This is a genomic window from Oerskovia douganii (assembly GCF_015142735.1).
GTDB lineage: Bacteria > Actinomycetota > Actinomycetes > Actinomycetales > Cellulomonadaceae > Oerskovia > Oerskovia douganii.
Map to the genome: position 1 here is coordinate 1 of NZ_JACSPN010000016.1, position 56,695 is coordinate 56,695.

Annotated in this window: 54 protein-coding genes, 3 tRNA genes and 1 pseudogene (1 of these 58 cut by a window edge); 19 read left to right on the forward strand and 39 right to left on the reverse strand. The window is 71.8% G+C overall.

What is annotated here, in order from left to right:
* Positions 1-152: 152 nt before the first annotated feature.
* The 4 genes and pseudogenes from H9623_RS12475 to H9623_RS12490 form a co-directional block, all read right to left on the reverse strand.
* Positions 153-365: pseudogene (locus H9623_RS12475) on the reverse strand (PDDEXK nuclease domain-containing protein); the annotation flags it as partial.
* A 131-nt stretch (positions 366-496) separates the two neighbouring features.
* The gene (locus H9623_RS12480) at positions 497-961 is read right to left on the reverse strand and encodes a hypothetical protein (RefSeq protein ID WP_193720375.1); all 465 of its coding nucleotides are present in this window, start codon (positions 959-961) and stop codon (positions 497-499) included.
* Between the two features lie 685 nt (positions 962-1,646).
* Positions 1,647-2,324 carry a PAS and ANTAR domain-containing protein gene (locus H9623_RS12485; protein WP_193720376.1) on the reverse strand — a complete coding sequence of 226 codons (678 nt, stop codon included), beginning with the start codon at positions 2,322-2,324 and terminating at the stop codon, positions 1,647-1,649.
* A 335-nt stretch (positions 2,325-2,659) separates the two neighbouring features.
* Positions 2,660-4,546 carry an alkyl/aryl-sulfatase gene (locus H9623_RS12490; protein WP_193720377.1) on the reverse strand — a complete coding sequence of 629 codons (1,887 nt, stop codon included), beginning with the start codon at positions 4,544-4,546 and terminating at the stop codon, positions 2,660-2,662.
* A gap of 370 nt (positions 4,547-4,916) precedes the next feature.
* Between H9623_RS12490 and H9623_RS12495 the strand changes: the two genes are divergently transcribed.
* Both H9623_RS12495 and H9623_RS12500 read left to right on the forward strand, forming a co-directional pair.
* Positions 4,917-5,084 carry a hypothetical protein gene (locus tag H9623_RS12495; RefSeq protein ID WP_193720378.1) on the forward strand — a complete coding sequence of 56 codons (168 nt, stop codon included), beginning with the start codon at positions 4,917-4,919 and terminating at the stop codon, positions 5,082-5,084.
* A gap of 60 nt (positions 5,085-5,144) precedes the next feature.
* Entirely contained in the window at positions 5,145-5,906 is a 762-nt protein-coding gene (locus H9623_RS12500) for a class I SAM-dependent methyltransferase (RefSeq protein WP_193720379.1), read from the forward strand.
* 121 nt (positions 5,907-6,027) lie between these two features.
* On the opposite strand, the gene H9623_RS12505 is transcribed toward H9623_RS12500, so the two are convergent.
* Complete coding sequence (locus H9623_RS12505) at positions 6,028-6,261, reverse strand: hypothetical protein (RefSeq protein WP_193720380.1); 234 nt, start codon at positions 6,259-6,261, stop codon at positions 6,028-6,030.
* A 157-nt stretch (positions 6,262-6,418) separates the two neighbouring features.
* On the opposite strand from H9623_RS12505, the gene H9623_RS12510 reads away from it, so the two are divergent.
* Both H9623_RS12510 and H9623_RS12515 read left to right on the forward strand, forming a co-directional pair.
* A complete protein-coding gene (locus tag H9623_RS12510) occupies positions 6,419-7,399 on the forward strand; it encodes a DUF2804 domain-containing protein (protein WP_193720381.1) in 981 nt (326 codons plus the stop codon).
* A 91-nt stretch (positions 7,400-7,490) separates the two neighbouring features.
* Positions 7,491-8,057: a pyridoxamine 5'-phosphate oxidase family protein gene (locus tag H9623_RS12515; RefSeq protein WP_193720382.1), complete on the forward strand. Its 567-nt coding sequence runs from the start codon at positions 7,491-7,493 to the stop codon at positions 8,055-8,057.
* A gap of 66 nt (positions 8,058-8,123) precedes the next feature.
* Here the strand turns inward: H9623_RS12515 and H9623_RS12520 are convergent, their stop codons facing one another.
* The 4 genes from H9623_RS12520 to H9623_RS12535 all read right to left on the reverse strand — a co-directional run bounded on the left by H9623_RS12520 (position 8,124) and on the right by H9623_RS12535 (position 12,901).
* Entirely contained in the window at positions 8,124-8,741 is a 618-nt protein-coding gene (locus H9623_RS12520; protein ID WP_193720383.1) for an NAD(P)-dependent oxidoreductase, read from the reverse strand.
* A gap of 45 nt (positions 8,742-8,786) precedes the next feature.
* Positions 8,787-9,380, reverse strand: coding sequence for a hypothetical protein (locus H9623_RS12525; RefSeq protein WP_193720384.1), 594 nt, complete (start codon positions 9,378-9,380; stop codon positions 8,787-8,789).
* Positions 9,381-9,449: 69 nt separating this feature from the next.
* Entirely contained in the window at positions 9,450-11,279 is a 1,830-nt protein-coding gene (locus H9623_RS12530) for a glycoside hydrolase family 2 protein (protein WP_193720464.1), read from the reverse strand.
* Complete coding sequence (locus H9623_RS12535; RefSeq protein ID WP_193720385.1) at positions 11,276-12,901, reverse strand: methyltransferase domain-containing protein; 1,626 nt, start codon at positions 12,899-12,901, stop codon at positions 11,276-11,278. The genes H9623_RS12530 and H9623_RS12535 overlap by 4 nt, the downstream gene beginning before the upstream one ends.
* Before the next feature lie 154 nt (positions 12,902-13,055).
* Between H9623_RS12535 and H9623_RS12540 the strand changes: the two genes are divergently transcribed.
* Positions 13,056-13,448 carry a VOC family protein gene (locus H9623_RS12540; protein WP_321575428.1) on the forward strand — a complete coding sequence of 131 codons (393 nt, stop codon included), beginning with the start codon at positions 13,056-13,058 and terminating at the stop codon, positions 13,446-13,448.
* The gene (locus H9623_RS12545; protein ID WP_321575429.1) at positions 13,445-14,032 is read left to right on the forward strand and encodes a TIGR03086 family metal-binding protein; all 588 of its coding nucleotides are present in this window, start codon (positions 13,445-13,447) and stop codon (positions 14,030-14,032) included. The genes H9623_RS12540 and H9623_RS12545 overlap by 4 nt, the downstream gene beginning before the upstream one ends.
* A 96-nt stretch (positions 14,033-14,128) precedes the next feature.
* Here the strand turns inward: H9623_RS12545 and H9623_RS12550 are convergent, their stop codons facing one another.
* Both H9623_RS12550 and H9623_RS12555 read right to left on the reverse strand, forming a co-directional pair.
* Complete coding sequence (locus tag H9623_RS12550) at positions 14,129-15,568, reverse strand: FAD-dependent oxidoreductase (protein WP_193720455.1); 1,440 nt, start codon at positions 15,566-15,568, stop codon at positions 14,129-14,131.
* Positions 15,569-15,733: 165 nt separating this feature from the next.
* Complete coding sequence (locus tag H9623_RS12555; RefSeq protein ID WP_193720387.1) at positions 15,734-16,498, reverse strand: hypothetical protein; 765 nt, start codon at positions 16,496-16,498, stop codon at positions 15,734-15,736.
* A 223-nt stretch (positions 16,499-16,721) separates the two neighbouring features.
* Between H9623_RS12555 and H9623_RS12560 the strand changes: the two genes are divergently transcribed.
* From H9623_RS12560 to H9623_RS12575, 4 genes are all read left to right on the forward strand, one after another.
* Positions 16,722-17,699, forward strand: coding sequence for a carbohydrate ABC transporter permease (locus H9623_RS12560; RefSeq protein ID WP_193720388.1), 978 nt, complete (start codon positions 16,722-16,724; stop codon positions 17,697-17,699).
* Entirely contained in the window at positions 17,696-18,691 is a 996-nt protein-coding gene (locus tag H9623_RS12565) for a carbohydrate ABC transporter permease (protein ID WP_193720389.1), read from the forward strand. Before H9623_RS12560 ends, H9623_RS12565 begins: the two co-directional genes overlap by 4 nt.
* Positions 18,692-18,758: 67 nt before the next feature.
* Positions 18,759-20,126, forward strand: a complete 1,368-nt coding sequence (locus H9623_RS12570; protein WP_193720390.1) for an ABC transporter substrate-binding protein — start codon at positions 18,759-18,761, stop codon at positions 20,124-20,126.
* The gene (locus H9623_RS12575; RefSeq protein WP_193720391.1) at positions 20,123-20,860 is read left to right on the forward strand and encodes a glycerophosphodiester phosphodiesterase; all 738 of its coding nucleotides are present in this window, start codon (positions 20,123-20,125) and stop codon (positions 20,858-20,860) included. Before H9623_RS12570 ends, H9623_RS12575 begins: the two co-directional genes overlap by 4 nt.
* A gap of 98 nt (positions 20,861-20,958) precedes the next feature.
* On the opposite strand, the gene H9623_RS12580 is transcribed toward H9623_RS12575, so the two are convergent.
* From H9623_RS12580 to H9623_RS12605, 6 genes are all read right to left on the reverse strand, one after another.
* Positions 20,959-21,267, reverse strand: coding sequence for a transcriptional regulator (locus H9623_RS12580; protein ID WP_193720392.1), 309 nt, complete (start codon positions 21,265-21,267; stop codon positions 20,959-20,961).
* Positions 21,264-21,779 (reverse strand): hypothetical protein, encoded by a 516-nt coding sequence (locus tag H9623_RS12585; protein WP_193720393.1) that lies wholly within the window; start codon positions 21,777-21,779, stop codon positions 21,264-21,266. Before H9623_RS12585 ends, H9623_RS12580 begins: the two co-directional genes overlap by 4 nt.
* 87 nt (positions 21,780-21,866) lie before the next feature.
* Entirely contained in the window at positions 21,867-23,006 is a 1,140-nt protein-coding gene (locus tag H9623_RS12590; protein ID WP_227748624.1) for a VanZ family protein, read from the reverse strand.
* A 135-nt stretch (positions 23,007-23,141) separates the two neighbouring features.
* A complete protein-coding gene (locus H9623_RS12595; protein ID WP_193720395.1) occupies positions 23,142-24,842 on the reverse strand; it encodes a mechanosensitive ion channel domain-containing protein in 1,701 nt (566 codons plus the stop codon).
* An 80-nt stretch (positions 24,843-24,922) separates the two neighbouring features.
* A complete protein-coding gene (locus tag H9623_RS12600) occupies positions 24,923-25,519 on the reverse strand; it encodes an antibiotic biosynthesis monooxygenase (RefSeq protein ID WP_193720396.1) in 597 nt (198 codons plus the stop codon).
* 111 nt (positions 25,520-25,630) lie between these two features.
* Positions 25,631-25,990: an iron chaperone gene (locus H9623_RS12605; RefSeq protein ID WP_193720397.1), complete on the reverse strand. Its 360-nt coding sequence runs from the start codon at positions 25,988-25,990 to the stop codon at positions 25,631-25,633.
* A 166-nt stretch (positions 25,991-26,156) separates the two neighbouring features.
* Between H9623_RS12605 and H9623_RS12610 the strand changes: the two genes are divergently transcribed.
* The 3 genes from H9623_RS12610 to H9623_RS19525 all read left to right on the forward strand — a co-directional run bounded on the left by H9623_RS12610 (position 26,157) and on the right by H9623_RS19525 (position 29,870).
* Entirely contained in the window at positions 26,157-26,621 is a 465-nt protein-coding gene (locus tag H9623_RS12610) for a hypothetical protein (RefSeq protein ID WP_193720398.1), read from the forward strand.
* 62 nt (positions 26,622-26,683) lie between these two features.
* Positions 26,684-28,132 carry a threonine/serine exporter family protein gene (locus tag H9623_RS12615; protein ID WP_193720399.1) on the forward strand — a complete coding sequence of 483 codons (1,449 nt, stop codon included), beginning with the start codon at positions 26,684-26,686 and terminating at the stop codon, positions 28,130-28,132.
* Between the two features lie 424 nt (positions 28,133-28,556).
* Entirely contained in the window at positions 28,557-29,870 is a 1,314-nt protein-coding gene (locus H9623_RS19525; RefSeq protein ID WP_227748614.1) for a M15 family metallopeptidase, read from the forward strand.
* A gap of 95 nt (positions 29,871-29,965) precedes the next feature.
* Here H9623_RS19525 and H9623_RS12625 read toward each other — a convergent pair whose 3' ends face one another.
* From H9623_RS12625 to H9623_RS12670, 10 genes are all read right to left on the reverse strand, one after another.
* Positions 29,966-30,886, reverse strand: a complete 921-nt coding sequence (locus tag H9623_RS12625; RefSeq protein WP_321575430.1) for a prenyltransferase — start codon at positions 30,884-30,886, stop codon at positions 29,966-29,968.
* A complete protein-coding gene (locus H9623_RS12630; protein ID WP_193720400.1) occupies positions 30,883-31,197 on the reverse strand; it encodes a lycopene cyclase domain-containing protein in 315 nt (104 codons plus the stop codon). Before H9623_RS12630 ends, H9623_RS12625 begins: the two co-directional genes overlap by 4 nt.
* A complete protein-coding gene (locus H9623_RS12635; protein ID WP_407671910.1) occupies positions 31,194-31,571 on the reverse strand; it encodes a lycopene cyclase domain-containing protein in 378 nt (125 codons plus the stop codon). The genes H9623_RS12630 and H9623_RS12635 overlap by 4 nt, the downstream gene beginning before the upstream one ends.
* On the reverse strand, positions 31,568-33,319 hold the full coding sequence (gene crtI / locus H9623_RS12640) for a phytoene desaturase family protein (protein WP_321575431.1): 1,752 nt from the start codon (positions 33,317-33,319) through the stop codon (positions 31,568-31,570). Before crtI ends, H9623_RS12635 begins: the two co-directional genes overlap by 4 nt.
* Complete coding sequence (locus tag H9623_RS12645; protein WP_193720401.1) at positions 33,316-34,269, reverse strand: phytoene/squalene synthase family protein; 954 nt, start codon at positions 34,267-34,269, stop codon at positions 33,316-33,318. The genes crtI and H9623_RS12645 overlap by 4 nt, the downstream gene beginning before the upstream one ends.
* A gap of 1 nt (position 34,270) precedes the next feature.
* On the reverse strand, positions 34,271-35,437 hold the full coding sequence (locus tag H9623_RS12650; protein ID WP_193720402.1) for a polyprenyl synthetase family protein: 1,167 nt from the start codon (positions 35,435-35,437) through the stop codon (positions 34,271-34,273).
* A 167-nt stretch (positions 35,438-35,604) separates the two neighbouring features.
* Positions 35,605-36,588 carry a UDP-glucose 4-epimerase GalE gene (gene galE, locus H9623_RS12655; protein WP_193720403.1) on the reverse strand — a complete coding sequence of 328 codons (984 nt, stop codon included), beginning with the start codon at positions 36,586-36,588 and terminating at the stop codon, positions 35,605-35,607.
* A 64-nt stretch (positions 36,589-36,652) separates the two neighbouring features.
* Positions 36,653-37,579: a cation diffusion facilitator family transporter gene (locus tag H9623_RS12660; RefSeq protein ID WP_193720404.1), complete on the reverse strand. Its 927-nt coding sequence runs from the start codon at positions 37,577-37,579 to the stop codon at positions 36,653-36,655.
* On the reverse strand, positions 37,576-37,989 hold the full coding sequence (locus H9623_RS19825) for an ArsR/SmtB family transcription factor (protein WP_321575432.1): 414 nt from the start codon (positions 37,987-37,989) through the stop codon (positions 37,576-37,578). The genes H9623_RS12660 and H9623_RS19825 overlap by 4 nt, the downstream gene beginning before the upstream one ends.
* Before the next feature lie 32 nt (positions 37,990-38,021).
* On the reverse strand, positions 38,022-38,366 hold the full coding sequence (locus H9623_RS12670) for a metallopeptidase family protein (RefSeq protein ID WP_193720461.1): 345 nt from the start codon (positions 38,364-38,366) through the stop codon (positions 38,022-38,024).
* A gap of 247 nt (positions 38,367-38,613) precedes the next feature.
* Here H9623_RS12670 and H9623_RS12675 point away from each other — a divergent pair.
* The 5 genes from H9623_RS12675 to H9623_RS12695 all read left to right on the forward strand — a co-directional run bounded on the left by H9623_RS12675 (position 38,614) and on the right by H9623_RS12695 (position 39,985).
* Positions 38,614-38,686: transfer RNA gene (locus H9623_RS12675), tRNA-Glu, on the forward strand.
* Positions 38,687-38,774: 88 nt separating this feature from the next.
* Positions 38,775-38,848: transfer RNA gene (locus tag H9623_RS12680), tRNA-Asp, on the forward strand.
* Between the two features lie 45 nt (positions 38,849-38,893).
* Positions 38,894-38,966 (forward strand) — tRNA-Phe (locus tag H9623_RS12685).
* A gap of 282 nt (positions 38,967-39,248) precedes the next feature.
* Positions 39,249-39,671 (forward strand): phage holin family protein, encoded by a 423-nt coding sequence (locus H9623_RS12690; RefSeq protein ID WP_193720405.1) that lies wholly within the window; start codon positions 39,249-39,251, stop codon positions 39,669-39,671.
* Entirely contained in the window at positions 39,668-39,985 is a 318-nt protein-coding gene (locus tag H9623_RS12695) for a DUF3618 domain-containing protein (RefSeq protein WP_193720406.1), read from the forward strand. The genes H9623_RS12690 and H9623_RS12695 overlap by 4 nt, the downstream gene beginning before the upstream one ends.
* Positions 39,986-40,197: 212 nt before the next feature.
* Here H9623_RS12695 and H9623_RS12700 read toward each other — a convergent pair whose 3' ends face one another.
* Entirely contained in the window at positions 40,198-40,410 is a 213-nt protein-coding gene (locus tag H9623_RS12700; RefSeq protein WP_030151000.1) for a BldC family transcriptional regulator, read from the reverse strand.
* Positions 40,411-40,848: 438 nt separating this feature from the next.
* Here H9623_RS12700 and H9623_RS12705 point away from each other — a divergent pair, with 438 nt between their 5' ends.
* A complete protein-coding gene (locus H9623_RS12705; protein WP_193720407.1) occupies positions 40,849-41,061 on the forward strand; it encodes a DUF3073 domain-containing protein in 213 nt (70 codons plus the stop codon).
* Between the two features lie 164 nt (positions 41,062-41,225).
* Here the strand turns inward: H9623_RS12705 and purM are convergent, their stop codons facing one another.
* The 11 genes from purM to H9623_RS12760 all read right to left on the reverse strand — a co-directional run.
* On the reverse strand, positions 41,226-42,341 hold the full coding sequence (gene purM / locus H9623_RS12710; RefSeq protein ID WP_193720408.1) for a phosphoribosylformylglycinamidine cyclo-ligase: 1,116 nt from the start codon (positions 42,339-42,341) through the stop codon (positions 41,226-41,228).
* 54 nt (positions 42,342-42,395) lie between these two features.
* Positions 42,396-43,943, reverse strand: coding sequence for an amidophosphoribosyltransferase (purF, locus tag H9623_RS12715; protein ID WP_193720409.1), 1,548 nt, complete (start codon positions 43,941-43,943; stop codon positions 42,396-42,398).
* Between the two features lie 126 nt (positions 43,944-44,069).
* Positions 44,070-44,474 (reverse strand): hypothetical protein, encoded by a 405-nt coding sequence (locus H9623_RS12720; RefSeq protein ID WP_193720410.1) that lies wholly within the window; start codon positions 44,472-44,474, stop codon positions 44,070-44,072.
* A 189-nt stretch (positions 44,475-44,663) separates the two neighbouring features.
* Positions 44,664-49,367 carry an ExeM/NucH family extracellular endonuclease gene (locus H9623_RS12725; RefSeq protein ID WP_193720411.1) on the reverse strand — a complete coding sequence of 1,568 codons (4,704 nt, stop codon included), beginning with the start codon at positions 49,365-49,367 and terminating at the stop codon, positions 44,664-44,666.
* A gap of 315 nt (positions 49,368-49,682) precedes the next feature.
* Positions 49,683-50,060: a sterol carrier family protein gene (locus H9623_RS12730; protein ID WP_193720412.1), complete on the reverse strand. Its 378-nt coding sequence runs from the start codon at positions 50,058-50,060 to the stop codon at positions 49,683-49,685.
* Positions 50,061-50,138: 78 nt separating this feature from the next.
* Positions 50,139-51,692, reverse strand: a complete 1,554-nt coding sequence (locus tag H9623_RS12735; protein ID WP_193720413.1) for an RNB domain-containing ribonuclease — start codon at positions 51,690-51,692, stop codon at positions 50,139-50,141.
* 159 nt (positions 51,693-51,851) lie between these two features.
* The gene (locus tag H9623_RS12740) at positions 51,852-52,739 is read right to left on the reverse strand and encodes an ABC transporter ATP-binding protein (protein ID WP_193720414.1); all 888 of its coding nucleotides are present in this window, start codon (positions 52,737-52,739) and stop codon (positions 51,852-51,854) included.
* On the reverse strand, positions 52,739-53,656 hold the full coding sequence (locus H9623_RS12745; protein WP_193720415.1) for an ABC transporter ATP-binding protein: 918 nt from the start codon (positions 53,654-53,656) through the stop codon (positions 52,739-52,741). The genes H9623_RS12740 and H9623_RS12745 overlap by 1 nt, the downstream gene beginning before the upstream one ends.
* Entirely contained in the window at positions 53,653-54,795 is a 1,143-nt protein-coding gene (locus H9623_RS12750) for an ABC transporter permease (protein ID WP_193720416.1), read from the reverse strand. The genes H9623_RS12745 and H9623_RS12750 overlap by 4 nt, the downstream gene beginning before the upstream one ends.
* Entirely contained in the window at positions 54,788-55,783 is a 996-nt protein-coding gene (locus H9623_RS12755) for an ABC transporter permease (RefSeq protein WP_193720417.1), read from the reverse strand. The genes H9623_RS12750 and H9623_RS12755 overlap by 8 nt, the downstream gene beginning before the upstream one ends.
* Positions 55,784-55,829: 46 nt before the next feature.
* A protein-coding gene (locus H9623_RS12760; protein WP_227748615.1) for an ABC transporter substrate-binding protein crosses the window boundary here: on the reverse strand, positions 55,830-56,695 show its 3' portion. 805 nt of this gene lie beyond the right edge of the window; only the last 866 of its 1,671 coding nucleotides appear in the window; its start codon lies off the right edge, out of view — the gene reads right to left on this strand; the stop codon is at positions 55,830-55,832.

Below are 56,695 nucleotides of genomic sequence, written 5' to 3' on the forward strand. Positions count from 1 at the left end.
CTCGTATTCGATGGGTGTCAGTCGACCGAGGCGGGCTTGCCTGCGGCGGCGGTGGTAGGTCCGTTCGATCCAGGTGAGGATCGCCAGGCGCAGGGGTCTGCTGCACGGATGTACGTTCCGAGCTGGCCCAGGTGGGCGGGCTCAAACGAAGCGATCTTGAGCTCGACCACGACGTAGCGCAGCTGCTCGACGTGGAAGTACAGCAGGTCGACGTAGAAGTCATCCACGCGGTCCGACGAGTCATCCGGCACGCTCAGGCGGACCTGCCGGCCGACGAACGCCATGCCACCGACCTCGAGCATCGTGTATTGCAGCCTGTCCAGGAGTGCGTGCTCGCCATCGCGTCCCGCGACCCGCTCGACCATTGCCAGGTGTTCGGACACGTACGGGTCCTTGACCAGTTGCTGCGCGAGTTCAGAGTCCGGCACCTCGAGCGCGGCCGCGAAGTTCGTCGGTGCCGCACCGAGCGCCGTCTGTGTCCAGCGCGAAGAACGGCCTAGTCCAGGCCCAGCGCTGCTCGCGCTGACTCGTCAACAACTCCCGCCAAGGACTTCTCTCGGAGTTTTTCGCCGAACGCCAATAGGAGCGACTCCGCAGCCGGGTTTACCCAGATCTGCTCCAATCCGCCATGCCAGCTGATGTCTAGCGAGTCAACGCTATACGGCACGCGATGCTGTGCTATGTGCTCGATGTCGTCGAGCTGAAATATGCGCGCTTCGCGCCCCAGGAATACTTTCCTTAGTTCGCCGTCCGAGAGGGCGAGATATGACGTTCTTTCCTGAATGATCAGGTAAATCAGAGCGGCGCCCGCTAGGGCCCAGCCAATCTTTTGCGCAAGACCGTGGAGCGCAACCCAAGACGCGACGGCAACGAGTATCGCCACAGGTGCGGCGAAGTTCGGGCCGCTGTTCCGAAGTCGCACTTCACGACGCTTGTTCAATGAACTCCTCTTCTCCTGCATTCCGAAATCACCTCCGCTGCTGATCGTGCCATCCCATGCTGAGCGTGTTCGACAGGTACCAGTGTGAGACTACTGTCCCCCGGACAGCGCAGGCGCGTCGTTTAGGCAGCTTGCGGGCCGCGCTCCACGCCGTTCCGCTGATTCCGTTCTGCGCATACGAAAGCCCTCTATTGATCGACTGCCTCACCTTGGTGAACTTACACCCCTCTACCGCAAGGCGGAGAGCCTTTCCTCCAACGCTGCCCACGCAACGCTCACGGCAGTGTCCTTGAGGGCGTTGACCGCTGCTTTGCGATTGCCGCCGCGGCGCACGACGCCGCGGACAGTGGACCGAGCTCACGTCCGAGTGCTTCTCCCGCGCCATGCTCCGAGACCTGTACGACCAGGGGCCCTCCCGCCGGACGCATGGAACGGCGGCGACGGGTGGAGGGACTACGACCTCCTGCTGAAGATGTTCGACAAGCGCGACAGGGATGCCATCACGAACGGGCAGAACAGAAGATCGGGGTCCTGCGGAGCAACACCAGGACGCTCGTGCTTGCCGATGAGCGCCTGAACTTGGGCTGACGGGCGGTGGAAATGCCTGACCGCCAGGCGTGTACTGACCGACCACGCGGCGCTACCCGCCTCGGTCTGAGCGGGTTTACTCACGGCAGCGCGGTGGTGGCGAGTCCCCCGGTCCGGTCTACCGTGCCGGCCGCTTCCCCTCGAAGAACCGGTCGAGGTCCGCCCGGCGCAGCGCGCCGTCGACGCCTCCGGCGGTCAGCTCGGCGACGAGTCGCCGCGAGAGGTCGCGGAGGGGTTCGTTGGACACGCTCGAGTGGTGGCACATGAGGTCGAACGCCTCGTTGGCGGGCAGCCCGTAGATCGCCATGACGGCGCCCTTGGCCTGCTCGATCGTCGACCGGCTCGCGGACGACGCCCGGATCGCGGCGGTGGCCTCCCGTTGGGCGAGGTCGCGCTGCGTCGTCGTGAGGTCGATGAAGTACCCGGAGACGTGCGTGGTCTCGCCCGTGCGGCGGTCGATCCGACCGCGTCCGACCACGCCGAGCGTCCGCGTCCTGCCCTGCGCGTCGACGATGCGGTGGACGGAGCTGAAGGGTTCGCCGGTCGCGACGGCGTTCAGCAGGACCTCCTCGACCCGTTCGCGGTCCTCGGGGTGCTTGTGCGCGAGCATGAGCGCGGTCGTGGGCATGACCTCGCCGGGCCGGAAGCCGTGCATGGCGTAGAGCTCGTCGGACCACCACCAGCCGTGGTCGGACAGGTCGAGGATGAACTGCCCCACCGCTTGCGGCGTGCCGCGCAGCAGCGCGTCGGCGAGCTCCGGGTCGAATCGGCGAGACGCGTTGTACGAAGTGGTCAAGTAGGCCCCCAGGGCATGGGAAAGGAGCGGGCCTACTTCCAGACTCCTCGGTGATACTAGCCCGGATCTGCTCCCTCACCTGCGAGGACGGCAGCCCGACGGCGGAGCACCGGCCGGAGGTCACCGCGCCGTCGCGGTCCGTCCGGCACGACGAAGCCCCCGTCGGCCGTGGCCGTACGGGGGCTTCGTGAAACGTTAGGTGGTGGCGCGATGCAGGGGGTACTTCGCGCCACCGAGGAAGAGAATACCTCCTCCTTGCGGGGGTTGACGAACCGCTCTCGGATGGCGGGCGATCGGACACCTTCCTTCCGTTTCACCCGGATCCGGACGGCCCGCTACGGCAGCACGATCTCGAACGACGGGTCGACGTCGTCGAGGAACCCGAGCAGCCGGCCCCACGCCCCGGCGTCGCCCTCGACCTGGAGGGAGCCCGCGTCCACGAGGTCGCCGAGGGCCTGGGGGGCGACGACGGAGTGGAGGAAGACGGGCTTGGCGGCCATGAACGTCGCCTCGGCCGGCGCGGTGTCGTACTCGCTCGGGATCTGGTGGGTGAGCACCCCGTTGGCGAGGCGCACGCGGTGCCGCACGCCGTCGACGACCCAGTCCAGGAGGACGGTCTCAACGCCCGCTCGCGGGCCGTCGATGCGGATCGCGATCGAGTCGAACGCCTGCTCGACCGACAGTGCCGCCAGGATGTCGGGCGCGACGGACGCCGTCGGGGTCCCGAAGTTCCCCTCGCGCAGCTCCAGGGCGCCCGAGAGGTAGAAGTTGCGCCAGGTGCCGTTCTCGCTGCCGTAGCCGAGCTGGGTGTAGGCGGCTGCCTGGAGCTCGCGCGCTCCGGCGTGCGTGGGGTCGGCGAACAGCACGTGGTTGAGGACCGTGACGACCCACCGCAGGTCCCCCGCCTCGAACGACGCGCGCGCCTTGGCGACCGTCGCGTCGGCGCCACCCATGAACTCGACGTAGCGGCGCGCCTCCTCGACCGGCGGGTGCTCCCACAGGTGGGCGGGGTTGCCGTCGAACCACCCCATGTACCGCTGGTAGATCGCCTTGACGTTGTGGCTCACGCTCCCGTAGTAGCCCCGGGCGTTCCACGCCTGCTCGAGCGAGGGGGGCAGGACCATCTGCTCGGCGATCTCCTTGCCGACCAGGCCCTGGTTGATGCCGCGCAGCGTCTGGTCGTGCAGGTAGGCGTAGAGGTCGCGCTGGGTCGAGAGGAACTCGATCAGCTCGTCGCGTCCCCACGTGGGCCAGTGGTGGGAGGCGAACACGACGTCGGCCCGGTGGGCGTAGAGGCTGATCGCCTCGGTCAGGTACTCGGCCCACACGTGCGGGTCGCGCACGAGCGCACCGCGCAGGGTGAGCGTGTTGTGCAGCGTGTGCGTCGCGTTCTCGGCCATGCACAGGGCGGCGTGGTCGGGGAAGAAGAAGTTCATCTCGCTGGGCGCCTCGGTGCCGGGCGTGAGCTGGAAGTCGATCGTGACGCCGTCGAGCACCTCCCGCTGGCCCGTGTCGGTGACGTACAGCGTGGGCAGGACGAGGGAGACCGTCCCCGTGCTCGTCGTCTGCCCCAGACCCGCTCCGACCCCTCCGGCGGGTCCCTTGGGGAGCGCCGCGCCGTACATGTAGCCCGCTCGTCGTGCCATGGCGGTGCCCGCGTAGACGTTCTCCGACACGGCGTGCTCGACGAACCCGGAGGGTGCGAGGACGGGCACGGTCCCGGCGTCGACCTCCTGCTGCGTCGTGACGCCCTTGACCCCGCCGAAGTGGTCGACGTGCGAGTGCGAGTAGATCACCGCGGTCACGGGGCGCTCGCCCCGCTCGCTGCGGTAGAGGGCGAGTGCGGCCGCGGCCGTCTCGGTCGAGATGAGCGGGTCGATCACGATCACGCCGCGCTCCCCCTCGACGAACGTGATGTTCGACAGGTCGAAGCCGCGGACCTGGTAGATGCCGGGGACGACCTCGAACAGACCGGCCTGCGCGACGAGCCCGCTCTGCCGCCACAGGCTGGGGTGGACCGTGCCGGGCGCCGGGCCGTCGAGGAAGCCGTACCCCTCGGTGTCCCACACGACGCCGCCCGCGTCGTCCAGGACCAGGGGCCGGGCAGGTCCGGCCAGCAGGCCGCGCTGTGCCGCGTCCATGTCTCGGGTGTCGCCGAAGGGCAGGGATTCCTGGGCGGCGCGGAAGGACGCCGTGACGCTCTCGACTACCGGGTCGGACATGGAGGCTCCTCTGAACGGGTCGGGCTGCTCGTCGTCGAGCGGCACGTCTCACGCTAGGTGGGCCGCGCGGCGAACGCGCGGGGTGGCTTCCCCGACCGCACCGCCCCGCCCCACACCCACCCCGCACCAGGTCCGCGACCCGACCCCGTGCACGGATGACGACTGACCCGCACGTCCCATGCATAGACGTGGTGTCGTCCCACTCAGTGAGCGCGGTCAGGATTCCCAGGATCGGCACCTAGGGTTCTCAGCGCGCCCGCCCCCTGTGTGGCATAAAACACCACGTTCCGGGAGGTTCTTCGAATTGCGGGCAGCAGCCTCCTATGTGCAGAGTGGAACTATCGTCTGGGTTTGGGTTGGCCTCGTTCTGGTGGTGCTCGGCGTCCTGCTCGCCGGGCGCGCCGCGTGGGCCGTTCGTGCCGGTGAGCAGCGCGGGCGCGCCGGCACCGGCGGTCACGGCATGGGGATCGCCGTCGGCGCGGGCGTCGCGTTCTGGGGCGCCGTGGTGACCGTCATCGCCCTCGTCGTCAACGGCTGACCCCCGGTCCGACCGGTCCGACCGCACGAAGAACCTCCCCCACCTGTCAGGATCGTCAGCATGCAGCGATCCTTCGACGACCTCGTCTCCGAGGCCTCGACCGTCCCGGTCGACGGCTGGGACTTCTCCTGGCTCGACGGGCGGGCGACCGAGCAGCGCCCGTCCTGGGGCTACGCCCGGTCGATGGCCGAGCGCATGGCCACCGCGAGCGCGGCCCTCGACCTCCAGACGGGGGGCGGCGAGGTCCTCGCCTCGGTCCCCCGGTTCCCTCGACTGACCGTCGCGACCGAGGGGTGGCCCCCGAACGTCATCCAGGCGACCCGCCTCCTGCACCCGCTCGGCGTCGCGGTCGTCGCCGACCCGGACGAGCCGCCGCTGCCGTTCGCGGACGAGGCCTTCGACCTCGTGGTCAGCCGGCACCCGGTCCGCCCGTGGTGGCAGGAGATCGCGCGTGTCCTCGCACCGGGCGGCACCTACTTCGCGCAGCACGTCGGGCCGTACAGCGTGTTCGAGCTCGTCGAGCACTTCCTGGGCCCGCAGCCCGAGGACATCCGCAACGGCCGCCACCCCGACGGCGACCGGGCTGCCGCCGAGGCGGCCGGGCTCGAGGTCGTCGACCTGCGGTTCGAGGAGCTGCGCACCGAGTTCTTCGACGTCGGCGCGGTGGTCTACTTCCTGCGCAAGGTGGTGTGGATGGTCCCGGGGTTCACCGTGGAGGAGTACCGCCCGCAGCTCGCCGCGCTGCACGAGAAGATCCAGGAGGAGGGCCCGTTCGTCGCGACGACGACGCGCTTCCTCATCGAGGCGCGCAAACCCGTCTGACCTGCGGCCCGCGACGGTCGGCGGACGGAGCGCTGCCGGGACCGTGGGTGCGGTGTCGCCGTTGACACCACCGGCACCGGTGCCGGCAGGGTCGGCGACTGCGCCGACCCACGTTCGGTGATCAGTCCCGCAGGCCTCGCGTCAGGTCTCCGAGGGCCGCGAGCGCCCGGCGCTTGCGGTCGGCGGGGTCGATGGTGCGCTCGTCTCCCGGGTTGGCGCGGCGCACGGGCTTGCCCGCGCCGCCTGCGGCGTCGACGACGCGGGGCAGGGCGCCCGGGCCGCCCGCCGCCCGGGTCGACCGCGACCGCCGACGCTGGGTGCTCGGGGCGAGGAAGTAGGGGCGTTGCGTGCTCATGGGCTCTCCTCAGGCTCGTCGCTGCCCCGTCGCCGAGGCTGTGGTTCTCGATCCTGGGGCACGGTCGTTTCGGGCGTGTTGCGAGCGCAGGACGACGACGTGTCTTTCGCGGTCTCGTGGGGCGGACCGGCCCCGTACCGGCCAGTAGCCTCCTTGCATGACGCACGAGCGCGAGATCACGGCCCCGGTCGACCTGTGCCTGCCGAACGGGCGCCTGAACCCGGACGCGGTCGGGTGGACCCGCACCCCGCTGCACCGCGCCACCCTGCGCGGGTGGGGCCGGACCAAGCGGTGGGAGTACTGGGGGGTCGTGACGCCCTCGCACGTGATCGGCGTCGTGGCCTCCTCGATCGACTACGCGGGGGTCCACGGCCTGTACGTCCTGGACCGGGCGACGGGCGCGGAGACGGTGAGCGACGTCGTCGTGCCCGTGGCCCGGGGCGTCGTCATGCCGGACCGCAGCGGTACCGGCCGTGTCGAGGCCCGCGCGAAGAAGCTCGCGATCCTCATCGACCAGGACCCGGGCGGTTCCCGGATCCGGGCCGCGTCCCCGGACGTGAGCCTGGACCTGACCGTCCCGCTCCCGCCCGGGCACGAGTCGTTGGGCGTCGTGGTCCCGTGGAGCGACCGGCAGTTCCAGTACACGGTCAAGGACGTGGCCCGCCCGGTCCACGGTTCGCTCACGGTCCACGGCACCCGGCACGAGGTCGGCGCCGAGGACTCGTTCGCGGTGCTCGACCACGGGCGCGGACGCTGGCCCTACGCGATGACGTGGAACTGGGCAGCGGGCAGCGGGCACGGCCGTGGCATCCAGCTCGGTGGCAGGTGGACCGCGGGCACGGGCAGCACGGAGAACGCGCTCCTGGTCGAGGGGCGCCTGCACAAGATCGGTGAGGAGCTCACCTGGGAATACGACCGCGCCGACCGGCTCGCCCCGTGGCGCATCACGGGCGAGCGCGTCGAGGCCCTGTTCACGCCGTTCCACGAGCGGGTCGCGCGCACCGAGCTGCTCGTCGTGGGCAGCGAGACGCACCAGTGCTTCGGGACGTGGTCGGGCCGCGCCCGCACCGACGACGGGACGTGGGTGGACCTGGACGGGCTGGTCGGCTGGGCCGAGGAGGCGCGGCAGCGCTGGTAGCCTCACGGTCCCGGTGCTGCCCGACGGCGTCACGCACCTGCGGGATGGACGGCGCCTCCGCGCGGCGCGCCCCGGTGCCACACTGGGCACCATGGCGACCGTCCACGACGAGATCACTCCCCGGCTCTCCCGCTTCGCGCTGTCCCAGCCCGTGTTCTTCGTGGGCACGGCCCCTCTCGCGGGGGACGGGCACGTCAACGTCTCGCCCAAGGGCATGGGCGGCACGTTCGTGGTGCTCGACCCGCACCGGGTCGCGTACCTGGACTACACGGGGTCGGGCGCGGAGTCCGCGGCGCACCTGCAGGAGAACGGACGCATCGTCGTCATGTTCTGCGCGTTCGAGGGACCGCCCAACATCGTGCGCTTCCACGGCCGTGGCCGGTACGTGCTCGCCCGGACGCCCGAGTTCGACGAGCTGCGCCCCTCGTTCTCCAAGGAGCGCGAGATCGGCCAGCGCGGCATCGTCGTGGTCGACGTGGACCGGGTCTCGGACTCGTGCGGGTACTCGGTGCCGTTCATGGACTTCGTGGGCGACCGCGACGTGCTGGACCGCGCGCACGAGCGGCGGGAGCCGGAGTACTTCGACGCGTACTGGCAGCAGAAGAACGCGACCAGCATCGACGGGCTCCCCGGGGTGGACATCACCCCGCTGTCCTAGGGGCACGGGCGCCCGGGCCCGGCGGTCCGGCAGGCCCGGGAGCACCCCGGCGACGCCGGACCGCGGTCAGCACCTGCTGACCCCGAGGGCCCTGCCGACGGTCGAGCCGTCCTCCAGGACGCCGAGCAGACAGGCTGCGAGATCACCGCGAGGGATCGACCCGAAGCCCTTCGCGCCCTTGGTCACCTCGGTCGCCCGCCAGCCACCCGTGGGCTGCCCGTTCGTCAGGCCTGCGGGGCGGACGATCGTCCAGTCGAGACCCGAGCCCACCACGGCCGACTCCTGCTCGTCGTGGTCGGCGAGGGCACCGGCGAGCATGACGCGGGTCAGGACCCGCACGACCACCGGCATCTCCCGCGCGGAGTCCCCTGCCCCGAGCGAGGACTGCACGACCAGCCGACGAACCCCCGCCTGCTGCATCGCCGCGACGACGCTCCGTGTCACGGCAGCACGCTGGCGGGCGACCCCCTTGGCTCCACCGACCGTGACCACCACGGCGTCCGCCCCGGCGACCGCGCGGGCCGCGACGCCCGGGTCCGCGGCATCTCCGGCCTCGGTCCGGACCCCCGGGGCGGGGGCGGCGCCGGTCCGGGACAGGACCGTCACGTCGTGGCCTGCCTCGTGCGCGAGCACGGCCAGGCGCGCCCCGGTCCCTCGCGAGCCACCGACGATGACGATCTTCACAGGCTTCTCTTCTCGTCGCGCAGCACTTCCGATGGCCCCGGAAGCCTAGTCCCCTCCCGTCGCGCCGAGGTACGCCCGCCCCCGCGGAGAGATGCGGTACCCCACGGGCAGGCTCTCGGTGAGGCCGAGCTCCTTGAGCCGGCGGACGCGGATCTTGAAGTAGTCGCGCTCGACGCCGAGCGACGCGGCGAGCTCGCGCGCCACGACCTCGGGCCGCGCGACGATCAGCTCCAGGTAGGGCCGGGTCCACGGCTCGGGCGCCGCGCGGTCCATGCGCGCGAGCCGCGCACGCAACCCCTCGACCTCCTCGGGCGACAGGTCGGCGTCCTGGCGCAGCGCGATGCGCGGGTCCTCCCCCACGCGCCGCAGCCCGATCCGGTACAGGTCGCCCTCGCCCTTGGCGGCGACCCAGGCGAGCGCCGCGTCGGCCGAGCGGAACCCCGCGGCGCGCGCGTCGTCGTCGGGCACGTCAGGCATCCCGTCCACGTCCGGGACCCGGTCGATCGACGTGACCTCCACGACCCCGATCCGCGTCCGCATCCGCCCGCCCACGCGCACGCGCGGCGCGAGCCAGCGACGGTACGCGAGGGTGACCGTGCCGTCCTCGAGCCCGCTGAGCGTCTGCCGGGTCAGCAGCATGCCCCCAGCGTACGGAGCCACGGACCGGGCGGCACCAGGACAAGAACCCGCCACGCGCACCCGGCGTCCTCACCCCAGCCGCAGCTCCGCGTTGACCGCCCGCACCAGCCCGGCCGGCAGCTTGGCGACCTCCCGGTCGTAGGTGAGCAACCCGTTGGTCTCGTCCTCGACGTCCGAGAGCTGGGTGTAGACCGTCGCCGACAGGCCGCGGGCGACGGCGGGCACGATCTGCTCGCGGTGCAGGGCCTCGAAGGCCTGCCCCAGCGCCTCGGCGTCGGCGTACGTCTTGTAGCCGAAGTCCTTCTCGCCCGCGGAGTGCCCCTCGACCCGCAGGTTGTAGCCGCCGTACTCCGACAGGACGAGCGCACGGCGGTCGCGCCCGCGCCGCGGCACCCGGAACGGCTTGAAGTACACGTGCAGGCTCCGAAAGTTCCCCGCGCCCTGGTCGTGCCAGCCGCTCGCGTGGTCCACCGACCGCGTCGGGTCGAGCGCCTTGACGCGGGCCGCGACCTCGGCCGCGTCGAACTGCCCCCAGCCCTCGTTGAACGGCACCCAGACGGCGAGGCTCACGACGTCGCGCAGGTGCTCGACGGTCGCATCGACCTCGCGGAGGAACTCGGCCCGCCCGGCCGGGTCCTTGCGGGAGAACAGGCCGTGGTGCCGGTCGGAGAACCACAGCGGGACGACCGCGTGGGGGACGGTCACGATCGGCCGGTAACGGTCACCGCCGTTGACCATGTCCTGCCACACCAGCATGCCGAGCCGGTCGCAGTGGTGGTACCAGCGCAGCGGCTCGATCTTGATGTGCTTGCGCAGCATCGTGAACCCGAGGTCCTTCATGGTCGCGATGTCGTGCACCATGGCCTCGTCCGACGGTGGGGTGAGCAGACCGTCCGACCAGTACCCCTGGTCCAGGACGCCGACGTGGAAGTGCGGTTCGCCGTTGAGCAGGAGCCGCGGCACCCCCTGGGCGGCGGGCCCGACGCCGAACGACCGCATCCCGGCGTAGCTGCGCACCTCGTCGTCGCCGAGGGTCACGGTCACGTCGTACAGGTGCGGGTCCTCAGGGCTCCACGGGCGCGCGTCCGGGACCGGGACCCGGGCGACCACGCCGACGGGCGTGTCGACCTGCGCGACGATCGCTGCGCCGTCGTGCACCTGGATGCGCGCCACGGGCGCGTCCTGCCCGACGGCGCCACCCGCCACCGCGGCCCCCTCGCCGAGGTGGACGGTCACCTCGAGACAGCCGCCCGGGAGGTCGGGCACGAGGGTCAGGCGCCCGACGTGCAGGGCCGGGACGGCCTCGACCCACACGGTCTGCCAGATGCCCGACTGCGCGGTGTACCAGATCCCGCCGCGGTCGAGCTTCTGCTTGCCGCGCGCGTGGTACCCGGTGTCGCTCAGGTCGGTGACCTCGACGAGCAGCTCGTGCGTCGCACCCGGGTCGCCCGCGAGGGCGTCCGTGACGTCGCACGCGAACGGCAGGAAGCCGCCGACGTGGCGCCCGACCTCGACGCCGTCCAGCAGGACGCGGCACGCCTGGTCGACCGCACCGAGGTGCAGCAGGACCCGCCCGCCCGGCGGCACGAACCCCTCGGGCAGCGTCAGGTCGCGGCGGTACCAGAGCGCCTCGTCGGGCTGGAGCTGGCGGCCCACGCCGGACAGCGGCGACTCGGGCGAGAACGGCACGACGATCTCGCCGTCGAACACCGCGGGCGCGGGCCCGCCCAGCGAACCCACCGGCCCCGGGCCCTGCGCCGTGAACGCGTGCTCCCACACCCCGTTGAGGTTGAGATAGCTGTCCCGGACGAGCTGCGGGCGCGGGTACTCGGGCAGCGGCGCGTCACGGTCGAGCGTCGCGGTCCACCGCGTGGGCAGGCTGGGCAGGTCGGCGCTCACGCGCGGTTCCTCGATCCGCCGGCCGAGACCGGGTCGAGCTCGGGTCGGCGCGCGACCGTCAGGACGTGCGTGTCGGGCCAGTCGACGGTCTCCCCCGTGACCGCGTCCGTCAGGGACGCGACGGGCGCGAACGAGTGCTCGACGAGCCACTCGTTCCGCCATGCCCCGCTCTCGGGGCCGAGCTCGAACCCCGCGTCGCCCAGCAGGTCGGCCCACGCTTCCCCGTCGAGGTCGCAGAACCGTTCGTGGCACTCGGACAGCCAGTTGTCGGCGTAGTCCTTGGTCGTGAGGAACTCCATGGCGTCGCGCAGCGTGACCCGGAACGTCCCCGGGGCGACCTCGTCGACGTCGAGCTTCGCGCCCGACAGCCGCGGGAAGTCGTACGCGAACTGGCGCAGGCGCGCGGCCGTCGACAGACCGCGGACGTGCGCGGCGACGTCGGGCCGTGCCCACGTGTCGAGGTCCGTCACGACCCCGGGGCGCGCCCCGTCGTCGTCGCGGAGCGTGAGGTGCACCGTCCGGTCGCCGTCCGCGGGGCCGCACACGTCGCTGTTGATCCACACGCCGCCGGGGCGGGTGTGGGCGAGCACGCGGCGCGCGAACCGCTCGACGTCGACCACGCCGTCGCCGTACGACGAGATCTCGTGCGTGAGCGCGATCGTGACCGTGGTGTCGACGCTGCGCTCCGGCATGACCGAGCCGCGCAGGATGTTGGCCTGCACGAACCAGACGTTCGGGTTCGCGAACACCCCCTGCGTCTTCTTGTGCTCGGCCTCGGCCACGAGGTGCCGTGCCACGTCGACGCCGAACAGGTCCGACTCGTGCAGGCGCAGCTCGGCCGCGACGAGCTCCAGGAGCCCTCCCGTCGCGCACCCGATGTCGACGATCCGGCCCGGCCGCACGTAGGGCCGCACCTGCTCCCACTTGCGGCGCGACGCGTCCTCGAACGCCGCGGCGTACGTTCGGTAGTCGCGCGTCGCGGTCAGGTCGCCGTCGCCCGAGACGACGGGGTCGGCGAAGACCTGGGCGACCTGCGCCTCGAGCCCGTAGCGCCGGAAGAAGCCCGGCACCGCGGGGTGGGCGACGTCGGTCCACGTCGGGTCGCCGGCGGCGAGGAGCCCGACGGCGTCCCACGGACGGGCCGGCGGCTCACCGTGCGCGTCGGTCGCGTCGAGCTCGACGCCCACGACCCGGAACCCGAGGTCCTGGTAGGCCGCGATGACCTCGGGGGTCGAGCAGGCCACGACCGTGTCGCGCGGGTCGAGGGTCACGGCGTGCCCGGTCGCGGTCTCGACCGTGGTGGTCACCAGGTGCGCGAACCGCGGGTGCGGGGCCACGTCCGGGACCGGGACGACGATGCTCGGCAGGTGCTCGACCGCGGTCACGTGCTCGATGAGCGCCTCGCGCCGGTGCCCCGGGACCGGGTTGCGGCGCGTACCAGCGTGGTTCGCGGACGTCACGGCCCACACCACGACCGCGTCCGGGGAGCAGCGGACGGGGACCCCGTCGAGGTCGGACACGAGCCCGGCGCGCAGCGCCCGCAGGTAGTCGACCTGGAAACGGGTCACGAGGTGGTGGCGCCCCGGGAACAGGACATGGCGGACGAGCAGGTCAGGAGGCACCCGGGTACCTTCGCCTGCCGACGGGGTGCGTCGCAACCGGGAGCAGCCCACCTCGGGGCCGCGTCGACCGGTGGCCCGTCGCTCCCCTCGTCACCGCCCGCGTTCCGTGCCATCGTGGAAGAGGCGCCGACGACGCCGGCCCTGTGGATCTGCCGTGGACAAGGAGTACCCGATGGTCTCGACGAGCAACGTATTCAGCAGCTACTCGGTGAACGACCTGGACGCCGCACAGTCGTTCTACGGCGATGTGGTGGGCCTCGAGGTCGACCGGACCCCGATGGGCCTCGACCTGCACCTCGAGTCGGGCGGCCACGTGTTCCTCTACCCCAAGAAGGCGCACGTCGCCGCGTCGTACACGGTCCTCAACTTCGGGGTCGACGACGTCGAGGCGGCGGTCGACGAGCTCGTCGGGAAGGGCGTGCAGTTCGAGCGCTACGTGGGGTTCGACCAGGACGCCAAGGGGATCTCCCGCAGTCCCGACGGTCCGGCGATCGCCTGGTTCAAGGACCCGGCGCGCAACGTCCTCGCGATCCTGAGCAACCCGTGAGCAGCGCGGTCTCGTCGCACGAGCACGTGCTCGCGGCGCACGGCGACGCCATCGGGGCGTTCGACCACCTGGTCCGGCGGGTGCAGGACGACCAGTGGGGCCTGCCCACTCCCGACGACGAGTGGAGCGTCCACGACCTCGTCAACCACCTGGTCTCCGAGCAGCTCTGGGCTCCGGAGCTGCTCGCGGGCCGGACGGTCGCCGACGTCGGCGACGTGTTCGACGGCGACGTCCTGGGCGACGACCCGATCGACGCGTGGATCGACGCCTCGACCCAGTCCCGCGAGGCGTTCCTCGCCCCGGGTGCCCTGGACCGCGCGGTCCACCTGTCGTACGGCGACGCCCCGGCGACCGAGTACGCGCACCAGATGACGTTCGACCTCACGGTCCACGCGTGGGACCTGGCCCAGGCCCTGGGCGTCGACCCCGACCTGGGACCGGAGCTCGTGTCGTTCGTGCTGGCCTACGCGCAGCGTCGCAAGGGCATGTTCGCGGCGAGCCGGCTCTTCGCGGGTCCGCTCCCCGTGGCCGACGACGCCCCCGAGCTCACCAGGCTCCTCGCCCTCGCGGGGCGTCGGGCCTGAGGTCTGCTGGGCGCCCGTGCGCGGTGTCCCGGGACGACGACGGCGCCCCCACCCGGGGGGGGGGGGGCGCCGTCGTGCCGTGCACGGGTCAGGCGCTCAGAGCGCGTCGTCCCCCGCAGCGGCCTGCGTCTGACGGCGAGCGATGCGGAGCATCTCCTCACGCGGCACGACCTTCACGCGCTCACGCCCGTGCGGCTCGCCCAACGAACGCTCGTGAGCGTCCAGGACCTCCCAGTCCGCCCACTGCACCACGTCCACCCCGCGCTCGGCCAAGAACTCCAGGATCGCCTCGGGTGACCCGTGCGGCGCGATGCGCCCCGCGTCGAGGTCACCCTCGACGGGCTCGCCGCCATCACGCGCCGGGACAGCACCCGTGACGTCCTCGACGAGGTGGCGCACGGTCTCGGACGCGTCGGACTTGGTGTGCCCGATCAACCCGACCGGCCCCCGCTTGATCCACCCCGTGGCATACACCCCCGGGATCTGCTCACCATCGATGTCGATCACCCGACCCTCACGGTTGGGGATCACACCCTTGAGATCATCGAACGGGATCTCCGGCAACGGCGACCCGAAGTACCCCACCGCCCGATACACCGCCTGCACCGGCCACTCGTGGAACTCCCCCGTCCCACTGACCGTCCCGTCCCCGTTCAACCGCGTCCGCTCGGTACGCAACCCCTCGACCCTGCCCTGACCCAGCACCGCGACCGGCGCATGCAAGAAATGCAGGTGCAACCGCCGCGAAGCCGTGAACTGCGACGGATCCTTCAACGTCCAGTCCGTCAACGTCTTGACGACCTGCTTCGTCTGGTTCGACGAGTTGATCGCGGCCATCGACCCCTCGTCGAACTCGAAGTCCTCCGGATACACGATCACGTCCACGTCCGGCACATGCCCCAGCTCACGCAGCTCCAACGGCGAGAACTTCGCCTGCGCCGGCCCACGACGCGCGAACACGTGCACATCCGTGACCGGAGAGTTCTTCAGGCCCTGATAGACGTTGTCCGGGATCTCCGTGGGCAACAAGTCGTCAGCGTGCTTGGCCAGCACCCGCGCCACGTCCAACGCCACGTTCCCCGCCCCCAGCACCGCAACCTGCCGAGCCTCCAACGGCCACGTCCGCGGCACATCCGGATGCCCGTCATACCACGACACGAAATCAGCCGCCCCGAACGACCCCGGCAGATCGATCCCCTCGATCGCCAACGCCGCATCCCGGATCGACCCCGTCGAGAAGATCACCGCGTCATAGAACTGCCGCAGATCATCCAGCTTCAGATCAACCCCGTACTCCACGTTCGCCAACAACCGCACATCACCACGCGCCAACACCTTGTGCAACGCCACGATGATCGCCTTGATCCGCGGATGATCCGGCGCCACCCCATACCGCACCAACCCGAACGGCGCCGGCAACCGCTCGAACAGATCGATACTCACCGCCACATCCGTCTTCGACAGAATGTCCGCCGCATAGATCCCAGCCGGACCAGCACCGACGATAGCCACACGCAAAGGACGAGAGCTGCTCACAAGAAAGAACGCCTTCCGGTCGAGGAGGGAGGGGGCGGTCCACACCGGGGTCGGCAGCCGCACGCTTCGACGGTACGGCCTCAACCGGGGTTGAGGTCAAGGTGCACGGTGGAGACGGCGAGGAGGACCTGAGGACACGCGCTCCGACGGCTTGCGTACCGACCCTCAGGGCTCGTAGCCCTCGACGAAGTCGCGGATCTCCTTGCGCAGCACGTCCTCACCCAGGGGCTGCCGGGGCGAGGTCCCGATCGTGAACCCGTAGCCCTCGATCGGACCGTTCGTCCAGGAGAAGTCGTACACCCCCGGGTCGTGGGGCCTGTCGTTGACCGTGAAGGCCTGACCGTCGACCGTCAGGTGCCACACCTGAGCGGCCGTTCGAGGCGCAGCGCCGACCCGGCTCTGCAGCCGCTCGATCCGCGGCCTCAGGAGCGCGTCCATCGCCGCGGGGTCCTCCCACGTGCGGACGCTCACGAGCAGCCGGTGCGGGCCGAGGTCCCGGTGCCATGCACCGTCCACGGGGACGAGCTCGACGTCGTAGACCACCGGGATGTCCGGGTCGCCGACCGGCTCCAGGACGTAGCCGGCAGGGAGGTCGGCCTCCGAGAAGAAGAAGTTCGGTCGCACCGTCTCCTCCTCCCACGCCCGCGCCTCGTCCACGACGGTGTCGAAGACCGTGGCCAGCCGCTCCGGAGCGGGCCGGACGACGCGCCCGGTGGGCACCTCGGTCAACCGGTTCCACCACTCTCGCCACTCGGCCGCGAGCGCCGCGGCCTCGTCGCCCGGCAGGGCCTCGACGGCGATGCGGGGAGCGAGCGTCGGGACGTCGTCCGCCACGGGGAGCGCGAGGCGGTCGCGGACGTACAGCGCGACCGTGAAGCCGGTGCCGCGCCCCACGTTGATGTTCCGCAGGTCCTGGGGTTCGTGCGTCATCGCTCACCTCGTCGTCGGGCCGGCAGGAGCCGGACCGCCCATGCTAGGCCCGCTCCGCCGACACCCCGGGAGATGGCCTTCCGGAGTCCCCGATGACCTCGCGTCGAGGCGCCGATGAACGCCTCGGGAACGTTCGGGGAACGGAGCCGCCGGGGCCACTTTCCGGTCACTTCGCCCTCCTAGGGTGACGGCGTCCACCCGCTCGTGACTGGAGCCCCACCCCATGACCTCCGTGTCATCCCCCGTGCGCCCCGCGCCACCCGAACGCCGCCGGACGATCCCCGGCCGGGCCCCCGCCGGCCGGGCCCGCTTCACCCGCCCGTCCCCCCGCGCCCTGCGCACCTGGCTCGCGTTCCTGCTGCTCGCGGGCCCGAACGTGGTCCTGCTGCTCGTGTTCGTCTACCGTCCGCTGCTGCAGAGCTTCTACTACTCGACGTTGCAGTGGAACATGGGTTCGCCCACGGCCCGCTCGGTCGGCCTCGGCAACTACGTCGAGTGGTTCCAGGACCCGACGACGGCGGACGTCATGGTCACGACGGGCGTCTTCATGGTCGCGACCGTGGGCGGCTCGCTCGTCCTGGGCCTGGGCCTGGCCCTCCTGCTGAACCGGCGCCTCAAGGGTCGGGGCTTCGCGCGGACCGTGGCGTTCGCGCCGTACGTCCTGTCGGGCGTCGCGGTGGGCATGCTGTGGCTGTTCATCTTCGACCCGCGCTACGGCCTGCTGTCGGCGGGCCTGCGCGCGATCGGCCTGGATTCCCCCGACTGGTACACGACCTCGCCCTGGGCGCTCGTCATGATCATCGTGGTCTACCTGTGGAAGAACGTCGGGTACGTCGCCCTCATCTACCTGGCCGGTCTCCAGGCCGTCCCGCTCGAGCTCAAGCAGGCCGCGGCCCTCGACGGCGCGTCGTCGGCCCGTACGTTCCGCTCGATCGTGCTGCCGCTGCTCGCGCCCACGACCTTCTTCCTCACGGTCACGACGCTGCTCAGCTCCCTGCAGTCGTTCGACATCATCCAGGCCATGACCAAGGGCGGGCCGCTCGGCTCGACCACGACCCTCATGTACCAGATCTACGAGGAGGGCTTCGTGACCGGCCGGGCCGGCTACGCGTCGGCCGTCGCCACGATCCTCTTCCTCCTGCTGCTGGTCGTCACGGTCGTCCAGCTGCGCTTCGTCGAGAAGAAGGTGCACTACGCATGAGCGTCCAGAACCCGGTGCGGAAGTCCCCGGCCGCCGCGCCGCACCAGCCCTCGACCGCAGCGCCGGGCGCGTCCAGCGCTCAGCACCCCGGGTCACCCGTGGACGCACCACCGGCCCCCGGCGGTGCCGACCACCGCCCGGGCGGCGGCCGACCGCCCGAGCGGAAGCGCCGCCGTCGGCCCCTGCACCTGGGCGCGTACGCGACCCTCCTGGTCGCGACCGTCGTCATGGCCCTGCCCCTCGTGTGGATGGTGCTCGCGAGCTTCAAGCGCCCCGACGAGCTGTACTCGATCCCGCTCCGGTGGCTCCCGCAGAGCCTCGACCTCGCGAACTACGTCCAGACGACGCAGAGCATCCCCGTCGGGCAGCTGTTCCTCAACTCCGTGGGCCTGACGGTCGTGGGCTCGACGCTCAAGCTGCTGCTGGGCCTGTGCTGCGCGTACGCGCTCGTGTTCCTCGACTTCCCGTTCAAGCGGGCCGTGTTCGTCCTGGTCCTGTTCACGCTGCTCATCCCGCAGCAGATCACGATCATCCCCAACTACACGCTCGTCGCCCAGCTCGGGTGGCTCAACACCTACCAGGGCATCCTCGTGCCGGGCCTGGCGAGCGCGTTCGGGACCTTCCTGTTCCGTCAGCACTTCCTGTCGCTGCCGGTCTCGATCCTCGAGGCCGCCGAGCTCGACGGCGCAGGCCACTGGCGCAAGCTGTGGCGGTTCGTCGTGCCGCTGTCGTACCCCACGATCGCGGCCGTCGCGCTCGTGTCCGTGGTCGCGGAGTGGAACGACTACCTGTGGCCGTTCCTCGTGACCGACGACGCCGAGAAGATGACGCTCCCCGTGGGCCTCACGCTCCTGCAGAGCGTCGACGGCATGAACAACTGGGGCGTCCTCATGGCAGCGACCGTGCTCGTGACGCTCCCCGTCCTCGTCGTCTTCCTGTTCCTCCAGCGCCGGCTCGTCGCCGGGCTCACCGCCGGAGCCGTGACCGGCTGACGCCGGTCCTCCCCTGTCCCCCCCGGCGCCTGCCGGGTCGCTGTTCCCCACCCCAAGGAGCATCACCGTGAACCAGCCCCTGCCCGCCCAGTGGTCCCCGTCGCGACGCGACGTGCTGCGCCTCGGCGGCCTCGGCGCCCTCGCCCTGTCCCTCGCCGCGTGCGCGGGACCGACCGTCGGCGGCGGCTCGTCCGCCCCGTCCGCCTCGGCGGGCACCGACTGGTCCAAGATCACGCCCGCCTCGCAGATCACGTGGTGGAGCAACCACCCCGGCGCCTCCAAGGCGATCGAGGAGGAGCTCATCCGCCGCTTCAACGCCGAGCACCCCGACATCGCGGTCAAGCTCGTGACCGCGGGCGCCGGGTACGACGAGGTCGCACAGCGCTTCCAGGCCGCGTCGTCGTCGAACAACCTGCCCGACCTCGTCATCGCGAGCGACGTGTGGTGGTTCCGCTACTACCTCAACGGCCAGGTCATGCCCCTCGACGACGTGTTCGCGCACCTCGACGTCGACGTCGCCGACTACAACCCCACCCTCTACGGCGACTACGCGTACGACTCGCGGCACTGGGCCGTGCCGTACGCGCGCTCGACCCCGCTCTTCTACTACAACAAGACCATGTGGGCCGCGGCGGGCCTGCCGGACCGCGGGCCCGGCACGTGGGCCGAGCTCGCCGAGTGGGCGCCCGCCCTGCGCGGCCAGGTCCCGACCGACGGCGCCCCGCTGGGCCTCGCGACCGGCACGTCGTGGGCCGCGTGGTGGTTCGAGAACATGCTCTGGGGCCACGGCGGGCAGTACAGCGACGAGTTCACGGTCACGCTCGACACCCCGCAGGCCCTCGCCGCCGGCGACTTCCTGCACGACCTGTTCCACGGCTCGAAGGTCGCGGGCATCGGGACCGACACCGGGGCCGACTTCGCCGCGGGCGTCTTCGCGTCGACGATCGGGTCCACGGGCAGCCTCACGGGCCTGCTCGAGGCCGCGACGTTCGAGGTCGGCACGGCCTACCTTCCCGACGGGCCGTCGGGCTCCGGGACGCCCACGGGCGGCACAGGCCTGGCCATCCCGGCCTCGCGCACGCCCGAGCAGCAGCTCGCTGCCGCGATGTTCCTCTCCTTCCTCACCGACCCCGAGAACACCGCATACTTCTCCCAGAACACCGGGTACATGCCGGTGCGCACGTCCGCGGTCGAGGGAGAGACCATGAGCAGCATCTACGCGGCCACGCCGCAGTTCCGCACGGCCGTGGACCAGCTCGCGGAGAAGTCGCGCTCGCAGGACTGGGTCCGCGTGTTCGTGCCCGGCGGCGACCAGATCCTCACCGAGGGGATCGAGCAGATCGTCCTCAAGGGCACGCCCGCGGCCGAGGCGTTCGCGTCGATCGCACCGCGCCTCGAGAAGGCGTACCAGGAGAACGTGGAGCCCAGCCTGTGACGGGCACCGTGCGTGTGGTCGCGCACCGGGGGAACTCGTCGGTCGCGCCGCAGAACACTCTCGCGGCGTTCGAGGCCGCGTGGCGCGCGGGCGCCGACAGCATCGAGATCGACGTCCAGCTCACCGGGGACGGCGAGGTCGTCGTGATCCACGACGACACCCTCGACGCGACGACGGACGGGCGTGGGCGGGTCGACGCGCACTCCCTCGCCGAGGTCCGGACCGTCGACGCCGGCTCGTGGTTCTCCCCCGCCTACGCCGGGCAGCGCGTCCCGACGTTCGCGGAGGTCGTGGACTTCCTCGTGACGCACCCGGGCATCGACCTCCTGCTGGAGGTCAAGGGCGACTGGGGTCCCGACGACGTCCGCAAGGTCACCGAGCCCCTCCAGCGCGCCGGGCTCACGGACCGCGTGATCGGTCAGAGCTTCTGGCCCTCGACGGTCTCCTCCCTGCAGGAGGTCGCGCCGGGGCTGCGCCGGGGGCTCCTGGTCGAGCGGCCCTCCGCCGACCTGCTCACGACGTGCGCGGAGCTGGGCGTCATGACGTGCAACCCGGCGGGCACCGTGCTGGTCGAGCAGCCCTCGCTCGTGGCGGACCTGCACGCCGCCGGGCTCGAGGTCCAGGTCTGGACCCTGGACGAGCCCGAGCAGTGGGCGCTGGCCCTCGAGACGGGCGTCGACGCGGTCATCACCGACCGCCCCGACCGTCTGCGCGGGTGGCTCGCGGGCCGCTGACCCGGCACCCGGTCCAGCGGCAGCGCGCGGACGCCCCAGCACCGAGCGGTGCGGGGGCGTCTGCGCACGTCCCCGGAGGGGCCGGCGAGGGGCCCGGCTCAGCCCTGGGCGATCTCCGCGAGCGCCGCGAGATGCGCCTCGACGGCGCGCCGCCCGGGCGGGGTGAGCTCGACCCACGTGAGGCGCCGCGCGTCCGAGCGGTCGGGCGAGCTCTCCTTGGTCGCCGTGACGAAGCCCGCGTCGGCGAGCACCCGCAGGTTCTTCGAGAGGTTCGCATCGGTCAGGCCCAGCGTGTCGCGGAGCACCGCGAACTCGAGCTGCGCCCCTCGCCGGAGCACCCCGCAGATGCGTAGGCGCGTGGGCGAGTGGATGACCTCGCTGAACACGGGGACGACGTCGGCGCTCATGCGCCCTGGCCGTCGGTCGCGGTCGCCGCCCCGGTGAGCTCCCGGCGGAAGAGGTCGTCGTACCGGGGGCCGAGCACCATGGGGGCGACGAGCCCGACCGCCGCGGGGAGGAGCACCCACCCGTACGCGACCGGGGTGACCTTGACGACCACCATGGCCGCGAAGCAGGCCACGACGATCGCGAGCAGGATCCGGTAGACGCGCCTCGAGCGCGGCCCCGCCGGCAGGCTGAACCACAGCCCGTAGCGCCGCCGGTACACGACCACGAGCGCCGGCAGCGCGAAGAGTGCGACGGGCAGCAGGATCAGCGACGCCGGGGACGGCAGCGCCTGCGAGGTGATGACGAGGGCCACGATCACGCCGAGCGACGGGTGGTACCACCGCGGGGTGACGAGCCGTTCCGCGAGGTTCGCGTCGTCGGCGCGCAGGCTCGCCAACGTCTCGCGCGCCTGTGCGGCGGAGGGGCGCTGCGGCGCGTCGTGGGGGCGGCCGGTCGGCATGTCGTCTTCCATGACGGCAAACCTATGGGTGACTTGCGCCTTTGGCAAGAGACTCGTGCGGCCGGCACGTCCCGCCCCACCGAGCGCGCCCACCCTCCGTCAGCCCCGTGCGTCGACGATCCGGGCCCCCGACACGACCCCCGACAGCCCGCGCCGGTCCCGCGTGAGCAGGACCGAGACGACCGCCACGAAGGCGACGAGTCCTCCGAGGGGAGCGGCGACGTCGCGCACCGGACCGCCACCCGGGACCTCCGCCAGGATCAGGCACGCTCCCCACAGCCCCCCCGACGTGAAGCCGCGCACCGCACGACGGACCGTCGTCCCCCGGCCCAGGCCGTCGGGACCGACCACCCCCTCGGCGGCGTCCGCCGTCCAGCGCGGCTCGAGCCACGTGGCCCGCTGCCCCCAGGACGCCCCGCTGCCGAGGAACGGCGGCACGAACAGGACCAGCGCCACGGGCACCACCGTGCCGAGCGCGACGTCGATCCCGTCCGACCCCAGCGGGACCTCCTGCCCCGTCGCGACCAGCACGACCCGGTAGAACAGGACCAGCACCGTCCCGACCACCGACACCAGCACCGCGTCGATCAGCATGCCCAGCCAGCGCCGCCACACCGTGACCGGCCTCGGGACCCCACGCTGCGCCGCCAGGTCCGTCGACCGCGGCATCCAGCGCAGGACCACGGGCGCGACCAGCGCACCGACCAGCCCCCCGAGCGTGTTCGTCAACAGGTCGTCGACGTCGGCCAGCCGGTACGAGCACGGGACGAGCCCGAAGATGCCCGTGCCCTGCGTCGTCTCGATGAGCAGCGACGCCGCGAACGCGGAGAGCACCGTGAGCGGGAGCCGCCACCCGAAGAACCGCCGCACCAGCACGCCCCACGGGACGAACAGCACGACGTTGAACACCGTCTGCAGCACGGCCGGGCTGCGCAGCCGCTGCGCAGCGCTCATGCCCGCGGTGTCGCGGCGGACGTCCTCCACGAACTGGAACGGGTTCAGCTGCGGCCCCGAGAACCCGTGCTGCGCGCACCACTGCGCCAGGTCCCCCGACGGAAGGGGCAGGAGCGTGTACGCGACGAGCGCGACCCCGTACACCGCGACCGCGGCCGACCCCAGGAGGCGCAGACCGCTGAGCCGCCCGTACCTCCGGTACTGCCACACCACGACGGGAAGCAGGATCAGCAGGAAGACGAGGGCCCCGCCGATCACCCCCACGTACGCGGGCCAGGTCCACATGCTCACGACCAGACCCTAACCAGGAGGTGCGGCCAGGGCGCGGCGGGCGCGCGCCGTCCGCGTCGACCCGACGGGCGGGGCCGTCACCCCCGGCCCACGGACGCCGTCACCCCGGCGGCGTCCCGCACCCTCGCGTCAGCCGTCGCCGTCGTGCCCCGCGTCCCCGTGGGACTCGCCCCGCCCCAGGTCCCGGGTGCGGTCGAGGTCACCGTCGCCGACGCGAGCGGTCCGCCGGTCGCCCTCGGAGGAACCGGCCGCCGGCTCGGCGTCGTCGTGCGGCGTCTCCGACGCGTCCTCGGACGCGTCGCGCTCGTCCTCCACCCGGTTCCGCTCGGCCGTCTCCTCGCGCTCGTCGATGACGTCCTGCCCCGGACCCGCGAACGCCTGCGCCCGCTCGACCGCCTCCGCGGTGCCGCTGAAGAACGCCGACTCGGCAGCGCCACCGGGCAGGTCCTCGGGTCCGATCTCCCCGGTCGTGCCCGCGTCCGGCGCCGCCGCGAGCCCGGCCTCGACGGGGTCCATGAGGCGCGTCTCGACGACGTCCTGCGGGGCGCTGACCTGACCGATGACCCGGGTCGCGTCGCGGACGGAGACCCGTCGCGTGGCCGGGCGCGTGGTGAGGGGCGGCTGCCCCGGGATGCCCGGACCGACGGGGATCGCGGGCGGCAGGCGGACCTCGGGCTTCGCGGGCGGCGGGAGCCGCGGCGGGGCCGTGGGTGCGGCCGCGACCGCCCCGTCCTCCTGCGCGACGCGCCCCGGTGCGACGTCGGGGGCCTCGCTGATGCTCCCCTCCTCGACCCCCTCGAAGCGTGTGCGGGGCAACGAGTCGGCGCTCGAGCGCTGGAGCCACTCGACGAGCCCCTCGCGCACGAAGCACCGCAGGTCGAACAGCGTCGGGGCGTCGCGTGCGCTGACGAGCGCGCGCACGCGGACGACCCCGTTGATCGCGTCGGTCACCTGCAGGATGCCGACGCGCTGGTCCCACAGGTCCGTGTGCGCGAGGAGCCGCTTGAGCTCGGCCCGCATCGCGCCGAACGGTACCCGGAAGTCGAGGTCGACCTCGACCGTGCCGAGCAGGTCCGCGGCTCGCCGCGTCCAGTTCTGGAACGGGGTCGTCGTGAAGTACGTGCACGGCATGATGAGGCGCCGGTCGTCCCACAGGTGCACCACGACGTACGTCATGGTGATCTCCTCGATCCGGCCCCACTCGCCCTCCAGCACCACGACGTCGTCGACCCGGATCCCGTCCGTGAACGCGATCTGCATGCCCGCGAAAACGTTCGCGAGGGACGTCTGCGCCGCGAGGCCCGCGACGATCGAGATGACGCCGGCCGACGCCAGGATGCTCGCCCCCGCGGCACGCGCCGCGGGGAACGTGAGGAGGACCGCGGCGATCGCGCAGATGACGATGATCGCGACCGTGAGCCGCCGCACCACGATGATCTGCGTGCGGACGCGCCGGGCGTGCCGGTTGTCGACCACGTCGACCCGGAACCGCTTGAGCGCGCTGTCCTCGAGCACGAACGCGAGCGCCCCGACCCACCACGCCCCGGCCGCGATGAGGGCGATGAGCAGCGCGTGCTCGACCGCGGGCCGCCAGCCGACCGACGCGTCGGTCGTGACGCGCACCGCGATCCACACTGCGACGACCATGAGGACGGCGCGGTCCGGGCGGCGCAGCCGCTTGGAGATGTGTCGCGCGAGCTCGCTGCGCCTCCCCAGGCGGTTCGCGACGGCCGAGATGATCGTGCCCAGCACGAACGCGACCACGAGCGCTCCCGCGACGGCGGCCAGGGTCAGAGCGACGTCCGTCGCGTTCTCTATCTCGTCGTCCATCCGTCCACGCTAGGCGCGGACGGATGGACGCGCCCGGACAGGGGCCGGATGAGACGGTCCTCACACGTCGGGCGGTCGCCTCAGCGCGCGAGCCACGGTGCCAGACGGCGGGTCACCCACGGCAGGACGGCGTACGTCATGATCGGGGTCAGCACGAGCGTCGTCACGAGCACCCTGGGGAGCACGGGCAGCTCACCGAAGCTCGGGACGGCCCAGGACATGAGGAGCGTGAACGCGAGGTTCACGGGGAAGAACCCCAGCCAGATGCTCACCGACTGCTTCCACCGCGCCGGTGCGCGCTCGCCGCTGACCTGCGGCTCGTCGACCCGCGCGGGGACGTCGAACCAGCCCTCGATGCCCGTGCGGCGCTCGACGCGCTGGTCCTCCACGAGGCCCTGCCCCTCCTGGAGCCACGCGACCCGCTCGGGCGAGGAGTCCCAGGCGTCGAGCGTCGCCTCGTCGGCGAAGCGGTAGAGCATGTGCCAGTCGTGCGAGTCCTGCGCGGCACGCACCCAGCCCGACCCGAGGAACCCTGGGTACGTGTTGGCCATGTTGACGCCGGCCTGGACCCAGCGCGTCGCGTCCGGCACCAGGTCGGGGTGGATGCGGCGGTGGATGGAGACGGTGACGGGTCGGTCCGGGGATCGCCCGGCCGTGCCCGTGGGAGGAACGGTCATGGGCCGAGTACACGGGGCCCAGGTTTCCGCCGTGTGACGCCCGCGCCGCCGTGGGACGGCGCGTCCCGCCTGGTGGGCACGCTCGAGGCGCTCGCCCACCCGGCCGGAGCGCTACGCCGACGCCTGGTGCTGGGCGAGCAGGTGGCGCGCGACCGTCTCGATCACGCCGTACGGGACCGGCTCGGACAGCAGGAACTTGAGCGTCCCCTTGGAGGCCCGGTACGGGGCGACGAGACGCTCGAAGTCGTCGTCGCCGTCGAGCACGGGATACAGGCTCACGTGGTGCTTCCAGCCCGCGAAGTACACCACGACCTTGCCCCCGATGGTCACGGCCGGGATCTGGTAGCTGATCTTCTCGCCGGCGTCCGGCACGACCCGGTGGATGGTCCGGCGCATCTCCTGCAGGACCGCCTGGGTCTCGGGCGGGAACGAGCCGATGTAGTCGTCGACGGTCGCGAACGTCGCGGTCATGCCGACCTCCCCGTGGTCGGGCCCCGCAGGATGCGGAGGTCTCTCCTCCTACTGTCTCGCGCGAGCGGCCCGGGGGCCTGCGGGAGCGTCCCCCGGCCGGACGGGCCGTGCACGAGACGCTCGCCCTCGGCAGGCCGGGGTGGGCCACCGCGGCCATACTGACCAGATGATCTCCTGGGACCTGGCGCTGGCCCTCCGCGAGGCCGGGGTGCGCTGGCGGCCCGCGTCCGGCGACAGGTTCCGGCTCCTGCGCACCGGCGCGTCGGGCGACCTCTTCACCGTGAGCGACATGACCATCGAGCCTCACGAGTTCGACACGGGCGTCGTCCTCGGCTTCAACGGCACGACCGAGTGGGCGCTCGACTCCGTGGCCATCGAAGACGCGCTCTGGCACCCGCTCGAGCCCCAGCTCCGCGCGCTGCTCGGGGGCACGTTCCGCTGGCTCCGGCGCTTCGTCGAGGACGACGACGTCGCCGCGTACCTCGTGGAGATCGAGGTCGGTGGGCGCCCGCTCGCCTTCCGGGCGTACGACCCGGCCGACGCCTACGGCGAGGCGCTCCTGCACCTGGTCGCGGCGTCGTCGGACGGCTCGCCGGGCGCCTCGCCTCCCCGGCGCGGGGTGACGTCCTGAGCACCGACGGCGCCGCCGCGGGCCCGCCCCCCGAGCCGGACGCGGCACCCGACGACGACGCCGTGGCCACCCCGCACGAGGACACCGCGGCCGCGAGCGCCACCGCACCGGCCGCTGAGCCGGAAGCGGAGCCGGAAGCGGAGCCCGAGCTGGCGCCGGGGCACGAGCAGTCTCCCCGCGCAGCCCGCCGGTTCCCCCTCCTGGCCGGGCTGCGCCACGCGCCCTCGACCGTCCGACGGGTCCTCCAGGCGCTCGGCAACGAGGCCACCCCGGAGGACGAACCGGACGTGCCGGAGATCTCCCCGGACCTGGTGCCGCTGCTGCGCACGCTCGGGCGGGCGATGCTCGACTCGGGCCAGTCCGTCAACGACGCCCAGGACGTCCTCAAGCAGGTCGCCGACCTGCACGGGGCGCACACCGTGCAGACCCTGGTGCTGCCGACGTGCGTGTTCATCCGGGTGCAGACCCGTTCCGGGGTCGTCACCGACTTCACCGACGCCGCGGGCAGCGGCCTGAACCTCGACCAGATCGGGGCCCTCTACTCGGTGATCCGCAGGCTGCGGAACCAGACGCTCTCGCTCGCCGACGCGCGCGCCGAGCTCCGGGAGATGCGCCGGCGCCCGCCCCGGTTCGGCGCGGTGCTCACGATCGTCGGGCACGCGATCCTGACGCTGGGGTTCGGGCTGATCCTCAACCCGACCCTGGACCTGCTGCCGGTCTTCGTGGTGCTGGGCCTCGGCGTCGGGGTCCTGCGCTGGCTCGCGGCGCGCTGGCCCACGCTCGGCACGGCGCTGCCCGTGGTCGCGGCCTTCCTGGTGACGGTGGTCGCGATCCAGGTGGTCCAGCCGTGGCTCGGCGACAGCCCGCTGCAGGTCCTCGTGCCACCGATCATCAGCTTCCTGCCCGGGTCCGTGCTCACGGTCGCGGCGATCGAGCTCACGAGCAACCAGATCGTCTCCGGTGCGAGCCGGCTCCTCTACGGGGTGGCACAGCTCCTGCTGCTGGCGTTCGGCGTCGTCGCGGGGGCCGCGGTCGCGGGGAACCTCCTGCACGGCAGCGCGGGCGAGCACCTGGGGTGGTGGGCCCCGTGGGTGGGGGTCGTGACAGTGGGCATCGGGCAGATGTTCTTCTCCTCGACCCCGCGCCGGAGCCTGCCCTGGGTGCTCGTCGTCCTCTTCGCGGCCTACGCCGCGCAGCTGCTGGGGTCGTTCGTCGCCCCGGAGATCTCGGGCTTCTTCGGGGCGCTCGTGATCGTGCCGCTCGCGACCCTCATCGAACGCACGCGCACGGGCCCGCCGGCGGCCGTCACGACCCTCCCGGCCTTCTGGCTCCTGGTGCCGGGAGCCCTGAGCTTCCTCGGGCTCTCGGAGCTCGTGGCCGGCGACACGGGCTCGGTGACCGACCTCGCCAACGCGGTCGTCGCGGTCTTCGCGATCGCGCTGGGCATTCTGGTGGGTACGGCGCTGACTCGCGACGCGAGACGCGTCGGTCGTACCTTCTTCACGGAATAGGCCCGCTCCCGGCACACCATCACCAGCGGATCCTTGCTCGTCAGGGCCAGACCGGTCACAAACATAGTTGAAGATGGAACGAGTTGGCAGGCACCGAGGACCGTCCTCGCATCCCGCTGCCGACGCCCCGCGGCTCCCACGTCATCCAGACGCGCCGCGACTCGAGCCGCTGAGGCCCACGAACGATCACCGTCACCGCGACGGCACGGCACGGCGCCGGGCATCCGCCCAGCAGCCGCAGTGCGCACGCGGTCCCGGCCTCGGCCCGACGAACGGAACATCGGAACACCGTGACAACTGCACTCTGCTCTGCCACGCCCACGTGGCGCCGCCCGCTCCTGGGCATCGACCCCACCACCTCGCACGCCCACCCCCTCCAGCGCGCCGCCGTCCGGCGGGGCGTCAGCCCGAAGGGGGGATGCTGATGGGTAAGCACTCCCAGCGTCGCTTCGCCGCGACCCTTCCCGGCCGTTCCCTGCGCCGCAGGTCGCCCTACGCCGTGATGGCCGCGCTCGCCACGGTCGCCGTGACCGCCACGGCGGGGGCCGCCAGCATGACCACGTCTCCGACCGGCTCCCACACGTCGGCGTCCTCGGCGTCCGCGCCGACCACGAGCGCGGCCGGTCCCACCGCGTCGACCCCTGAGGAGCAGGCCGCGCTCGACGCAGCGAGCACCCAGCTCGTCCGCGCCGAGTACCTGGCGAGCGAGGGGGCGTCCTCGCTGACGCCCGACCAGCTCGCGCAGATCACCTCGACGCGTGACCAGCTCCGGCAGCTCATGAACGTCGCTACCACGGCCACGTCCGCGGCCGACGCGACGACTGCCACCCTCGACGCGACGACCGACACCGCGCTCGTCGCCGACACCGCCCTGGACGCCGGCGCGACCCTCGACACGAGCGCCACCCTCGACGACGCGACGCCCCTCGCCGCCGACGAGACGCTCGACGGCCGCGACACGTACCGCGCGAGCCGCGCCGGGGCCGACGGTCGTGAACCCCTCACGACGGACGGCACCACCGAGGCCTCCGAGACCGCGGCCGACGCCGCAGCCACCTCGGAGGAGACCGCGGCGGCGGACGCGACCGCCGACCAGGCAGCAGCCGACGCGACCGCCGACCAGGCAGCAGCCGACCAGGCGCAGGTCGCGCCGACGACCACGGAGATCGGGGCTGCTACCGAGGCGCTGCGCACGGTGCTCGACGCCGCTGCCGTCACGGTCTCGGTCCAGCCCGCTCCGACGGCTGAGGAGATCGCCGCCCAGCAGGCCGCCGAGGAGGCTGCCCGGCAGGCCGCCATGGCGGCCCAGCTCGAGGCGTGGGCCAACAGCACCGCGGGCTACTCGAACGGCACCATCCCGGAGAGCCTCCTGTGCTCGCCGAGCTTCGCGCCCGGCCACCTCGTGCGCTGCGACGCGGCGTACCAGCTCGAGCAGCTCAACGTGGCCTACCGGGCGGCGTTCGGCACGGACATCTCCGTGACGTCGTCCTACCGGTCGTTCGCCTCGCAGGTCGCGGTCAAGGCCTCGAAGGGCTACCTCGCGGCGGCCCCCGGGACGTCGAACCACGGCATGGGCCAGGCCCTCGACCTGGGTGGCGGCATCAGCAGCTTCGGGAGCGCGCAGTACGCCTGGATGCGTGCCAACGCCCCCGCCTACGGGTGGGACAACCCCGAGTGGGCCCGCCAGGGCGGTTCCAAGCCCGAGGCGTGGCACTGGGAGTACGGCACGACGTACTGACGCACGACGAGCACCACCGCGGAGGGCGGGCACCCGGAAGGGGGCCCGCCCTCCGTCGTCCGCCCCTCCGTCCGTCGCCGGGCACCGGGCGTCCCTCAGCCCCAGGCGCCGGCGATGAGCAGCATCGTCACGAGGAAACCGGTCACCAGGTTGAGCCACAGGAAGCGGCGCCACCCCGCGTTCGCCCGTTCGCAGTCGTCGTCACGGACCGACCAGAACGACGCGACGTTGACCAGGTATGGCAGGGGCAGCAGCGCGGCGAGCCAGCCCGGCCAGGGGAGCAGGGCCAGCAGCAGCGCGGCGACGAGGTACGCGCCGGCTGCGGCGACGACGGTCCGGTGCGCACCGATCACGGTCGCGACCGAACCGATCCCGCCCTCCCGGTCGGCCCGGACGTCCTGCACGGCACCGAACGCGTGCGACGCGGCCCCCCACAGCACGAAGGCCGCGAGCACGGGCCACACGGTGCGCGCACCGACGTCGGCCCCCACGAGCACGAGCGAGTACAGCAGCGGCCCGACGAAGTGCATGGCCGAGGTGAACGAGTCGAGGAACGGGCGCTCCTTGAAGCGCAGCACGGGCGCGGAGTAGGCCACGACGAGGAAGACCACGACGGCGAGCGTCATGTTCGCGGCGGCGTCGCCCTGCAGGAGCAGCCACGCGAGGAACGGGGCGTTCGTGAGGACGCACGCCCACAGGATCCGTCGGTGGGTGCGTCGAGCCGTCGCGGGGTCCGCGAGCGCCCCCTCGATCCCGCCCTTGCGCGGGTTGCGCAGGTCGGAGGCGTAGTCGAACACGTCGTTCACGCCGTACATGAGCAGGTTGTACGGGATCAGGAAGTACAGGGTCCCGACGACGAGCACCGCGTCGACCCTCCCGCCCGTGGCGACGAGGTAGCCCGCCGCGAAGGGGTAGGCGGTGTTGATCCAGGAGAACGGTCGCGAGGCGGCGGCGATCTCGCGGAGGGTGGCGACCGGTCCCGGCGCCGCCCCGGGCTCCACCACGACCCCGGTCACGACTGCCCGCCCGCGTGCCGGCGTCGGCGGCCGTCCCCGACCCAGGTCCAGACCGCGGGCAGCAGCAGGACCGCCGCGAGCGGGTAGGCGAAGTCCTCGAGGGGTGCTCCGGCGAGGTAGATGCCCAGGATCTTGTCGGGGGCGTACGTGTAGAGCCCGACGGCGATCATGATCGTGTCGAACACGAGCGTCAGCAGCACCATGACGGCGGCGGTCCACAGCAGCGGCCCGGCCCGGTGCCTGCGCAGCGTCCAGGCCGTGGCGCCCGCGACGACCGCCAGGACCACGAGGTTCAGCACGATGTTGGTCATGCGTCCGCTCCGCTCCGGGGTCCGTCGGCCCGCTCGTGCACCGGGTCCCGCCCTGGGGCGCGTCGTCGGACCCGCAGGTCGAGGAACCGCCACACCAGCAGCGTGTTGTAGCAGAGCAGCGTGAGGAAGACGGCTTCCTCGACGGGGAGCTCGGGGGCGAGCTGGAGCCCGGTCATGTGGGGCGAGTCTCCGCGCGCGAAGATCCCGAGCACGAGGCCCGCGACGTCCCACGCGAGGAAGAACAGCACACCGACCACGAGCGTGATCGCGGTCCGGACCGGGTCCGCCCAGAACGCGAGCCGGAACCGGCGGTCCAGGACGGCGAGCCCGCCGAGCGAGAGCGCGAGCGCCCCGAGGTACGCGAACCCGATCACGAGGCTGCTCCGCGGAGCCGCTCGGGCCGACGGCTCGCCGCGAGGAATCCGGGGCGCAGCGGTGTCGGCAGGGGCCGGGACGACGTCTCGCCCAGGAGCCGCTTGGCGACCAGCTCGGCGCTGATGAGGCACATCGGCAGCCCGACGCCGGGGGCCGTGCCCGCGCCCGCGAAGTACAGGTTGGCGACCTTCCGCGAGGCGCCCGGGGGCCGGAACATGGCGCTCTGCGCGAGCGTGTGCTCCATCCCCAGGGCCGTCCCGCGCCACGACGAGAACTCGGTCGCGAAGTGTGCGGGGCCCAGGACCTGCCGGGTCACGACGCGACCGCGCAGGTCCTCGATCCCTGCCCACGCGCCGACCTGGTCGAGGTACCCGTCGGCGAGCTCCTCGAGCGCGGCCTGCGAGGCGGGTGTGCCGCCGAGCCCGGGGTCGGCGGGGAAGGGGACGAGGACGAAGAGGTTCTCGTGGCCGGGCGGTGCCGCAGGGTGGTCGACCGTCGCGTCGTCGGTCGCGGAGGTCCGCGAGACGTAGAGCGAGGCCGGGGTGGGTACGCGCAGCGTGCCGACCTCGCTCGACGGCCCGTGCCCCAGCACGTCCGCGAAGTTGCCCTGCCAGTCCTCGGTGAAGAAGAGCGAGTGGTGCGCGAGCTCGGGCAGGTCGCCGCGGACGCCCGCGAGGATCAGCAGAGCCGAGATCCCGGGGCCTCGGTCCTCCCAGGTCGACGCGGGCAGGTCGGCGTACGTCGGGGGCAGGAGCGCGGTCTGGGTGTGGTGCAGGTCGGCGGCCGACACCACGACGTCCGCGGGGACGACCTCGCCGTCCCGCAGCCGCACACCGGTCGCGACGCCCTGCGTGCGCCGTCGGGACGCCCCGGCCCCCGCGCGGGGCGAGGTGCGGCCGTCGGGCGAGACGGCGGCGGGCGAGACCTCGATCCCGACGACGTCGCTCGCCGTGCGGATCGTCACGCCCTCCGAGCGGGCGATCTTCTCCATGGCCTCGACGATCGTGTACATCCCGCCGCGCGGGAACCGTACGCCCTCGACCAGGTCGAGGTGGCTCATGAGCGAGTACAGCGCGGGCACGCGATAGGGCGAGGAGCCGAGGAAGACGGCGTGGTAGCCCAGGACCTGGCGCAGGCGGGGGTCGCGGACCCGGCGCTCGACGCGGTCGGCGAGCGAGCGCCCCAGCAGGGCCGCGAGCCGAGGCAGGCGCCGGAGCACCGACGCGTCGACAGCCCGGTCGGGCCGCTCGAACGTCGTGTACAGGAAGTGGTCGAGCGCGAGCCGGTAGGCCTCGCTGGACTCCGCGGCGTAGGCGCGCAGGCGTTCCCCGTCGCCCGGCGAGAGCGCGTCGAAACGCGCCCAGTTGGCCTCCGCGTCGCGGGTGACGTCGAGGACGGTCCGGGCGCGCGCAGGGTGGGAGGCGCCGTCGGGCTGTCCCGTGGGCGTGCCGCGCTCGAAGAAGACGCGGTACGACGGGTCGAGCGGCACCAGGTCCAGGTGGTCCTCGACGCGCTCGCCCAGGAGCGCGAACCAGTGCTCGAAGACCTCGGGCATGAAGTACCAGGAGGGACCGGTGTCGAACCGGAACCCGTCGACGTCGAGCGTCCCTGCCCGACCGCCCACCCGCTCGTGGCGTTCGAGGAGCGTCACGCGCGCACCGCCCCGGGCCAGGAGCGCGGCCGTGGCCAGGCCGCCGATCCCCCCGCCCACGACGACGACGTGCGGCAGGGGTGGTGCGTCGGTCACAGGACTCCTCGGGGGTCGGTGAAGCGGGTCGTGCGGGTGGTCGGCAGGTCGCGCCGCAGGGACTCGCGCGCCACCGCGCGGGCCGCGACCACGAGCTTGACGGGGTCCGGGACGCGGACCCGGGCGCGGAGCAGGTCCGCGGGCGGGGTCGCGGCGAGCCTGCCGAGCAGGGAGTCGTAGAGCGCGAGCGTCGCGGCGACGGCCATGCGTGCGCGGCGCGGGAGCGCGGGCAGGGCTGCGCGGGCGGCGTCGAGGTCGACGCCGATCTCCGCGAGGATCGCGTCGACGTCCTCCTGCGTGAGGTCGGCCGGGGTGATCCCGGGGAAGTAGCTGCGACCCAGGTCCTCGTGGTCCGCGCGCAGGTCGCGCAGGAAGTTGATCTTCTGGAACGCCGCCCCGAGACCGCGGGCGCCGTGCACGACGGCGTCGCTCGCCCGCACGACCGGCTCGCCCGGCCGGCGGCCCGCGTTGAGGAACACGGCGAGGCACATGAGCCCGACGACCTCGGCCGAGCCGTAGACGTACTGCTCGTAGCTCGCCTTGTCGTGCTCCTGGACCGTGAGGTCCATGCGCATCGAGGCGAAGAACGGGTCGATCTCCGGGTGCCCGATCCCGGTACGGCGCGCCGTGCGCGCGAACGAGTGGACGACGAGGTTGGTCGAGTACCCGCTCGCCAGGGCGCGGGCCGTCTCGTCCTCGAGCCGGGTGAGCAGGTCGTCGGCCCCCGCGCCGCGACGCGTGTCGACGACCTCGTCCGCGACCCGCACCAGGCCGTAGACCGCGTCGATGTCGCGGCGTGCGACGCTTCCCAGCAGCCGGGACCCGAGCCCGAAGGACGTCGAGTACCCGGTCAGCACCGCTCGGCTCGCGCGAGCGGCGGTGCGGTCGTACAGCATCTGCGACACGAGGGCCTCCCCGGTGATGGTCTCGGACTTCCGGCCGACCGGCATCTCAGGCGACCCGCTCGGCGAACGAGTCGGCGAGGCCGGTCAGGTACCGGCCCAGCGGTCCGGGCAGCCCGGCCGCCCCCGCGCGCGCCTCGTCGAGGTACCGGGTGACGCTCCCGCGGACGGCCTCGGGGGCGCCCGTGCGCCGCATGATCTCCCGCACGACGGCGGCGTCCCTCTCGGTGAGGTCGGCCCGTCCGACGTGCTGGTCGAGCAGCACGACGTCGGCGGGAGCGGCCCGCCGGTACGTGGCGGCCAGCAGCAGCGTGCGCTTTCCCTCGCGCAGGTCGGAGACCGCGGACTTCCCGGTGACCCGCGGATCGCCGAAGACCCCGAGCAGGTCGTCGACGAGCTGGAAGGCGATCCCCAGCGCGCGACCGCACTCCTCGAGGCGGGCTCGGACCGAGCGGTCCGCGCCCGCGAGGATCGCGCCCGAGACCAGGGGCACGACGCACGTGTACGTCGCGGTCTTGAGCTCGGCGACCTGCGCGGGGTCGACGTCGAGGGGCGCGCGGAGCTGGCCGGAGACGTCGAGGACCTCGCCCGCGACGGCCGCCTGGACGGCGCGCACGAGCTGTCGGGTGACCTCGATGCGGTCGCGCGGGTGAGCGGTCGAGGCGAGCACGAGCTCGAACGCGCCGCTGATCGCCAGGTCGCCGCCCAGGAGGGCTGCGGCCTGCACCTGGACCTCGGCGCGGGCACCGCCGATCCCCGAGCCCGCGAGACGTGAGCGCGTGGTCCCGGCGAGGTTCGGACGCCCGCGGCGGGACTCGTCGTGGTCCAGGAGGTCGTCGTGGACGAGCATCGCGGTGTGGAGCAGCTCCTGCGCCGCGGCCACGGGGACCACGGCGCCGAGGTCGTGGCCGCCCAGGCCCAGGTACGCAGCGAGCGCCAGGCGCGGCCGGACGAGCTTTCCCCCGGCCTGGTCCCCCAGGTCCTGCCAGAGGTCGACGACCTGTGGCCCCGCGCTGCCGGCACGGGCTGCGGAGCTCGCGAGGTACTGCGCGAGCGTGCCGCGCGTGGCCGTGACCGCGCGGTCGAGGGCGGCTGCGAACCGGGCGTCGGCGGCGTCCTCGGTGGTGGTCCCCTCGGCGACGGGCGGCGAGGCGGCGAGGCGGCCGGCGGCCGACCGTTCGGCGACGTCGTCGATGGTCGTGCTCGTTCCGGACATGGCACACCCCTTCATCCTCAGCGTGCTGAGTAATTTTGCTCAGCATACTGAGGATCTGACCCGATGTCAGCGAAGGACACGGAAGAGGGCCTCCCCGCACCAGGCGGGAAGGCCCTCTCACCGGGCGCGACGCCCGACCCGCCCGACGGGCGGGTCGAGCGTCCGGCTCAGACGTCGATGCGCCGCGGCCCCGACTGCCAGGCCTCCCAGGCCGAGGCGATGATCTCCTCGAGCCCCTGGGTGCCGCTCCACCCGAGCACCTTGTTGATGCGCTCGGGCGAGGCCACGAGCTGCGGCGGGTCGCCCGCCCGACGGGGGAGGATCTCCGGGGTCACGTCCAGGCCGGAGACCTTGCCGATCTCGTCGATGACCTCGCGGACCGAGGAGCCGGTGCCCGTGCCGACGTTGAAGACGTCGTACGCGCGCTCGTCCTCGTCCAGGTAGCCGAGCGCCGCGAGGTGCGCCTCGGCGAGGTCCAGGACGTGGATGTAGTCGCGGATGCACGTCCCGTCCGGCGTCGGGTAGTCGTCGCCGAAGATCTTGGGCTGCTCGCCGCGCTCCAGGCGGTCGAGGACCATGGGGACCAGGTTGAGGACCGCGGGGTCTCCCAGGTCCGGCCATCCGGCACCGGCGACGTTGAAGTAGCGGAGCGCCACGAACCGCAGGCCCCAGGCTCGCCCCGCCGCACGACCGAGCCACTCGCCGATCAGCTTGGTCTCGCCGTACGGGTTGATGGGCTCGGCGTGCAGCTTCTCCTCGACCAGCGACACCGACGGCATGCCGTAGGTCGCCGCCGACGACGAGAAGACCAACCGGTCGACCCCTGCAGCCTCCATGGCCGTGACGAGGTTCGTGAACCCGCCGACGTTCTGCTGGTAGTACCAGGCCGGCTTCTCGACGGACTCCCCGACCTGCTTGCGCGCCGCGAAGTGCACCACGGCCGTGACCTCGTGCTCCCTGAGGGTCCGGGTCAGCACCTCGACCGCCTCCGCGCTCGAGACGTCGAGCCGCACGAGCGGCGCCCCACCGACGCGACCCTCCTGCCCGGTGCTCAGGTCGTCCACGACGACGACCTTCTCCCCTCGTCCCTGCAGCAGCCGCACCACGTGCGCGCCGATGTACCCCGCTCCGCCTGTCACCAGAATCGTCATGGGACGAGCGTAGTTCGGCGCGGTTGCACTTCTCGACACACCCGGCCACCGGGACCGCAGGGCCTCAGTGGTGGACCGAGGACTCCGTCTCCTGCATCTCGGGCGGCTCGATCTGGAACGTGCAGTGGTCGACGTCGAAGTGCCCACCCAGGCACTCCTTGAGCCTGAGCAGCACCTCGGTCCCTCCCCCGCGCGCGATGAGCCCTTCCTCGACGACGACGTGGGCGGACATGACCGGGACTCCCGAGGTGATGGTCCAGGCGTGCAGGTCGTGGACCCCCACGACGCCGGGGATCCCCTCCATGTGCGTGCGCACCTTCTCGAGGTCGACCCCCGCGGGTGTCGACTCGAGGAGAACTGCCGCGACCTCGCGGAGGAGCATGAAGGCACGGGGAAGGATCATGAGGCCGATCGCGACGGACGCGAGCCCGTCCGCCCCCGTGAAGCCGACCGCGACGAGGATGCCGGCCACGATCACCGCGACCGACCCGAGCAGGTCGCCGAGCACCTCGAGGTACGCGCCCCGGACGTTGAGGCTCTCGGCCTGCCCGGCGGACAGCAGGCGCAGGCCGACCGCGTTGGCGACGAGACCGACGACCGCGACGCCGATCATGAGTCCGGCCTGGATCTCCGGGTCCGGCGAACGGAACCGCGAGACCCCCTCGACGATCGCGAGCACGGCGACGGTCCCCAGGATGAGCGCGTTGGTCAGGGCCGCGAGGATCTCGGCGCGCTGCCACCCGAAGGTCCGGGTCGGCGACGCGGGGCGGGTCGCGAGCCAGCTCGCGAAGAGCGCGATCCCGATCCCGGTCGCGTCCGTGAGCATGTGCCCGGCGTCGGCGAGCAGGGCGAGCGACCCCGAGACCACCGCACCCACGACCTCGAGAGCCATGACGCCGAGCGTGATGCACAGGACGATCACGAGCCGACGGCGGTGCGCGCCCGTGGCGGTCGCCGCGCCGTGGGAGTGGGAGTGGGAGTGGCCGGTCATCGTGCGCCTCGCGTCGCCTCGACGACCCTCTCCGCGTCGGCCAGGATGTGCGCGACCTCAGGACGGGCGAGCCGGTACCAGGACGACCGTCCTTCGCGACGCGTCTCGACGAGGCCCGCCTCGCGCAGGGTGGCGAGGTGGACGGACACCGTGGACTGGGCGAGCCCGAGCTCGCGGGTCAGGTCGACCACCCGGTGCTCGGCGACCGCGAGGAGATGGACGACCGAGAGCCGGTGCGGCTCGGCGAGGGCGTGCAGGAGCCGGGCGACCGCGGTGTGGTCGTGCCCGACGACGGGCGGCGTGCACGGCTGCTGCGGGTGCTCGGACGCGACCTGGTCGGCGAGACCGTCGGCCGCCGGGCGTCGCGCCCGGAGATGGGTGCGGGTGCTCGTCTCCCTTTTCATCGTCATGTGGCGATGTTATCGCCTTCTGACGATGACTGCTAGCCCCAGCCCAGCTCGTGCAGCCGGTCGTCGTCGATGCCGAAGTGGTGCGCGATCTCGTGGACGACCGTGACCACCACCTCCTCGACCACCTCCTCACGCGACTCGCAGATCGCCAGCGTGGGGTTGCGGTAGATCGTGATCCGGTCCGGCAGCGCTCCGGCGGCCCACATCAGGTCGCGCTCCGTCAGCGGCACCCCCTCGTACAGACCCAGCAGCTCGGGGTCGTCGGCGGGCGCGTCGTCCTCCACCAGGACGACCACGTTGTCCATCTGGTCCGCCAGCTCCTGCGGGATCTCGTCGAGCGCGTCGCGCACCGCGTCCTCGAAGTCCTCGCGCGTCATCTCCACCACGGGATCATCCTCTCCCGCCGGGCCCGCCCACCGGCACCAGGGCCACCCCGGCGGACCCGTCCGGCGCGTGCTCGACGCCGTGCACGACGCCGTGCTCGACGCCGTCCGACCCGTCGCTCTACCGGGCCCACCCGTCCCCTCCGGGCCGTTTTGCACCGCGCCACCAGTTCCCCGTATGCTGACGGAGGTCTCTCGGCGACTCGTGCCCCGCAGGCGGTACGGGTGTCCAGGAAACTAGGCCCCCATCGTTTAGCGGCCTAGGACGCCGCCCTTTCACGGCGGTAGCACGGGTTCGAATCCCGTTGGGGGTACTCGGAAGGATCCGATTAACGGATTCGCCCGGCAGTGAGATACGATTCTCGAGGTTCGAACGGCCCCGGCCGGGAGAAACTCACGCAAGGCCCTGTAGCGCAGTTGGTTAGCGCGCCGCCCTGTCACGGCGGAGGTCGCGGGTTCAAGTCCCGTCAGGGTCGCTCGACAGCGACTGCCCGGTCTACACGACCGGGCTTTCGTGTCAAGGCTCTGTAGCTCAGTTGGTAGAGCGTTCGACTGAAAATCGAAAGGTCACCGGATCGACGCCGGTCGGAGCCACTTCCACGAAGCCCCACCTCGTATCGCACGAGGTGGGGCTTCGTCGTTCCCATCGCCCGGCCCCACCCCACCTGGCCAGGCCCGTACCGGGCGGGACCGTCCGGCGCCCGCCTCACCCGCCTCCTCCGCAGCACACCCGAGCCCCACTCGCACCTTCGGCGCGTGGAATTGCCCTGGGGCCGGTTGACCGGTTGAGTGGGACATGAAGAACGACTCTTCGGGGCGCGGGCGAGCCCCGCGCGCATCGGCGTCCCCCCGGGGACCGCCAGGAAGGTGACCACCATGAGCGACTGGGACGACGGGCACACCCCTCCCCCGAACCCGAAGCCATCGATCGGCAAGCTCGTCGAGCAGATGTCCGAGCAGGCCACGCGCCTCGTCCGGACGGAGATCGCGCTCGCCAAGAAGGAGCTGACGACCAAGGCTGCCCGGTCGGGCATCGGGATCGGGATGTTCGTCGTGGCCGGCGTGCTCTCGCTCTACGGTCTCGGCTTCGCCCTGCACTCCGCGATGGTCGGTCTCGCTCACGCCGTGCCGCTGTGGCTCGCGGCCCTCATCGTCGGTGTCGCCCTGTTCCTGATCGCAGGCCTTCTCGCGTTCGTCGGCAGCAAGCAGCTCAAGAAGGGCATGCCCCCGACGCCGGACACGGCGATCGCCGGCATCAAGGAAGACGTCGCCACCGTGAAGGAAGGACTGCGCCCGTGAGCACCGAACCGACCAGGACCGAAGGGGCCAAGCCCGTGCCCACCCAGGCCGAGCTGGAAGCCGAGATCGCCCGGACCCGGGCCGAGCTCGCGAGCACCATCGACGAGCTCACGACCCGCCTCGACCCTCGGACGCAGGCCGCGCACGTCGCGCAGCAGACCAAGCAGGCGGCCGCCGACACGGGCAGCTTCTTCACGGGCGGCGGCCTCCCCGAGCACGACCCGGCACGGGCACGGAACGTCAAGATCCTCGTCGGCGGCACGGTCGCGGCGATCGCGCTCGTCGCAGCGGCGATCCTCAGGCGTCGTTCCTGAGGTCTCCCGACGCAACCGCCCCGGACGCCCCTGCCGCATCGCGGCGGACCTCCCCGGGAACGACCGAGCCCGGCGCCACAGGCGCCGGGCTTTCGGCTGGTCGATGTGAAGTGGGGGTCGGACGCGACGGGGAGCTCCGGGCAACGGGTCCCGGGGCTCCTCAACGGACCGACCGTGAAGGCTGGGCGCGGGAACGTCCACCGCGCCGTCGGTCAGCCCTTGTCGACGCCCTCGGCGTTCTCGCTCGCAGCACCCAGGAGTGCGCGAACCTCGGACTCGCGATAGCGACGATGCCCCCCGAGGGTCCGGATCGACGACAGCTTGCCGGCCTTGGCCCAGCGAGTGACGGTCTTGGGATCGACGCGGAACAGGCTCGCGACCTCGGCCGGTGTGAGCAGAACTTCGGACTCTCCATGGACGGACATCACTGCACCTCCTCCTAGCGACTGGCTGGTCCGACGGTGACGTCGGAACGCGACGACAGCGCTGCGCTAGCCCTTCCATTGTCGCAGCATGATGATTTTGGGCGACTTGGCGGACAGGGTGAATTAGGCGGGGTATGGGTGGTACAGGTGTTTAGGACCAGATTTCTCGCGGCTCGACGCCCTCCGCGGACCTCTCCGGACCACCCCTCGGGACGGCCCGTCGGCGCGCCGCGACGACCCCCCGGGCTACCCCTCGGCACCGCCCGCCGCACCCCGTTGTGTGGAGACACTGTGACAAGGGACCCGTTCGGGGGACCCGAGTGGCTGGAATGCCTGCGGAGCATGTACCGTTGGACTCTGAACAGACGAAACAACACTCCCGGGGCCGCACGTCTGAGTACGTTGCCGCCCCGCTTCTACGTTGAGGGGGTCGGAGCCATGGGCCGCGGCCGTCAGAAGGCTAAGCAGACCAAGGTCGCTCGCGCGCTGAAGTACTACAGCCCCGAGACGAACTACCAAGCTCTCGAACAAGAGCTCACTGGTCACAGCCACACGGATCTCGCGACAGATCCTCGCTACGGAGCGAGGTCTTCCGAGGACAACACGGGAGACTACGACCAGCCGTTCGCCGGCTGGTCCGACGACCGCTGACACGACCTCACCCCACCTGCGACCTTCGGGCCCCAGGTCCGTGAGTCGACAGGTCGCGAGTCCGTCCACCGACGACAGCCCGCGTCTGTTCCTCGTACGACGAAGGCGCGTCCTGCGTCTCCTGCCCTCAGGGCACGAGACGCAGGACGCGCCTTCGTCGTACGTCAGCCCCGGTAGTCCCCCGTGAGGCGCACGGCGCCCGCGTGCACGCCCTTGGTGCCGACCACCAGGTCCTCGCCACCCGCCTGCGCCGACGCGTCGTCGAGCACGTCGACCGTGCCCAGGACCCATGCCGGCAGTCCCAGCTCCGCACACCGTGCGAGCGCGGCGTCGGCCCCGTCCGCGCCCACGATCGCGATCATGCCGACACCCAGGTTGAGCGTGTTCTCCAGGTCGCGGCGCGGCACGTTGCCCAGGTCGCGGACCACGGTGAAGACCGGGGGGAGGTCCCACGAGCCGCGGTCGACGGTTCCGACGAGCCCGGCGGGGAGCACCCTGGCCAGGTTCGCGGCGAGCCCGCCACCGGTGACGTGCGTGAAGGCGTGGACCTGGGCGGCGTCGTCGTGCGCCAGGGCGAGGCAGTCGCTCGCGTAGACGCGCGTGGGCTCGAGCAGCTCCTCGCCGAGCGTGCGGCCGAACTCCTCGACCGCGCGGTCGAGCTCCCAGCCCGCGTGCCGCACGACCGCGCGGACCAGCGAGTAACCGTTGGAGTGCAGGCCCGACGAGCCCAGGGCGATGAGGACGTCGCCCTCGCGCACGCGCTCGGGTCCCAGCAGGCGGTCGGCCTCGACCACACCGGTCGCGGCCCCCGCGACGTCGTACTCGTCCTCGCCCAGGAGGCCCGGGTGCTCGGCCGTCTCGCCGCCCACGAGGGCCGTGCCGGCGACCTCGCACGCCGCCGCGATCCCCCGGACGATCCCCGCGATGCGCTCGGGCACGACCTTGCCGCACGCGATGTAGTCCGTCATGAAGAGCGGCTTGGCCCCCACCACGACGATGTCGTCGACGACCATGCCCACCAGGTCGAACCCGATCGTGTCGTGCACGTCCATGGCCTGCGCGATCGCGACCTTGGTCCCCACGCCGTCGGTCGAGGTCGCCAGCAGGGGCTTGGTGTACGTCGCGACCTCGCTGAAGTCGTAGAGCCCGGCGAACCCACCCACTCCCCCGAGGACCTGCGGGCCGTGCGTACGGCGCACGGCGTCCTTCATCAGCTCGACGGCCTTGTCGCCCGCCTCGGTGTCGACACCGGCTGCGGCGTAGGTGAGACCTTCAGACACGAATGAACTCCTGGTGATCTGCGGCGCGCCCGAGAGGGCGTACGTCGTACGGGGTCAGGGGTGGTCGAGGGCGGTCCCGCCGCCGACCCCCACGGAGAGGCTGCGCAGCCCGTCCTCCGGGGCGCCCAGCGGCAGCTCGGCCTGCTCGAGCAGGTGCTTGCCGAGCTGGTCGTCCGGGGGCAGCTCGATGGGGTACTTCCCGGTGAAGCAGGCCGTGCAGAGCTGCGAGGCCGACTGCTCGGTCGCCGCGATCATGCCCTCCTCGGAGATGTACCCGAGCGTGTCGGCACCGAGCGAGGCGCCCACCTCCTCAGGTGACAGCCCGTTCGCGATGAGCTCGGCCCGCGAGGCGAAGTCGATGCCGTAGAAGCACGGCCACTTGACCGGCGGCGAGCTGATGCGGACGTGGACCTCGGCGGCCCCCGCCTCGCGGAGCATCCGGATCAGGGCGCGCTGCGTGTTGCCGCGCACGATCGAGTCGTCGACCACGACCAGCCGCTTGCCGCGGATCACGTCACGCAGCGGGTTGAGCTTGAGCCGGATGCCGAGCTGGCGCAGCGTGTCCGACGGCTGGATGAACGTGCGGCCGACGTACGCGTTCTTCGTCAGGCCCTGCCCGAACGGGATCCCGGACTCCTGGGCGTACCCCACGGCGGCGGGGGTCCCGGACTCGGGCACCGGGATCACGAGGTCCGCGTCGATACCGTGCTCACGCGCGAGCTGACGGCCCATCTCGACGCGCGCGGCGTGCACGGAGCGACCGTTGATCGACGTGTCGGGACGGGCGAGGTAGACGTACTCGAAGACGCAGCCCGCGCGCTCGACCGGTGCGAAGCGCTGCGAGCGCAGACCGTCGCCGTCGATCGCGATGAGCTCGCCCGGCTCGACCTCGCGGACGAACGAGGCGCCCACGATGTCCAGGGCAGGGGTCTCGCTCGCGACGACCCAGCCACGCTCGAGGCGCCCCAGCACGAGGGGCCGCACTCCCTGCGGGTCGCGCGCCGCGTAGAGCGTCTTCTCGTCCATGAACACGAGGCTGAACGCGCCGCGAAGACGCGGGAGGACCTCCATCGCGGTGTCCTCGAGCGAGTGGTCCGCGTCGCCCGCGAAGAGCGCCGTGATGAGCGCCGTGTCGGTCGTGTTGCCGCGCGCGAGCTCGCCGCGGCGCTGCGCGCCGTAGCGCTCGGCGACGAGGTTCACGAGCTCGGCGGAGTTCGTCAGGTTGCCGTTGTGCCCCAGCGCCACCGTGCCCGACGACGTCGCGCCGAGCGTGGGCTGAGCGTTCTCCCAGGTCACCCCACCCGTCGTGGAGTACCGGCAGTGCCCGACGGCGATGTGGCCGGTCAGGGCGTTGAGCGCCGTCTCGTCGAAGACCTGGGAGACGAGTCCCATGTCCTTGTAGACGAGGATCTGCTCACCATTGCTGGTCGCGATCCCGGCAGACTCCTGACCGCGGTGCTGCAACGAGTACAGACCGAAGTAGGCGAGCTTGGCGACCTCTTCGCCGGGCGCCCAGACACCGAAGACGCCGCAAGCGTCCTGGGGGCCTTTCTCGCCGGGCATGAGGTCGTGGTTGAGAAGTCCATCTCCGCGGGGGGCCACGGCTCCAGTGTCCCATACGCTCGCGGGCTCACCGAAGTCGCGACCAGGGGATGGACCCCGGGGTGCGACGACGGGTCGTCCTGCCGAGCGCGCTCTCCCTCGGCCCGTGGCCGACGGGTCAGCGGGTCAGCGGCGCAGGCTCCGCTTGTCGGCCCAGATCGCCAGGGCCCCCGCGACGAGAGTCGTGAGCGTGGTCGTCCCGAGGACCACCACCGTGAGATAGACGCCGGGCTTCAGGACGCCGCTGGACGCCGGCGACCCGAGCCAGGTGATCCCGATGCACAGCCCCACGACGATCCCGACCAGCGCGCCGGTCGTGAAGAACGCCTTGTACCGGGGGGCGCGGCGGATCGTCGCCGGGTCGATCACCGACTCGATCTCGACCTCGTCGCCGCGGACGCCGTCGTTCGCGGCGCCGGGCGACGCGGCAGGGGTCCCGGACGCAGCAGGTGCGTCGAGGGTCGGTGACTCGGCCGGGCCGGGGGTGCTCGGGGGCTCGTTCACGTCAGGGGTGGGGGTGCTGGGGCTCACGCGGCCGAGACTACCCGGTGGGGCTGGGAATCCCCTGTGCCGCCCGACGGGCGCGACGAGGGCCAGCAGCGCCCGTGCCGCCCCCTCGAGAGCTGCACCGGCGCAACCGGGCGCGAGACGCCGTCGGGCCTGCTCCCCCCGGGAGGGCAGCAGGCCCGACGACGACCAGGCGATCAGGCGATCAGTGCGTCAGCCGCACGTGACCGCCGGGTAGGCCACCTCGTAGGTCTCGGTCAGCTGACCGCCCTTCGAGGTCGAGGCCACGACCTCGACCGTGCCGGCCGGGATCGACGTCGCACGCGTGTTGAACGACTGCGCCGCGATCTTGCCGGCCTTCAGGTTCGGGAACGTCTTGCTCCCGTACGCGGTCGTGTAGGCCACGTCGATCGGGCCCGACTCGCCGTTCACACCCTTGACCGCCAGGTGCACCCGACCGCCCACGCACTGGCCCTTGGCCGAGAGGTCGGTCATGACGACGTCGGGCACGTCCACGCCCTCGACCGTGAGCGCCAGGCGCGTGACCGTCCCGCTCGGGGCCGCGACGACGTACAGGCCGTACTCGCCGCCCGCCGTCTCCGCCGGGACCGCCACCCCGAGGCTCGCGGCCCCGTTCGTGACCGTGCCCGTCGCCACGGCCGTGCCCGGGTTCGCCGGGTCGAACGCCGTGCCAGCCGGCACGAGGTACGCCGAGACCCCCGTGTTGGCCGGGCTGCCGAGAGACGTCAGGTTCAGGCGGGAGACCGTCGCCGTGACGGACTCGCCAGCGGTGACCGTGCCCAGGCCGTCCGCGACCACGCCGCGACGGGCGAAGTCAGGGGCGAGGTCCGGGTGGGCCTGCAGGTAGGAGATCCACGCGTCACGGTCGATCAGACCCGAGTCGCGCGCGTCCGTGCCCTGCGAGAAGACCCGGAAGTTGTCACCACCCGTCGCGAGGAACGAGAACGTCGCGACCCGGTAGACCTTCGCCGGGTCGAGGGGCTCGCCGTTGACGAGGACCGACGTGATGTTGTCACCCGGGGTGGCGTTCACGTCCGCGGTCCTCGCGGTGTAGCTGACGTTGTCCGACAGACCCAGCGCCAGGTACGGGCGCGACGGGCGCGTGCCGTCCGCGTTGGTCTGCCACTGCTGCTCGAGCATCGTCTCGACCTGCGCGCCCGTGAGGGACACGGTCCACAGGTTGTTGACGAACGGCAGGACCGCGTTCGCCTCGGCGTACGTGATGACACCGTCCGCACCGAAGTAGAGCTCGTTGCGGAGACCACCCGGGTTGACGACACCGATGTCGGCACCGCCACGGGCCGGGTCGGCCAGCGTGTCGCGCAGCGAGTTCGCGACGAGGTTGCCGAGCGTCGACTCCGACGCGCGGTCGTCACGCCCCGTGGACGGCAGCGGGCCGGAGCCCGTGTACTTCCCGTCCACGAACGAGCCGCCCAGGTAGGCGGTCGTGATGTCGGCCGTGACCGAGCCGACCGGCTGGGCGCCGATGACCTCGGCCTGCGCGAGCGCCGCGTCGACGATCGTCTTGACCTCCGCCACGCGGGGGTAGGTCGCGACGAGCTCGCCGGCAGGCGTCGTGGTGCGCTTGACGTTCTGCACCGAGTACTCGGTGACCAGGTCGGTCGCGGTGTCGAACGACAGGCTCACGTGCCCGATGTTCTCGCCGTAGCTGCCGGTCTGCAGGACAGGACGGGTCCGGTCGGTCCCGGGGATGAGTGCCTCCCACGCGTACTGCTTGTGGGTGTGGCCCGTGAAGATCGCCGAGACGCGGGCGTCCGTGTCGTTGACGATCTGCTCGAACGCGCCCTGGTGGGCGAGCTCCTGCTCGAGCGTCGAGCCGTCGGGCGTGCCCGCGCTCGCGCCCTCGTGGTAGAGCGCGACCAGGAGGTCGGCCTCACCGTTCGCGTCGTCGCCGTCGCGCAGCTGCGCGGCGACGCGGTTCACGGCCTCGACGGGGTCGCCGAAGTCGAGGTCCGCGACCCCGGACGGCGTCACGAGCGTCGGGGTCTCCTCGGTCACGGCGCCGATCACGCCGACCGTGACGCCGTCGACGTCGATCACCGCGTACTCCGGCAGGGCCGGGTTCGTGGTGCCCTTGGCGTAGACGTTGGCGCCCAGGTAGGACCAGTCGGCCGCGTCGCTGACGCGCCCGGTCAGGTCCGCGAAGCCCTTGTCGAACTCGTGGTTGCCCACCGCGGAGGCGGACAGGTCCAGGGCGTTGAGCACGTCGATCGTCGGCTGGTCGTCCTGCAGCGCCGACGCGAACAGCGACGCACCGATGTTGTCGCCGACCGAGAGGAACGCGGTGCCCTCCGGGTTGGCGGCACGCAGCTGCTCGACGGTCCCGGCGAACGCGACCGTGTTCGCGTCGATCCGACCGTGGAAGTCGTTGATCGCGAGCAGGTCGATCTCCTTGACCCCACCCGGCTCCTCACCGCCCAGCTCGAGGCCGACGACGATCGGGTCGTGGTCGGACGAGCGGAACGCCGTGGTGTCGTACAGGTTCGACACGTTGTAGTTGTAGCGGCTGTACTCGTTCGCGATGGGCTCGACCGAGTTGATGTTCCAGATGTCGGTGTCCGTGACCGCAGCGGCGGCACCGGGCGAGGCCAGCACGTGGTCGAGCGAGCCGACGAGACCGTCGAACAGGTACGTCTCCTTGCCCGTGGTGGGGCCGAGGTCCACGTAGCCGACGTCCGTGAGGACCTTGATCGGGTCCTCCTGGGCGTAGGCGTTGAAGTCGCCCGCGAGCAGCACCTTGTCCGTGCCCGCGGCCGTCGACACCTGGTCCGCGAACGCGGCGAGCGCCGTCGCCTGCTTGACGCGCGAGGCGTTCGAGGCGCCCTGCCCGTCGCCCTGGTCGGCGTCCGCCCCCGAGCCCGAGCCCTTGGACTTGAAGTGGTTCGCGATGACGACGAAGTCCGTCGAGGCGTCTGCCCCGGCGACCCGGAAGGTCTGGGCGAGCGGCTCACGGGCGTTGTCGAAGGCCGCGACGTCGTGGATGACCGAGGCCCCCACGGTCTCGACGGCCGCCGGACGGTAGATGAAGGCCGTCCGGATGACGTCCTCCGAGGCGGGCAGCGCGGCCGGGGAGGGCACGAACGCCCAGGTCCCGGCGCCGGCCGCGGCGTTGAGGCGGTCCGTGAGCGTCGAGAGCGCGGCGTCGCGGTTCTTGCCGAACACCTTCGAGTTCTCGATCTCCTGGATCGAGACCACGTCCGCGTCGAGAGCGTTGATCGCCGCGACGATCTTGGTCTCCTGGCGCTGCAGGTTCGCCGCGTTCGCGGCGCCGCGGGCGTCGCAGCCCGTGCGCACCGTGATCGGGTTGCCCTCGCGGTCCGTGTAGAACTGGCACCCGCTGAGCTGGTCGCCCGTCGTGGTGAAGTAGTTCAGGACGTTGAACGCGGCCACGGTCACGTCGCCGCCCACGGCCTCCGGGGCTGCGGTGCGCGTGTCCGCGAACGTCGCGGGCTGGACCGCGGCCGCGTTGGCGGGGGTCAGCTCCGTGACGGGCTGGAAGTTCCAGCCGTCGAACCGGTAGTCGAGGACCACGGGCGAGGTGAACGTCGCGAGCGCCCCGACGCGCACCGGGGCGCCGCCGGTCAGGTACGGCAACGGCTTGGCCTTGTTGGCGGCGTTGTTGAAGTTCGTCGTCGCGCCGTCGTCGAGGTTGATCCGGCGGGCGTTCGCGTCGGCGACCGCGGCCGCGGCCTCCGCGCTGCCCGGGCGACCGACCGACGTCGGCTGGCGCAGCGGCTCGGTGCCGCTCGCCAGGACGACCGACCCGTAGTAGTTCGTGTCGTAGTTGTCGGCGACGACGTAGTCACCGGCGGGCTGGACCAGCATGCCCTCGAGCTTCTCGCGGTCCGCGGCGGTCGCGGGGTAGGCGACGTTCGCGGGCTTGGCGACCTCGGCCGGTTCCGTCAGGACCTTCCAGCCGGTCGCCGCGGGCGTGACCTGGGTCAGCCCGAAGTACTCCGAGACGACGCCCGTGACCTCGACGTGCTGGCCGACCTGCAGCGCGGACGCCGCGGCCTTCGAGTACACGAAGAGGCCGTCCGACGCGGTGTGCGTCGCGAGGTCCAGGTCTCCCCCCGACCCCGCGGTCTGGATGTAGAGGCCGTCGAAGCCGCCCGTGGGGTACGTGGCGGTCACGACGCCGCGCGTCGTGACGGTCTGGCCCACGAAGGGGCTCGCGTCGCCCGTGCCCTGGATCTCGGCGATGGTCCTGGCCGTGCCCGGCTCGGGGTCCGGGCCGGGACCCGAGCCGCCACCGCTGTTCTGGGGCGTGACCGTGGTGCTGACCGCGAAGTCCTTGGAGTTGTCGTCCGTGTCGCCGCCCGATGCGCGGTTGAGCGAGCTCGGCACGTTGTTGGCCGTGCCCGCAGGGGCCGCGGCGGTCTCGAACGTGTTGGACGTGCCGTAGCCCAGGAGGTCCACGACCTGCGGGTTCCCCACGACCGAGCCCGGCGTGAGCGTGATCGCCGAGGCAGACCTGACCAGCGCCAGCGTCCCGTTCTGCCCCTGCGGCGCGATGGTCCCCGTCGCGTCGGGCGTCGGGAGCGCGGCACCGTTGGCGCCGTTCGAGGCCCCCTGCACCAGGTAGTAGCCCCCGGCCTTGATGGTCCCCGTGAGCGGTACGACGCCGTTCGAGGCACCTGTGCCCGTCGCGGAGCGGTACTGGACGGACCAGCCCGTGAGGTCGATGTCGGCCGACGTCGGGTTGTACAGCTCGACGAACTTGTTGAGGTACGGGGCGTTGGCGCTGCCGCCGTTGAGGTAGGCCTCGTTGATGACGACGGACGACCCGTCGACCGCAGCAGATGCCGTCCCCGCGGCGACCGTGCTGAGCGCCGCCGTGGCGACGAGCGACGCCGACAGGGTGGCCGCGACCACGCCTCTCCTGCGTCGGGACTGATGGTGACTACCGATCACGCTGACTCCTTCGTGTCGTGGCCGGGTTCCCGGCGCGCCCGCCTCGGCGCGGGTGGCGCAGGTGCAGGCTCTGGAATCCAACAGCAGGCTGATGAACGCGTGGTGTCCGGCCGGTCTCCACCGGTCGAACGGCCACGTCCCCCCTGACGAACGGCTCCTGCGGCCGGGGTGCGCGACGTCGTCGTGCGCTGACCGGTCGGCGGGCACCGTCGCCCGTTCGCCTCGCACGCTATCTCACCCAGCGGACACCGCGAACTTTCCGGGGCGCCCGGGGTCCTACCTGTCGCGGCGGCGCGCGGCCTGCAACGGCAGCAGGTCCGAGATGTCGGACCGCTCGCCCGAGGCGCTGATGCGACCGTCGGCCACGGCCTCGGCCCAGTCGACCGCCCCCGTGACGAGGCCGAGCCACGTCTCCGGGTCCGTCTCGACGACGTTGGGCGGGGTACCGCGCGTGTGCCGAGGCCCCTCGACCGCCTGGACCGCGCCGAACGGGGGCACCCGGACCTCCACGGCGTGGCCCGGTGCGACCTCGGCCAGCTCCTCGAGCGTGAAACGGACGGCGGTCGTGACCTGGGGACGGTCGGCGGCACCGTCCTGCCAGGCGGCCAGGGCGGTGCGGCCCACGGCCGGGTCGGTGCGGCGGCGAGGAGGCATGGGTCCATCCTCCCGCGTCCGCCACCCGGTGCACGACGACGCCGCGGCCCTCCCGCGACGATGTCCCCGGCGAGGTGGTCAGGCGAGCTCGAACCCGACCCGACGACGCTCGATCGACGCCTCGCGCAGGCGCACCCGGACCGCCTCGCCCAACGGCAGCCCGACCCCCTCGACGCCCGCCCGGACCGCCGGGTCCGCGATCACGACCTGGCCGCGGACCACCTCCTGCACCTCCGGCCCCGGCAGGGCGCCCCCGGCGTCCTTCGCCGCGCGGTCGGCCTCCTTCGCCGCGCGGCGGCGGCGCTCCTCGTCGTTCTCGACGTCGACCACCACGCCGTCGAACACGTCCCCGACCCGGCCCGCGAGCAGCGCGGCCTCCACGATGTCGACGCTCGCGCGCTCGTACGACCCGGCGCGCTGGCCCGTCCGCGCCATGGTCCGCGGCAGTCCGGGCAGGGCGTCACGCACCCAGGCGGGCACCTCGTCCCCCGCGCACAGGGCGAGGCAGATCTCGGTCCCGTAGCGGTCGACCAGGCGTCGCAGCGGTGCGGTCACGTGCGCGTACTCGGCGGCGATCGCGGCGTGCGCGACGTCGTCGGGCACGCCCGCCGGCTGCCCTGTGCCGCCGAACGGCGCGTACGACGCCCCCCGGAACAGCGACGTCGCCTCGTTGAGGAAGGCCGCGTGCCGCGAGGTCGCCGAGTCGAGCGTCGCGAGCAGCTCGCCGTAGGACACGTCCTGCGGCCAGTCGATGCCGAGCGCGCCCGCCGTACGACGCAGGCGTGCCAGGTCGCGCGGGTCCGCGGCCGGCAGCGTGCGGAAGATCCCGACGCCGCCCGACCGCATGATCCGCGCCGCCGCGATCCCCGTGAGCAGGGACACCTGGGCGTTCCAGCCCTCGACCGGGAGGGTCGAGCGGAACTCGAGCCCGAACGAACCGTCCTCGTGCGCGACGACGTCCTGCTCGGGCACGTTCAGCGACACGCCGCCGCGGGCGCGCTCGCGCTCCTCCCGCAGCAGCCCGACCTCGCGCAGCAGGTCGAGCATCTCGCCCGCCTCCCCCGCGTCGAGCCGCGCCTGGACCTGCTCGTACGTCAGGCGGGCCGTGCTGCGCACGCGCGCACGGGCGACCCGGGCGCGGGTGATCTCGCCGGTCTCGTCGAGGTCCACGTGCCAGACGGCGGCGGCCCGGTCCACGTCCGGCAGGAGGCTCGCGGCGGCCTCGGACAGCACCGCGGGATGCAGGGGCGTGCGCACGTCCGGGCCGTAGAGCGTCATGCCCCGCTCGTTGACCTCGGTGTCGAGCGCCCCGCCCGGTGCCACGAACTCCGCGAGGTCCGCGATCGCGTACCGCACGAGGTAGCCGCCGGCTGTGCGCTCCAGGTGGACCGCCTGGTCGAGGTCCATCGAACCAGGCGGGTCGATCGTCACGAACGGCAGGTCACGCAGGTCCTCGCGCCCGTCCGTGACGTCCCGCCGCGCGGCCTCCGCGGCCTCCTCGAGGACTGGCCGCGGGAACTCCGCGGGAATCTCCATCTCGTCCCGCAGCGCGGTGAGCGCGGCCAGGACGGGGTCGATCGCCGGGGCGACCGGGGCAACGGTGGGCGCGACGCGCAGGTTCCGGGTGGGCACGACCCGACTCTAGGGCGTGCCTGCGTCCGCCGGCGGCGTGGCGGCGTCCGGCCGCACACGTTCCCCTGGCGCACGAGTGACGGCCCCAGGTCGTGGACCCGGGGCCGTCACTCGTCCGTCGGTCGCCTGCTCGCGCCGACACCGCCTGGCGTGGCCGCCCTAGAGGCCGGCCGTGCCGAAGCGGTCACGCACCCCGACGGCCTCCCCCGAGGCGGCCGACGTGGATGCGAGCTCTGAGCGCACCTCGTCGCGCAGCTTGCCCTGGTTCCTGGGGTCAGGCGCGGCAGACAGGAGGAGCTTGGTGTACTCGTGCTGCGGGTTCAGGATGACGTCGTCCGCCGGTCCCCGCTCCACGATGTTGCCACGGAACATCACGATGATCTCGTCGGAGAAGTGACGCGCCGTCGCGAGGTCGTGCGTGATGTACAGGACCCCCAGGTTCTCCTCGCGCTGGAGACGCGCGAGCAGGTTGAGCACACCGAGCCGGATCGAGACGTCGAGCATCGAGACGGGCTCGTCCGCGATGAGGAAGCGGGCTCCCGGAGCGAGCGCACGGGCGATCGCGACGCGCTGCCGCTGACCGCCCGACATCTCGTGCGGCCGCTTCTCGGCGAAGATCGCCGCAGGCGTCAGGTTGACGCGTGTGAGGAGCTCCTCGACCGCCCGGTCGAGCTCCGCGTTGGTCTTCGCCCGCCCGTGGATCCGGAGCGGACGCTCCAGGTGGTGACGGATCGAGTGGAACGGGTTGAGCGAGGCGAACGGGTCCTGGAAGACCATCTGGACGTTGTGCCGGTACTTCGCGAGCGCGCGGCCGCGGTGGGCGCTCGGGGTGCCGTCGATCAGGATCTCTCCCGACGAGGGCGTCTCGAGCTTGGCGATCATGCGCGCGACCGTGGACTTGCCGGACCCGGACTCGCCGACGATCGCGATCGTCTTGCCGGGCTCGAGCGTGAACGAGACGTCGTTCACGGCCCGGAGCCGCGACCTCTTGAGCCCGTTGCGGATCGTGAAGTCCTTGGTCACGTTGCGGACCTCGAGCGTGCCCATCAGGCCACCCCTCCCGTGTTGTCTCCCGAGTCCTCGCCGGACCGGACGAACGCCCCGCGTTCCCCCGTCAGGCTGGGGAACGATGCCAGGAGCTTGCGCGTGTACTCGTGCGCAGGTGCGCGGTAGATCTCCTCGGAGGTGTTCAGCTCGACGATCTCGCCCTGGAGCATCACCGCGATGCGGTCGCTGATCTCCAGGAGCATGGGCAGGTCGTGCGTGATGAAGACGACCGCGAAGCCGAACTGCTCACGCAGGCGCATGATCTCGCGGAGGATCCCGCGCTGGACGACCACGTCGAGAGCGGTCGTGGGCTCGTCCATGATCATGACCTGCGGGTTCAGCGCGAGGGCCATGGCGATCATGACGCGCTGGCGCATGCCGCCCGAGAGCTCGTGGGCATAGCTGTTCAGACGGTTCGGGTCCACGCCGACCAGCTCGAGGAGCTCGCGGCTGCGGTCGAGCTTGTCCTTCTTGGACATCCCCGGACGGTGGGTGTCGAAGACGTCGAAGAGCTGGGACCTGATGCTGATGACCGGGTTCAGGGAGTTCATCGCCCCCTGGAAGACCATGGAGACCTTGTCCCAGCGGAACGCGCGGAGCGCGTCCCCCGACAGGGCTGCCACGTCGATGTCGTGACCGTCCTTGTCGTGCAGCACGATCTCGCCGCTCGTGCGGAGCGCGGGCGGCTTGAGGAGCTGGTTGAGGCCGTACGCCAGCGTCGTCTTGCCGCACCCCGACTCTCCGGCAAGACCGAGGATCTCACCGCGGTGCAGCGTCAGGGAGACGTCCTTGACGGCCCGGACCACGGGGCTGACCTGGTACTCGATCGAGACGTTGCGTGCCGTCAGGACGGGGACCGCGTCGGGCGCTGCCCCTGCGTCCCCGGCGGGCTTCGCGGTCAGGGTCGGCGTGCTCATGCTTCCACCTTCTCGTCGTGGCGGGCCGAGACCTCGACCTGCGGGCGCTTCGCCGACGGGGCTGCCCCACCCTTCCCACGCTGCTTCTGTGCGCGCCGGACGTTCTTCACGGCCGCGGGAGCCGTCCGGAGCTTGGGGTTGATGATCTCGTCGATGCTGAAGTTGATGAGCGCGAGGCCGCAGCCGAACAGGGCGATCAGGAGGCCCGGCGGCACGAACCACCACCACCGTCCGTAGGCCATCGCGTTCTGGGTGCTGGCCTCGTTGAGGATCGTGCCCCACGTGACCGACCCCGAGGGGCCCAGGCCCAGGTAGGAGAGCCCGGCCTCGCTCAGGATCGCGAGGATCACCGCGCCGAGGAAGTTGGCCGCGAGCAGCGGGAGCAGGTTCGGCAGGATCTCGACGAGGATGATGCGGGGGGCCTTCTCGCCCGCGACCTTCGCTGCGTAGACGTAGTCACGGCTGCGCAGCGACCGAGCCTGGGCGCGGAGCACGATCGCTGCGCCGGCCCACCCCGTGATACCGAGGATCAGGGCGATGAGCAGGAGCGAGCGGGACTCGAGGTAGGCCGAGATCACGATGATCAGCGGCAGGCCCGGGATCACCAGCATGATGTTCGTGATGAACGAGAGGATCTCGTTGGTCCAGCCGCCCACGTAGCCGGCGATGATGCCGAACGCCAGGGACAGGACCATCGCGATGACGCCGGCGAGGAGGCCGACGGTCAGCGACCCCATGCCACCGTGCGCGACCTGGGCGAAGATGTCCGCGCCGATGTTGTTGGTGCCGAGCCAGTGCTCGGAGCTCGGCGGGAGGTACTGCACGTTCTTGGTCGAGGTCGGGCTCTGGCTGAAGAGCGGAGCCACGACCGAGAAGAGGATGATGCCGAGCGTCAGGACGAGCCCGACGACCAGCTTGCCGGAGCGACGAGGGAGCATGGCCCGCAGACCGCGCTTGGGCGCTGCGCTCGTCTGGACGGGCTCGCCGGCGACGACCGACTCGGGCGAGGCGATCGGGACGTCCGGCACGAGCCCACGCGTCTCGCTCTGAGGAGGCAGGCCGTCGACCACGACCGATGAGGCCGGGGCGGCGTCCGCTGCCGGGGTGACGGTCTCGGCGTCACGGATGTCGTCAGCCATTGTTGCGCGTCCTCGGGTCGATGATGCCGTTGATCAGGTCCATCAGGAAGTTCGCGGCGAGCACCACGACGGTGATCACCAGGAACGCTCCCTGCATGAGGGCGTAGTCCTTGGCCTGGACCGCCGTGAAGAGGAGCTTGCCGATCCCGGGGTAGCTGAACGCCTGCTCCATGACCACGGACCCTGCGACCACGAAGCCCAGCGCGATACCGAAACCGGTGACCGACGGCAGGACCGCGTTGCGGGTCGCGTACGTGGTGGCGACGCGCAGGGGGCGCAGTCCCTTGGCCTCGGCCGTGGTGACGTAGTCCTCGGCGAGGGTGGACACCATCATGTTGCGCATCCCGAGGAGCCAGCCGCCCATCGCGGACAGGACGATCGTGATGGCGGGCAGCGTGCCGTGGTAGATCACGCTGCCGATGAACTCCCACGACCACTCGGGGCCGTTGTCGAACATGAAGATGTCGTAGCCGCCGACGATCGGGAACCAGCCCAGCGACACCGAGAACACCGAGATGAGGACCAGGGCGAGCCAGAAGTAGGGCACCGCCTGGAGGAAGGTCGACGCGGGGATGATGTGGTCGACCCAGGTCCCGCGCTTCCAGCCGACCCAGGCGCCGCCTCCGACGCCCAGGAGGAAGGCGATGATCGTCGCCAGCCCGACGAGGCCCACCGTCCAGGGGAGGGCCTCGCCGAGCAGCTGGTCGACGGTGGCCGGGAAGTAGACCACCGAGGTACCGAAGTCACCCTTGAAGAGGTTCCCCCAGTAGGCGAGGTACTGGTCCCAGAGCGACGCGTCGTCACTGCCGAAGAGGAGATCGATGCTGTTGAGCATCCCAGGGGTCAGTTCGCCATTCCTCCGCAGAAGCGTATCGATGTAGATCTGCTTCGGGTCGCCGGGTATGGCCCGGGGAAGAATGAAGTTGAGTGAGACGGCGGCCCAGAGGGTGACCACGTAGAACGTGATCCGCCGTGCGAAGTACCTCATGCGATTGACTCCTCGTTGCTCCGAGCTCCTCTTCGGCAGTCCGACATCAGCTGTTGGACTCGAGCTGCGAGAGGATGACGCCGTTGCTGATGGTGGCCCACGACGGCGGGAACGCGTACATGTCACCCTCGACGGGCCAGCCCGTGTAGTCCTTCGTGTTGACGAACGACATGGTGGGGTTCACGACCAGCGCGATGTAGGGGAGGTCGCGGACGATCTCCTTCTGGACCGTGGCGTACGCCTCCTTCTTGGTCTCCTCGTCGTTCGTCGCAGCGGCCGCGGCGACCGCGTCGTCGACGAGCGGGTTGGAGTAGCGCGGGAAGTTGAAGCGACCGGCCTCGATCGTCTCGCCCACCGGCGTCGTGTACTCGGTCGTGAGCCACTGGCGGTAGATCGCGAACGGGTCGTCGAGCGAGGTGCCCGTGATACCGCTGATCATCATCTGGTAGTTGCCGGCCGTACGGGCGTCGGACATCTCCTGCTGCGTGATCTTCACGTGGTTGATCTGGATGCCCGCGTCGATGCCCTGCTGGGCGATCAGGTCGCCGGCTGCGTTGTGGTCGCTCCAGCCCTCGACGGAGATGAGCTCGATGACGAGCTTCTGGCCGCCCTTCTCGTAGATGCCGTCCGCAGCCTTGGCGTAGCCGGCGGCCGTGAGGACCTTGTCGGCCTCCGCGACGTTGGCCTCCTGCGGGCTCTCCTTCTCGATCTCGTCCGAGATCCAGCGGTCGTCACGACCGAGGAGCGCGAGCGAGGGCGATGCCACGGCCGCGTGGCCGGAGAACGCCTTGTCGTTGATCTCACCGCGGTCGAGGAGCAGGTTGACCGCCTCGCGGACCGCGAGGTCCGTCTGGGGTCCCACGCAGCCGAGCGCGGCGTTCATGCAGGACATGATCGTCGTGGGGTCCTGCG

Excerpts from the sequence above, each read along its gene's own strand:
- H9623_RS12585 (WP_193720393.1), bottom strand. The coding sequence starts at position 21,779 with ATGGAAGACGACATGCCGACCGGCCGCCCCCACGACGCGCCGCAGCGC.
- H9623_RS12645 (WP_193720401.1), bottom strand. The coding sequence starts at position 34,269 with ATGCCGGTCGGCCGGAAGTCCGAGACCATCACCGGGGAGGCCCTCGTG.
- H9623_RS19825 (WP_321575432.1), bottom strand. The coding sequence starts at position 37,989 with ATGACGATGAAAAGGGAGACGAGCACCCGCACCCATCTCCGGGCGCGA.
- H9623_RS19525 (WP_227748614.1), top strand. The coding sequence starts at position 28,557 with ATGGGTAAGCACTCCCAGCGTCGCTTCGCCGCGACCCTTCCCGGCCGT.
- H9623_RS12745 (WP_193720415.1), bottom strand. The coding sequence starts at position 53,656 with ATGAGCACGCCGACCCTGACCGCGAAGCCCGCCGGGGACGCAGGGGCA.
- H9623_RS12580 (WP_193720392.1), bottom strand. The coding sequence starts at position 21,267 with ATGAGCGCCGACGTCGTCCCCGTGTTCAGCGAGGTCATCCACTCGCCC.
- H9623_RS12740 (WP_193720414.1), bottom strand. The coding sequence starts at position 52,739 with ATGGGCACGCTCGAGGTCCGCAACGTGACCAAGGACTTCACGATCCGC.
- H9623_RS12555 (WP_193720387.1), bottom strand. The coding sequence starts at position 16,498 with ATGACGCACGAACCCCAGGACCTGCGGAACATCAACGTGGGGCGCGGC.
- H9623_RS12590 (WP_227748624.1), bottom strand. The coding sequence starts at position 23,006 with ATGTGGACCTGGCCCGCGTACGTGGGGGTGATCGGCGGGGCCCTCGTC.
- galE (WP_193720403.1), bottom strand. The coding sequence starts at position 36,588 with ATGACGATTCTGGTGACAGGCGGAGCGGGGTACATCGGCGCGCACGTG.
- H9623_RS12730 (WP_193720412.1), bottom strand. The coding sequence starts at position 50,060 with ATGCCTCCTCGCCGCCGCACCGACCCGGCCGTGGGCCGCACCGCCCTG.
- H9623_RS12750 (WP_193720416.1), bottom strand. The coding sequence starts at position 54,795 with ATGGCTGACGACATCCGTGACGCCGAGACCGTCACCCCGGCAGCGGAC.
- H9623_RS12660 (WP_193720404.1), bottom strand. The coding sequence starts at position 37,579 with ATGACCGGCCACTCCCACTCCCACTCCCACGGCGCGGCGACCGCCACG.
- H9623_RS12670 (WP_193720461.1), bottom strand. The coding sequence starts at position 38,366 with ATGACGCGCGAGGACTTCGAGGACGCGGTGCGCGACGCGCTCGACGAG.
- H9623_RS12490 (WP_193720377.1), bottom strand. The coding sequence starts at position 4,546 with ATGTCCGACCCGGTAGTCGAGAGCGTCACGGCGTCCTTCCGCGCCGCC.
- H9623_RS12650 (WP_193720402.1), bottom strand. The coding sequence starts at position 35,437 with ATGTCCGGAACGAGCACGACCATCGACGACGTCGCCGAACGGTCGGCC.
- H9623_RS12630 (WP_193720400.1), bottom strand. The coding sequence starts at position 31,197 with ATGACCAACATCGTGCTGAACCTCGTGGTCCTGGCGGTCGTCGCGGGC.
- H9623_RS12610 (WP_193720398.1), top strand. The coding sequence starts at position 26,157 with ATGATCTCCTGGGACCTGGCGCTGGCCCTCCGCGAGGCCGGGGTGCGC.
- H9623_RS12565 (WP_193720389.1), top strand. The coding sequence starts at position 17,696 with ATGAGCGTCCAGAACCCGGTGCGGAAGTCCCCGGCCGCCGCGCCGCAC.
- H9623_RS12700 (WP_030151000.1), bottom strand. The coding sequence starts at position 40,410 with ATGTCCGTCCATGGAGAGTCCGAAGTTCTGCTCACACCGGCCGAGGTC.
- H9623_RS12595 (WP_193720395.1), bottom strand. The coding sequence starts at position 24,842 with ATGGACGACGAGATAGAGAACGCGACGGACGTCGCTCTGACCCTGGCC.
- H9623_RS12505 (WP_193720380.1), bottom strand. The coding sequence starts at position 6,261 with ATGAGCACGCAACGCCCCTACTTCCTCGCCCCGAGCACCCAGCGTCGG.
- H9623_RS12705 (WP_193720407.1), top strand. The coding sequence starts at position 40,849 with ATGGGCCGCGGCCGTCAGAAGGCTAAGCAGACCAAGGTCGCTCGCGCG.
- H9623_RS12500 (WP_193720379.1), top strand. The coding sequence starts at position 5,145 with ATGCAGCGATCCTTCGACGACCTCGTCTCCGAGGCCTCGACCGTCCCG.
- H9623_RS12480 (WP_193720375.1), bottom strand. The coding sequence starts at position 961 with ATGCAGGAGAAGAGGAGTTCATTGAACAAGCGTCGTGAAGTGCGACTT.
- H9623_RS12510 (WP_193720381.1), top strand. The coding sequence starts at position 6,419 with ATGACGCACGAGCGCGAGATCACGGCCCCGGTCGACCTGTGCCTGCCG.
- H9623_RS12690 (WP_193720405.1), top strand. The coding sequence starts at position 39,249 with ATGAGCGACTGGGACGACGGGCACACCCCTCCCCCGAACCCGAAGCCA.
- H9623_RS12515 (WP_193720382.1), top strand. The coding sequence starts at position 7,491 with ATGGCGACCGTCCACGACGAGATCACTCCCCGGCTCTCCCGCTTCGCG.
- H9623_RS12525 (WP_193720384.1), bottom strand. The coding sequence starts at position 9,380 with ATGCTGCTGACCCGGCAGACGCTCAGCGGGCTCGAGGACGGCACGGTC.
- H9623_RS12755 (WP_193720417.1), bottom strand. The coding sequence starts at position 55,783 with ATGAGGTACTTCGCACGGCGGATCACGTTCTACGTGGTCACCCTCTGG.
- H9623_RS12560 (WP_193720388.1), top strand. The coding sequence starts at position 16,722 with ATGACCTCCGTGTCATCCCCCGTGCGCCCCGCGCCACCCGAACGCCGC.
- H9623_RS12605 (WP_193720397.1), bottom strand. The coding sequence starts at position 25,990 with ATGACCGCGACGTTCGCGACCGTCGACGACTACATCGGCTCGTTCCCG.
- H9623_RS12600 (WP_193720396.1), bottom strand. The coding sequence starts at position 25,519 with ATGACCGTTCCTCCCACGGGCACGGCCGGGCGATCCCCGGACCGACCC.